This window comes from Paenibacillus sp. GCM10027626, assembly GCF_042676285.1.
GTDB lineage: Bacteria > Bacillota > Bacilli > Paenibacillales > Paenibacillaceae > Paenibacillus_Z.
Genome location: NZ_JBHTHC010000011.1, coordinates 230,686 through 272,311 on the forward strand (window position 1 = coordinate 230,686; position 41,626 = coordinate 272,311).

General features: G+C 49.0%; 25 protein-coding genes (1 of these 25 cut by a window edge). 1 reads left to right on the top strand and 24 read right to left on the bottom strand.

Going from position 1 to position 41,626, the window contains the following annotated elements; genetic code table 11:
- The 24 genes from ACFQ0N_RS21820 to ACFQ0N_RS21935 form a co-directional block, all read right to left on the bottom strand.
- Nucleotides 1–1,556 carry the beginning of an NPCBM/NEW2 domain-containing protein gene (locus ACFQ0N_RS21820; RefSeq protein WP_379330130.1) on the bottom strand. Its footprint begins 3,769 nt before the window's first position, so the window shows 1,556 of its 5,325 coding nt (coding positions 1–1,556); it begins with the start codon at nucleotides 1,554–1,556; the stop codon falls past the left edge of the window.
- A gap of 1,364 nt (nucleotides 1,557–2,920) precedes the next feature.
- The gene (locus tag ACFQ0N_RS21825) at nucleotides 2,921–7,735 is read right to left on the bottom strand and encodes an S-layer homology domain-containing protein (protein ID WP_379330132.1); all 4,815 of its coding nucleotides are present in this window, start codon (nucleotides 7,733–7,735) and stop codon (nucleotides 2,921–2,923) included.
- A gap of 131 nt (nucleotides 7,736–7,866) precedes the next feature.
- Nucleotides 7,867–8,871 carry a glycoside hydrolase family 130 protein gene (locus ACFQ0N_RS21830; protein WP_379330134.1) on the bottom strand — a complete coding sequence of 335 codons (1,005 nt, stop codon included), beginning with the start codon at nucleotides 8,869–8,871 and terminating at the stop codon, nucleotides 7,867–7,869.
- Between the two features lie 44 nt (nucleotides 8,872–8,915).
- Nucleotides 8,916–9,743, bottom strand: coding sequence for a carbohydrate ABC transporter permease (locus ACFQ0N_RS21835; protein ID WP_379330136.1), 828 nt, complete (start codon nucleotides 9,741–9,743; stop codon nucleotides 8,916–8,918).
- A 13-nt stretch (nucleotides 9,744–9,756) separates the two neighbouring features.
- On the bottom strand, nucleotides 9,757–10,659 hold the full coding sequence (locus ACFQ0N_RS21840) for a carbohydrate ABC transporter permease (protein ID WP_379330138.1): 903 nt from the start codon (nucleotides 10,657–10,659) through the stop codon (nucleotides 9,757–9,759).
- A gap of 77 nt (nucleotides 10,660–10,736) precedes the next feature.
- The gene (locus ACFQ0N_RS21845) at nucleotides 10,737–12,125 is read right to left on the bottom strand and encodes an ABC transporter substrate-binding protein (RefSeq protein WP_379330140.1); all 1,389 of its coding nucleotides are present in this window, start codon (nucleotides 12,123–12,125) and stop codon (nucleotides 10,737–10,739) included.
- A gap of 178 nt (nucleotides 12,126–12,303) precedes the next feature.
- Nucleotides 12,304–13,953 (bottom strand): response regulator, encoded by a 1,650-nt coding sequence (locus ACFQ0N_RS21850; protein WP_379330142.1) that lies wholly within the window; start codon nucleotides 13,951–13,953, stop codon nucleotides 12,304–12,306.
- Nucleotides 13,946–15,763 (bottom strand): cache domain-containing sensor histidine kinase, encoded by a 1,818-nt coding sequence (locus ACFQ0N_RS21855; RefSeq protein WP_379330144.1) that lies wholly within the window; start codon nucleotides 15,761–15,763, stop codon nucleotides 13,946–13,948. The genes ACFQ0N_RS21850 and ACFQ0N_RS21855 overlap by 8 nt, the downstream gene beginning before the upstream one ends.
- Before the next feature lie 340 nt (nucleotides 15,764–16,103).
- Nucleotides 16,104–17,702 (bottom strand): response regulator transcription factor, encoded by a 1,599-nt coding sequence (locus ACFQ0N_RS21860; RefSeq protein ID WP_379330146.1) that lies wholly within the window; start codon nucleotides 17,700–17,702, stop codon nucleotides 16,104–16,106.
- Complete coding sequence (locus ACFQ0N_RS21865; RefSeq protein ID WP_379330149.1) at nucleotides 17,696–19,504, bottom strand: cache domain-containing sensor histidine kinase; 1,809 nt, start codon at nucleotides 19,502–19,504, stop codon at nucleotides 17,696–17,698. Before ACFQ0N_RS21865 ends, ACFQ0N_RS21860 begins: the two co-directional genes overlap by 7 nt.
- 112 nt (nucleotides 19,505–19,616) lie before the next feature.
- Complete coding sequence (locus ACFQ0N_RS21870) at nucleotides 19,617–21,293, bottom strand: type 2 periplasmic-binding domain-containing protein (RefSeq protein WP_379330151.1); 1,677 nt, start codon at nucleotides 21,291–21,293, stop codon at nucleotides 19,617–19,619.
- Between the two features lie 67 nt (nucleotides 21,294–21,360).
- Nucleotides 21,361–22,257, bottom strand: coding sequence for a carbohydrate ABC transporter permease (locus ACFQ0N_RS21875; protein ID WP_379330153.1), 897 nt, complete (start codon nucleotides 22,255–22,257; stop codon nucleotides 21,361–21,363).
- 3 nt (nucleotides 22,258–22,260) lie between these two features.
- Nucleotides 22,261–23,166, bottom strand: a complete 906-nt coding sequence (locus ACFQ0N_RS21880) for an ABC transporter permease (RefSeq protein ID WP_379330155.1) — start codon at nucleotides 23,164–23,166, stop codon at nucleotides 22,261–22,263.
- A 243-nt stretch (nucleotides 23,167–23,409) separates the two neighbouring features.
- Entirely contained in the window at nucleotides 23,410–24,546 is a 1,137-nt protein-coding gene (locus ACFQ0N_RS21885) for a GntR family transcriptional regulator (RefSeq protein WP_379330157.1), read from the bottom strand.
- Nucleotides 24,547–24,649: 103 nt separating this feature from the next.
- Complete coding sequence (locus tag ACFQ0N_RS21890; RefSeq protein ID WP_379330159.1) at nucleotides 24,650–25,765, bottom strand: glycoside hydrolase family 76 protein; 1,116 nt, start codon at nucleotides 25,763–25,765, stop codon at nucleotides 24,650–24,652.
- A gap of 27 nt (nucleotides 25,766–25,792) precedes the next feature.
- Nucleotides 25,793–26,788 (bottom strand): carbohydrate ABC transporter permease, encoded by a 996-nt coding sequence (locus tag ACFQ0N_RS21895; protein WP_379330199.1) that lies wholly within the window; start codon nucleotides 26,786–26,788, stop codon nucleotides 25,793–25,795.
- A gap of 11 nt (nucleotides 26,789–26,799) precedes the next feature.
- A complete protein-coding gene (locus ACFQ0N_RS21900; protein ID WP_379330161.1) occupies nucleotides 26,800–27,768 on the bottom strand; it encodes a carbohydrate ABC transporter permease in 969 nt (322 codons plus the stop codon).
- 21 nt (nucleotides 27,769–27,789) lie between these two features.
- On the bottom strand, nucleotides 27,790–30,414 hold the full coding sequence (locus tag ACFQ0N_RS21905; RefSeq protein WP_379330163.1) for a DUF5696 domain-containing protein: 2,625 nt from the start codon (nucleotides 30,412–30,414) through the stop codon (nucleotides 27,790–27,792).
- Nucleotides 30,415–30,452: 38 nt separating this feature from the next.
- Nucleotides 30,453–32,579, bottom strand: coding sequence for a YIP1 family protein (locus ACFQ0N_RS21910; protein ID WP_379330165.1), 2,127 nt, complete (start codon nucleotides 32,577–32,579; stop codon nucleotides 30,453–30,455).
- A 19-nt stretch (nucleotides 32,580–32,598) separates the two neighbouring features.
- On the bottom strand, nucleotides 32,599–33,471 hold the full coding sequence (locus tag ACFQ0N_RS21915; protein ID WP_379330201.1) for a carbohydrate ABC transporter permease: 873 nt from the start codon (nucleotides 33,469–33,471) through the stop codon (nucleotides 32,599–32,601).
- A 1-nt stretch (nucleotide 33,472) separates the two neighbouring features.
- Nucleotides 33,473–34,435 (bottom strand): carbohydrate ABC transporter permease, encoded by a 963-nt coding sequence (locus ACFQ0N_RS21920; RefSeq protein WP_379330167.1) that lies wholly within the window; start codon nucleotides 34,433–34,435, stop codon nucleotides 33,473–33,475.
- A 39-nt stretch (nucleotides 34,436–34,474) separates the two neighbouring features.
- Nucleotides 34,475–37,294: an extracellular solute-binding protein gene (locus ACFQ0N_RS21925; protein WP_379330169.1), complete on the bottom strand. Its 2,820-nt coding sequence runs from the start codon at nucleotides 37,292–37,294 to the stop codon at nucleotides 34,475–34,477.
- A gap of 130 nt (nucleotides 37,295–37,424) precedes the next feature.
- Nucleotides 37,425–38,945, bottom strand: coding sequence for an ABC transporter substrate-binding protein (locus ACFQ0N_RS21930; protein WP_379330171.1), 1,521 nt, complete (start codon nucleotides 38,943–38,945; stop codon nucleotides 37,425–37,427).
- Nucleotides 38,946–39,030: 85 nt separating this feature from the next.
- On the bottom strand, nucleotides 39,031–40,326 hold the full coding sequence (locus tag ACFQ0N_RS21935) for a glycoside hydrolase family 125 protein (RefSeq protein ID WP_379330173.1): 1,296 nt from the start codon (nucleotides 40,324–40,326) through the stop codon (nucleotides 39,031–39,033).
- An 864-nt stretch (nucleotides 40,327–41,190) separates the two neighbouring features.
- Between ACFQ0N_RS21935 and ACFQ0N_RS21940 the strand changes: the two genes are divergently transcribed.
- Nucleotides 41,191–41,520, top strand: coding sequence for a hypothetical protein (locus ACFQ0N_RS21940; protein ID WP_379330175.1), 330 nt, complete (start codon nucleotides 41,191–41,193; stop codon nucleotides 41,518–41,520).
- Nucleotides 41,521–41,626 lie beyond the last annotated feature (106 nt).

Genomic DNA, 41,626 nt, shown 5'->3' on the forward strand with positions numbered 1-41,626 from the left:
ATGTCACTGCCTCCCCAATCTTGCCAGGCATCATCGACGAGATTATACTTAAGCCCCAACTCCGCAGCATAGTCGATATACAGCTTGCTGTTTTGAGGAGTAACGCCACCGCCTCCAAGCCATGACCATACAGATGATCCCGGTATAATCCAATCCGTATTATTATCGAAAATCGGAGATTGGGGATCGGCCGTGTTCGGAACGATATCGCTGTTGACCAAGCCGTTCAAATCTGATGCGATGGAAATAATCCTCCAGGGCGTGACCACCTGACCAGCGATTTTCCAAGGATTCATGCTTCCATTATTATCAAAATAAGCTTTAAACGTCCGATTGCCGGAAGCAATCAGCGACATCCCGGCATAATTGACAAGGTTACCTTCCGTTATTGCCGCATAACCGAGATTGTCAGGTAATTTGACGGTCAAAGGGAATGTCATTTTGGTACCTGCAGGGACTTCTTCTGCCGCTGTTTTGTTATATATAGCCTCATAATTCGTCACATTTGCATGATGCCAGACTTGACTTCCCTCGGGAAGCAAGAAACTTGTACTTTCTCCATATATGGATCTCTCTGCCTCCCCTTCCGGAATGATATAACGGAACGCTATCCCGTCATCGTAGGCTTTCACTTCGATTGTAAATTCTAATCCGGTCGGCAGGTGGGTCACCGGGATCTGTGTCAGCGTGTGATGATCGATCGCCGTTGAATGATTGCCCTTCCAGGCATAAGACTGCGATTCCGGTTCCGATCTCAACGGAACGCCCAGCTTGACACTGTTGCCAATATTGTTGGCATCCACATTCACTCCCAAAAAAGACTCCTCAATGACAGGAACGCCTTGAAATTGAACGGAATAGACGAGTCGGCCTTCGCTATTTTTGGCTACTGTACCTGTAACGGCTGCGTTAGGACTTTTAAAATAAACCGGTTCGGACGGTCCGGAAGGATTAGGTTCTTCAGGGTCATCAACCAGAAAACCTGCATTTACCCAATCTGCGTGATCACAAGTGATTTCGTCCACTCTATCGCTCACCAATGTCAAAGTCTTGGCGCCAGGAGGGATATCTATATGAAATGCATAGGTTTGATCAAGCTTTAGAACATTCGAATCGCCGACGACTTCATCGTCAATGCGAACAATGAAGCGAATATCGGCTTTTACAGAGTCCGGGTTGCTCTTCACTTCATCGTCAATGCCTACGATAGCTACAAACTTTTTATAGTTCGGCAACAAGTCATATTCGATCTTGGAGGTCGCATGTGTACCGATGCCCTTTTGGTAGGTTTGTCCCATGATCGTCAAAGTGTTGCCATCTGTCGATTTATCCTTTTTGATATTTTCTATATCTCCCCAGCCGATCGTCGCGCCGTCCTTCCAGTTCAAGTCGGACAAATATATATCCGGCAGCGGCGGCAGCAAGGAGGCTGTTGCGGATGGGCCGGCATCATCCGCCCGAGCTGCTGCAGGGGCAGCAAGCGAGAAGACCATCGTAAATAATACCGCTGCAATCAACAATGATTGCGCATGCAACAAACGTAGACTTTTTATCACTTTTTTTGCTCCTTTTAAAATTTGAGTTCTACTCTTTCCTGTTATCTCTTGAAGAAAAAGGGAGCAGCATTCCACTCCATCTTCTATCGTCACCTCAATCTGTTACACCCAGCGGGTCTGCTGCTGATGTAATCACCGCTTTTACTTTTGCGTCTCTTGCTTCTGCAACCATTTCCGTTACCCCAGTCGTAGCACGATGGCAACACCACCTTTGTAGTCATATTGATCCGGCTTGAAGCCCTTCAATCCCGCCGCTGGTGTAATTATCCCTTTCTCCTTGGTAACGCTTGCAACTGTGATCCGTACTCAGACGTCTACAAAAATTTTGCAAGACTGGTCCCGACTTCGAGAAAAATGCCGGATTATACGTCTATTATGAGATTAGAAAGCTGTCTTGCGAATACAAGATTCTCCTGTCTTCTATTAAAATTCTCATCTGGTACCGGAAATATCTTTGGTTTTGCCGTGTATAGATAAAGCGCTTCCAATTTTCACTTAACTTTTAGTGAGTCGCTTGTTCAAGGCTTTCAAGTTCAATGTTCCATATATACAGCGGTGTTGCTGCCAATAACGAGATTTGAAATAAAATAAGTTCCCGCCGGGATATAAGCAATGCCTTGAGCGTTGTTACCTTGCACTGTGCCGTACCGGCTTGGATGATCCAACGCCTGCTGAATCGCGGTAGTACGAGACTCAACTTCGGTTTGGGCTGGGCCATACTTCACATTGTACGGTTCAATAGAAATATTAAAGATGCCTTCGCCGGTTGTTGCAGGCTGGTCTGTTTCCTCAGGGTCTGCTGCAATAACGACTCTGTCAGAGGGATTGAAGTTCCATTCGCAGTTAATGTATACTCATCGGAAAACCCGTATGCTTCAGGCACTGGATATAGCGAAACTTTGCTAGATCCAGTGCCCCGTCCCCCATGAAGCGTCTAACTATTAGCCAATTTGAATCCTCCTAACACGAAGTCTATTTATTTCAACTGATCATTTTAATGAAATCACGGTTATAAATGACTTTATCCGGGTTGTTTGTAATCCAGTCACTATAGAATTTGTCAATTTTCTCTCCGCCTACAATGGATTTTTTCCAAATATCATTAATCGTTGCCGCACTTTTATCGATAATTTGCAGGTCGGAAGGAAGGATTGGCCAGTTTGTAATTGGATAAGCGTATTCATTGTCGGGATGTCCATAGCATAGAATCCATCGCCTACCGCGTCTATGGCAGGCGGGGGTGTATATGCTTGCAGCACCGCCCGCATCTGGTCCCCGCGGTTGATGCAGCCGTAGATCGGGATGCTTTATAAGTCTTTAATGTTGAAGGCGATGAATGGAATTGAGTTTTTGATGCAAGCTTCTTACATCCGCATCAGCATCACTGCCGCTTCGGCTCTAGTCGCTATCGCCTTCGGCATAAATTTGCTGCCCGGACGGCCGGTTACGATTCCCCGCTGTTCCACTGCTGCAACGGCCCTCTTCGCCCATTGCGGGATATCCTTGTCGTCTGCAAAGCCGGCAGCCGTTGCCGTGAGCGGCAAATCAAGCGCCCTTGCAATCATCGCCGCCATTTCCATCCGCGTTATGGCCGCATTGGGGCGGAAGCTGCCGTCGGGATAGCCGTTCACAATGCCCGCCGCCACTGCCTGCGCGATTGCTTTGCCGGACCATACTCCGATCCGGTCGCGATCCGTGAAGGCAAGTTCGCCGCCTTCTCCCTCCAGCTGCAACGCATTCGCCAGCATGACGATAAACTCTGCGCGCGTTACCGTATTGTCTGGACGGAAGGTTCGATCAGGGTAGCCCTTCACAATCTTCTGCGCAACTGCTCGCATGATCGAATCAGCAGCCCAATGGCCAGCAATGTCAGCAAACGCAACAGCGCCTTCATCCGGTTCGCCGGCCTCTAGCCCCGGCACTTCTGGATCAAGCGATTTACGCACTATCGTCAACGAATATGTTTTCACCGTGCCGTCCTCTGCGCGCACTTTCACTGCAAACACATTGTCTCCTTCCTGCAAAGCCACCTTAATGCCGCTGCCATTCGGCTCACCGCCGATTGTAACCTCAGCCGCTTCATGCGTCGCGCTTGCCAAAATCTCCGCCTGCTCTGCCGTTGTCTCTGCAGCGTACGCCAACACGCCAGCCGAGAACGATGGTGACAAGGTGAGCGCCACGCCATCTGCGCGTACCTGCAAGTCGCGCAAATCAGCGTTATTGGACCATACCCAGCCGCCCCAACCGTTGCCTTCATTGCTATTGCTGCCGCTTTCCAGCGTTTTCACTGCAATGTTTAAAGCGGGGCTCTCATTCCCGGCAGCATCATAGGCCGCAACGCCAAACTGATAGGCTGTTCCTGGCGTCAAGCCTTCCACCTGCCGCTCATATACTGTTCCGGTTACCGTTGTCCGAACTGCTCCATCCACATAAATCCGATAGCCCGCCACGCCAATATCATCCGTTGCCTCCGGCCAGTGCAGCTTCACACTCGTCGCCGTCACATCCGTAACTGCAAGTCTGGCATTTTGCTGCCATTCTGGAGCGTTGGTGTCGCCATCCGGCTGCTGTGCGGCTGGCGTAACGGCATTGGATGCCGAAGATGTCGCACTGCTCCCCACATTATTAATGGCTTTAACCGTGAACGTATACTGCGTGCCATTCGTCAATCCCTTGACAATGATCGGACTCGAAGCACCGCTTGCAATAATGTTATCTGGTGATGATACAACCTCATAGCCAGTAATTGTATTGCCACCATCATTCTCCGGCGGATTGAATGAAACCGTCGCGCTGCGATCTCCGGCGATCGCCTGAATTTGCGTTGGCGCGTCCGGTACGGTGACCAGCGGCGGAGCCTGCTCCAAATAATCCCGCAGCACAGGCACAAGCTGGCGCGCTATCTTCTCATGCCCTGCCTTGGAAGGATGCAAGCTGTCAAAGTAATCCGATGAAGGATAGGCATCAACCCAGCCTGACGTATCTATGAAATGTACCTTTTCATCCCCTGCAGCAATCCGTCCCTCCACAGCAGCTTTCGTAGGCTCTGTCATAAAACCGCCAAAAGTCTTTAATGCGATTAAATGAGCATGCGGATAGCGCTCGCGGATTTGGGCAAGGAAATCTGTATATGTGCGTTGAAAAGTTGCTGCCCCTACCTGGAACTTGTCATCATTCGTACCTAGGTTGATGACGACTGCGTCAGGCTCGTAACGCCCGAAGTCCCAGTCGGGCGAATTGACATCGTCCCCTGTCCGCAGCTTGAAATACTGCTCGCTCATACCAAGTGAATTGGGCGTATAGCAAGCGATTCCCGTCTGCAGACAAATGCCGGTGTAAGCAATTTGCATATGGTCGGCATTTAGCTCCTCTCCCGCAAGCCAGGCGTAAGAATCAAGTGCGACATCCGGCATCCGGTAGCCGACCGTGATCGAATCTCCGATAAACTCAATCAGATGCGATCTTTCCGGCAGCGGAACTGTACTTTCGCCGCTGTCCAGGTACAACCCCTTGAAGGCGATGGAATCCAGCACATCTTTGGCAACAACGGTCAGCCGGTGCGTGCCATCCGAAAGCAAGGAGGGCGTCAAATTTATCGTACCGTCCGCCCCATCATAAAGGACGAAATCTCCGTCGTCGATTTGCGCATAGATTGCGGCCGGCTTATCCAAAGCCAACTGTGCCTTCTTCCCGGTAAAACCTACCCGAAAGGAAGCACCCGGCCAATAGCTAACCGCTTTTTCTCCGGCTGAATTTTCCCAACGCCCAATATAACGGATATTCGTATCATTCGGAGCAATCTTCTCCATCGCCTCTCCCGGCTCAGTCACGATGAAGGCAGCGGTTGCGCTCAGTTCTCCATTCTGTGTACGGGCCGTAATGATTGCGTTCCCTATGCCTACAGTAGTTACAAGTCCGTTGGCATCGACCTTCGCCACCGCCGAATTGCTGGAGCTCCATCTCACTTTCTTATTGGTTGCATCCTCCGGAAGCAGCGACGCAATCAATTGCATACTATCGCCTAAAGCCAGAGTTGCGCTCGTCTTATCCAACGCGATGCTATCTACGAATACTTCCGGACCGTATACCTCCATCTCCCACAGTGAATAGCCATAGATTGTCGCTCTTTCCGTGCCATACATCCGGACATAGCGTGCCTCTGTTTCCGGAAACGCAATCTCCTCTACGCCGCCCTTTCCGTTTGTCGTGCTGTATACAGTACGCCAATTTTCCTCAGCGTCCGGATCATCGGCAACCTGGATTTGATAGCTTCTGCCGTATGCGGCTTCCCAATATAAATGGACGCGGTCAATATTCCGCTTCTCCCCCAGATCGACATAAATCCAGCTTGGATCAATTCCGCGCTTGGAAGTGAAGCGTGTAGCCGGATTACCGTCGAATGCCAAGGCTGCCGTATCCTCCGCAAGGTCGCTGGAGGAAGCGACCGCCGGCTGATTCAGCGCCAGATTCGTTCTCGGTCTTGGCTCCGGGTTTTGCACCGGCTTGATCGTTACTCCGCTATAATTTTCAAGCAGATGAAAGTTCATCTCGTTAAGCGTTGTCGCCGGTTCCGTACTGCCCGGCATATAAACATTTTCAAACGTAATGTCCGTTATCTCTGCGCCTTCCATGCCTTTTATTTTGGCAAAGCTCTCGCCCGCGTCCCGGACTGTAATATTTTTCACCTTAACGCCGGTAATCGGCCCGACCCCGTTGTTGCCGCTCTCCACGGTGAACATCGTCATCCAGGCGCTGTTATCTTCATTTTTGCCAACGACGTCTTCGACATCGATATTTTCAAAGGTGACGCCGCTTACCTCTCCAGTCCCATACTTGTGATGGATTGCAAAGCCGACGGCTGCCTTGTACACAACAGCGTCCTTGAACGTAATATTGCGCTGATCCTGCATGACCCCTTGCCCGATTTTATAGCCGTAGCACCAAGTCCAGGCAATTGCATCCTCAAACAGCACGTTTTCTACCGGCTCGGGGTTTCCCGGCCACGGAACAGTGCCGGAGGCGATATCCGTATCTTCTTTCCATGCCTTCGTTGAATAAGGATCATCGAGCGCAATGCCAATCGTATGACGAATAACCGCATTTTGCGACTCGACAATGTCGATGCCGTCATTTTCACCCATACTAAGACTGTTGAACATTTTCATATTTGTAAATAACAAATCATTGGATCTGACTGGCATGACAGCCCATGCCGCCGATTCTCTAATGACGATCCCGTCCAGGGTGAAGTTTTCGGTCGCGATTGGCACGACAAGATTGTTGATCATCCCTTTGCCATTCGTGCTTTTGTCGTCATGCAGCGCCTTGCCGTTGCCGTCAATCGTTCCCCTGCCGTAAATTTTAATGTTGGAAGAATGAAATTCCGTCGATATCCACCAGGTTGCCGGACGTCCCATAGAGTTCTTAAACCAGTGCTCCTTGTAATCTGCCGTCTTGCCTGTGCCGACCAGCGTTGCCCCCGGCGCCAAATATAAGGCCGTATTGCTCTTCATCACCAGGTTGCCGATATAATAGGTTCCCGCCGGCACATAGACGATGCCCTGGGTGCCCTGACCTTGCGCTGTGCCATAAGCGCTGGCGTCATCGATTGCCTGCTGAAACACTGCCGTTCGCCCCGCTACGCCGTCCCTCTCCCCGTTTCCGGTTACATGATAAGGCGCTTCCGCTAGGTTATAGATTCCCGTGCCCGATGGCGCCGGGACATCCGTCTCTATCGGGTCGGCGGCGATAACGAGCTTTGTTGCCCGGCTGTTGATCATCACGATCAAATATTCATCCTTCTCTGTCGTGAAGGTAATTGTGCGCCCTTCCACCTTGCTGGCCTGTATGCCCAGCTTTTTCGGACTAATCGCATATTCATGAACCTTATCCGTGTTCAGAATCGTCACCTCGTAGGTAACCTTTCCTTCCGATACAGAAAAATGGGCATAATCGTAATCGTTGAACGCTTTTACTACAGGGACATCGACCCCATTAACTTTCAATGTATAGTTGACAGATGCGTCATAACGGATAGACGGCTGATAGGCATATACCGCTGCCTCGTTCTCTGCCGCCGCTGCGGGCATGGCTTGAACGATTGGGGCGGATATGGCCAGCATGGCCGCGATCAGCGGCAACAGGATGAGCTTGCTCCAGCGTCGGTTCAATATATACATATTGCAGAACTCCCTTCCCTTCTGATTTGCAAGCGATTTCATTCGACTCTGTTATTAGCGGTTGACGACTTAACCCGCATGCGGCGGCATTTTGAAAAGCACCCTTTCGGGCGCTTTTCCTGCCGGGCCGGTTACTCCTTCTCCAGACAAAGCTGAAGTAGATCGTCCACATGAGCGGTAGCCAGGCATTCCACTGTATCCGCCGCACCGTAGTAAATTTTCACTTCGCCGTCCTTCTCAAGCACCATTCCGCCGGGAAAGATGACATTGTTGCGGAACCCGCTCACGATCTCGTATGGCGCCTCAGGTGCAAGCAGCGGCTCCTTGCTCATGCCGATAATGCGCTTCGGATTTTCAAGATCCAGCAGCATAATGCCTGCGCTGTATCTCTTCTTCCAGCTCGGTTCCCAGCCGTTCTTGCCTCTGGACGGATCAAGATCAACTGCATGAAAAGTGGTGAGCCAGCCTTTGTTCGTCTTGATCGGCGGAGCGGCCGGACCGACCTTGTCATTGGCGAATGGCACATGTTCCACAGCCAGCAGCAGATCGGAATTGCCCCAATGCACCAAATCGGGCGACTCGGCGATCCATGTATCAAACCGGTCGACGCCATTCCGGCTATATACTGTAAACGGCCGTTCCAGCCGCACATACTTACCGCCAATACGTTCGGGGAACAATACCATATTGCGCAAATCCGGAGTAGACAAACTCAAAATCTCAAAAGAAGCAAAATCGTCTGTCACTGCGACGCCGCCCCGAATGCCGTGCTTCGTATCAACGGCAAAGCACATGTAGCAGCGCCCGTCGATGACAGTCAATCGCGGATCATAGGCCCTGATAACTTCTTCGTCATGCAGTTTGAAGACCGGCCTCGGTCCCGCCTCCCAGCGGATGCCATCATCGCTGAAGGCAATACCGAGATCCGTCGTATGGTGCGGCTTGATCGTCTCATCGGCAAGGGAGCCGTAATCATTGCGGAATATCATGACATACTTTCCGTTAAATTTTGTTACCCCGGCATTGAACACCAATGCGGTCGGGTAAGGCACACGCGACGCATCAAGTACCGGATTATCCGGATGCCGTCTAATCCGCTCGCTCGATGTCAGCGGGCCGATAACAGGAAGTTCCATCTCAATTTTCATCCTTTCTTTGCATGCGTTAGTTTCAGATTCATTCAGCCTTTCAGAGAGCCTGCCGTCATCTGCATAAACGATTTATTCGCAAACAGATATACCAGCAAAATAGGCAATATGGATAAGCAGGCGCCTGCCATCATATAGTGCGTTTGAGCAGCAGCCGACACACCGTATTTCAAATTGGCGAGTCCGACAGTCAATGTTTGCAGATGCGGCTTGCTTAAGGTGAAGACGAAGGGCAGCAAATATTCATTCCACGCTCCGCGAAAAGCGAATAATCCGGCCACGCCAAGCCCTGGAGTGAGCAGCGGGACAATGATCCGCACATAGATCGAGCCTTGGGAGCAGCCGTCGATCCGGGCCGCCTCGTCCAGCTCCCGCGGAATGCCGCTCATGAAGCTTAGCAGAATAAAAAAGGCCGACGCATGCGCGCTGATTAATATGAGAACAACGCCCCATAATGAATTATGCAGATTCAGCTTGATCATCAGCTCGAATTGCGGCCGCAGCACAACAGCGCCGATCGATACAAACATCGTAAATGCCTGGATGCCGACATAAATCTTTTTGCCTGCGAAGCTCATCCGGTTGACCACATAAGCAGCCATCGAAGCCACAATCAGCGTACCCGCTGTAGCCGCAACGGCAACAAACAGACTGTTGAATGAGTACGTAGAAAAGCCGGCCTGCGTCCATGCCTCCGCATAGTTGCCGATCTCCCAGCTTGACGGAAGCAGCGTTGCGCCCGCCGTCAGCTCGGCATTCGTTTTAAATGAGCCCAGTATTGTGATGACGATCGGGAAGAGGGTCAACAGCAGCACCAGCAGCAGAAACACCCAAAGTACGATTTTCCATACATATTTCATCCTGCTCCCCCCCTTACCCGCTGCGGTTCAAACGCCGCGAACCATAAAAATATGCAATCGTAATCAGCCCGACAATGAGCGCTGTAATGAAAGCTACGGCACTGCCATAGCCCATCTCCTGAACCTGGGTCGCCGCTGCGCCTCCCGCCGTCGGGAAAAACAATTTATAGACGTATAGAAACATGACATTCGTTTTGCCTGCAGGACCGCCGTCTGTCATCACCATAATACTTTCATAGCCTTTCAACGCATTAATGATCGCCAGCATAATGATCATCTGCATGACCGGGCCCAGCATCGGAATAGTAATGTAGCGGAATTGCTGCCATTTGTTAGCCCCATCCAGAGAAGAGCTTTCATAAACATCCTGGGGGATATTTTGCAAGCCGGCCAAAAACAGCAGCATATAATTGCCAACCGCCCCCCATACGGCAACGATAATGACAGTCAGCATGGCATAATCCGTCCCCAGCCAATCGATCAGCCCGGCGGTAAGCTTGTATTTAATCAAGAACTGATTCAAAATCCCGTTGTACGAATTAAAGATTGTAAAGAACACAACGGCCATTACAGCTGTACTAATAATGGTCGGCATAAACAGCAGCGCCCGCAGCAGCCCTTTGCCTCTAATCCCCCGATTCAAAATTACGGCCAAAATTAAAGACAGCGGCAATGACAAGGCCAGCTTGCCGCCAGCGTAAAGAAAAGTATTCCACACCGCATCCCAGTACTCATGATCGCCCATCACCCGGGCGAAATTATCGAGCCCGATGAAACGTTCCTCGCCATAGCCTTTGTAATCATAAAACATATAGCGCATCGCCCAGCCTATCGGGTAAATGCCCAGGACGATGGTCAGAATAAAGCTTGGCAGCAAAAAGCCATATGGGAACATCATCTTTTTTGCTCTATTCATTCCATCTCCACTCCTTTCATCAAGAGAAGGGGCAGAGAGATTTTGCGCTCTCTCCGCCCCGATCGTATAACCGCATGCTATTTGGCAAACTGTCCCGCTAATGCTTTCGGATCAAAATCAGCGTTCGGCTCCGCCTTTACTTCGCCGTTTTTCACCGCTGCCGCCAGTCCAGCATTGTAGCGTGCATTCAAATCTTGAATGATCGCGTCCAGATCGCCACCGCTAATCATATACTTGAAGAACGCGTCATCCGATTTTGTGCCCTGCACGGCTACAACGGGATAGACCGGCCATACGCCGTCGTATTGATTAGGCAGGAAGCTATCGATCCCCTTAACATCCGGTGTCGCTGCAACCTCGCTCACGGATGGCACCATCGAGATGCCAAAGCCTTTTTCTTGATATTGCTGAAGAATTTGCGAGGAATACATATAAGATATGAACTTCCACGCCGCCTCCTTATGGGAAGTCTTGGAGCTTAAAGCAAGCCATTGGCCGCCAAGGAGACCGGAGGCCCCATTGAAATTGCCGTCGATCGATGGCGCCGGAGCTGCAGCCCAGTCAATCTTGGCCGGGAATTGCGAGGAATAGACGCCAGGCTCGGCCGAATAGGACAGGTACATGCCGATTTTCCCCTCGGCAAATTGCGCGCGCAGCGGATCGATGTCCAGCGACTCGACGCCCGGCAGCATGCTGCCGTCATCCTTAATTTGCTTGAAGGTCTCTATAATCGGCTTGAACCCGCTAAAATCGTATTGCGCAGTCTTGAAATCATAACCGAATCCGCCATAGCCGCTTACTTCGGCAATAACGCGGGCGGAACGGCCAAATGCGCTGGCCGGGTTTTTAAAGTTGAGCGCAAAGCCGTATGCTCCGCTATCCTTGCCCGCTTCCGTCAATTTTTTGGCGATGTCCACCATCTCTGCCAAAGTCGTTGGCGGAGCCTCGATACCCGCCTTGGCAAACAACTCCTTGTTGTACACCAGCCGCATCGTGGTGCCGAAGTTCGGAAGGCTGTAGCGTTTACCGTCGAAGCTGTTCAAATCCGGCATTTCTTGAAATTTCGCTTTTATTTCATCGTCAAGAAACTCATCGATCGGCGCCAAATAGCCTTTTTTATAAAAAGTTTGTATCGTATTTTCTTTCACGCGGATAACATCGGGAGCCTCCGAGGTTTGGAAGGACATATCCAGCGCCTGATCAAAGTCATCGCCTTTAATGGACAGCTCGACTTCAATATTGTCGGTATTCGCAGCATTAAACTCATCCACTATTTGTTTAATGTATTCCGAATCATGCCGGTCGCCAGTCCAATAGCTGATTTTTGTTTTCGTGCCTGCCGTTGCCTTGTTGTCCCCTCCTTCGTTCCCGGGAGCCGTGTGTTGTCCGTCATTTCCTCCGCCGCAAGCCGCAAGGCCGGCAGCCAGCGTCAAACTCATCGCCGTTAAAAGCAGCTTTTTTCTCATGCTAACGTGTTCCCCCTTTTATGAGATAACTTTCATCGATCTTATTTTTTAATTATAAACATCGCCCAACAATCGCATAATGCGGCAAACCACACAAAAAGGGCAGATATCTTATACTTTTTTCTGCAAAAAACTCCAACAGCCGCAGTTTCCGAAGTCGCAAATAGGCTGCGCTGCCCTAATCCAAATCAATTGGCAGATCCGCAATCCCCGTGCTATAAATTTTGAACTCGGACGGTGTCATATTGGTGTGCTTCTTAAATACCTCGCTGAAGTAACGCCTGTGCTCATATCCTAGCGACTGCGCAATTTCTTGTACCTGATAGCCCTCAATCAACATATGCTTTGCCCGCTCCATCCGCTGATGCATAACAAATTGCTGAAAAGAAATACCCAGCACCTTTTTAAACAAATTGGAAAAATAGCCTTGACTCAAATTAAACTTGCCGGCGCAATGTTCAAGGGACAAATTGTGGTGTAAGTTAGTGCAAATATAGTCTCTGGCTGCATAGATCAGCTTCGAGGATTCATCGGAGCGCTCCTGTCCAATCCAGCTGCACCCCTCCTCACACAATCCAAGCACCACCCTCTGCATCTCCAGGAAGGTAGCATGTTCACGCTTGCTGTTGCCGATCCAGCGCTGTTCCAACTCCCTGACCCTCTGTTCCCCAAATAGCTCAAGCATCGTACGGCAAATTTTCGCCGACAGCTCGAAGCACAGATGCTCGACATGGCGAGGCTCAGGAAGGGGAACTCTTTGCATCAAGTCATTGAAAATTTGCTCAAGGATAAGTCGGCATTTTCCGTTATTGCCGGACTTCAAGGCGAAAAGAAATTCCTGCTCGGTCGCTGCCGAATAATTCGGCATCATGCCGCTGCGCTTGCCGTCTCCTAGCGCTTCCGAGTATTTGGCAACGCTGTTGCCCTCTGTAAAAAAGTGATACGACAGGGCGCTGACGGCTTTCTGGTATGCATCAGGCAGTTCGGACACCTGCCGGACGCATCGCCCGACTCCAATCGAAACGGTAGAATGAGTATAGCGCTGCACATTTACTCTACACGCCTCCGATATCGCTACCGCCTCATGATCATCCGCACAATTCATAATGCAGACAAATTGGTTGGCCGACTCGCGGAAAATAACACCTTTTGTCCATAACGTCACCGTTTCCTCCAGCACATTCCGCAAGCTGAAACGCATCAGCTCCACTTCCCAGGCAGGACGCAGCTTGTACTTTTCCATGAAGTGATCAAATTCAGCAACGAACACATTAAAGCTGTCCGGCTCCAATCCGATAGCAAGCTGCTCCCACTGCGCTACAATCCCCGTGCCGTTATGAGGATGATGGACAAGCAGCGTTAAGTGTTCCTGCTGCAGCACGGGCAGGCTTTGTCTCTGCCTCATTTCCAGCTCTTGCAGCCTGTCCCGCTCCTCCTTGGATTGTAAAAAAGCCTCCTTCGCCTTCAGCACTGTGCCTACAATTTCTCCAACAGAAAACGGCTTTTTGACGAAGTCAAAAGCCCCAAGCCTGATCGCCTGCTTGGTGTATGAAAAATCGGTATACGCACTCAATATAATGATTTTCGTCATTGGTGCTATGCTTAATATTTGCCTCGTCATTTCAATGCCGTCCATCTTGGGCATGCGGATATCTGTAAGCACAATATCCGGCTTTACCTCCCGCACCATCCGAACCCCCTCCTCGCCGTCAAGCGCCGTCCCGGCCATCTGTATGCCGTGTTCCGCCCATGACGGCTTACGCGAGATCATATCTACCACACTGCGGATATCGTCAATTACACATAGCTTTACGATTTCATCAGCCATGCCACTGCACCTCTCCCCTTCTCATCGGAATCCATAATTCTATTCTGGCTCCGCCTTCCGCCAGACTGAACAGCTCCAGCCGCGCTTCGTCCCCATAATACAAATTCAAGCGGTTCGCAATACTATACAGCGCAAAGCCCTTCCTCGACGCCGCATGGCCTGGCCGCTTCATCCTCTCCCGCACCTGCTCTACATCCATCCCTGCCCCATTGTCCTCAATAAGAATATGCAGCTTGCCTTCATCATGCCGGACTTCCAACCGGATTTGCCCCCCGCTGCCCCGGTCCCGAAAGCCGTGCTGAATGCTGTTCTCTACAAGCGGCTGCAGTAAAATTTTCGGCACGTAATACGTCAGCAGCTCCGGATCGCCGATCATTTTGCTGTAAGTAAATAGCCTTTCGTAGCACATATTTTGTATCGTACAATACTGCTCCACATGCAATAATTCATCCTCCAGCGTGTTCCAATCCTTGCCGCCGCTCAAGCCCAGCTGGAACATTTGTGACAGCGCCATAATCATCTTGCTCGCTTCCTCATTCTCGCCCATCTCCGACTTGCAGTAGATCGTATTCAGTGTATTGTACAAAAAATGCGGCTCCATCTGCGCAGTGAGCGCACGCATCTCCGCTTCGCGTTTGCCCGCTTCTCCGGCTTTTACATCTTGAATCAGCCTTGTAATTTCATCCAGCATCCGGTTGAACTGAAAGCCTACCTGCGCCACCTCGTCCTGCGACTTGCTCTCGAATCGTACCGACAGCCGGTTGTCCTCCACCTCGCGCATAAGGCGCTGAAGACGGTACAGCGGCTGCAGCAGCACTCTTGTCAGCTTATTCGACAGCAGCCAGGCTGCAATGAGAAACAGCAGCATAATGATCCCCGTCGCACGCTGAACCGCTTTCATCTGCTCCAGCAGCTTATCCTTGGACTGGATGCCGAACAACAGCCAGTTCTTCTCGATTATAGAGCGCGCATAGTTGACCAAATATTCAGTATCGTCAAACGTATGAAAGAAGTAGCTGCTCTCCTTGGCAGAAATGCTGCCGAGGAAGGCTTCATCCTTGCGCAAACTATGCCGGATCGGCCAGCTGGTACGCATAACCTCTTCTCCGTCTGAATCGATAATAAAATAGTTATAATCATTGTGCGGCGAATGTTGGTTAATAATCCCGATAAGACCGCTTTCACTGACATTGACGATAAAATAAACGTTCGTATTGGAGAAGCTGTCCTGCGTCCCTTTAGTAACGAAGCTGAGCACACGCCGTTCCCCCGTAAAAAATACATCGGTATGTCCGCTAAGCCAGAAGCCGCCATAGTTTTCCTTGGCCAAATAATACAAATTCGATTCATAAAACGATTGATTCGGCGCTCGGCGCTGCCAAACAGGATAAAAATCCCCGATCGGTGTTGCAATCAATATGCTCTCGATGAGCGGCTCATTGAATGTTACCTGGGAGAATACATACTGCAGCTCGGATAAATGAACATAGTAATCGGCAATATTGTTGCTCTGCACATCCTGCATCAGTAAATTAAAGGCATCGCTAAACATAATGGAACGAACCGCTTTAGAGACACTGTATAGCTTGTCATCCAGTATTTGTCTCGTCTTGTTCATCGTCTCCTGGCTGGAAGCAAAGGCATTGCGCTGCAATTCCTGTGCTGCAATATAGTAGGACGATGTCCCGACAACGCCGACAGCCAATGCAATCAACAACGAAAAAGCGACATTGATCCGCCGCTTGAAGGAAATGCCATAGTACAACGTGAGCCAACTCGCCCATATTCTCCTGGCACTGGGAAGCTTCATCGCAGGGACACCCCCTATTTTGAAGAACAAATAAACTTTTTTCCACTAATTTACATCAAGAAGAATGGCTTGCCCCGCGGGTCGACAATATGCAAAGTCAGTTTCGCGGCCATTGTTGCTGCCTATTTGGCCTTAACCCCGCTATTCGCCAAAATGTTTGCCCGCGGCTGTATCTCTTATCAGGAACGCTATTCGGCAATCGTGTTTATAAGTGCTGGCCGTGTCGGGCATCGATCATCTATTAACCGGTTATTTTTGTCGTGTTCATTCTCATGCTGCTGCTCTTCTTTCGCGCGATTCGCAATTTTATCAACTATCGGTAGGCAGCGGATACACATCGTTAAGCGTAATAATCCCGGTAATTTTTCGGTGTGCAGCCAACGAGCTTTTTGAAAAGATGAGTGAAATACGCCGTATTCTGAAAACCGATTTGTTCCGCTACTTCGTAAATTTTGATGCTCGGGTCCTGCAACAGCTCCTTGGCCTTGTCCATCCGCATCGTCTGGACAAAATCGGATATGGTCTGCCCCGTTTCTTTTTTAAAGAGCACGCTCAGATAGCTGGCATTCATGTAATGCAGATCGGCAATCTGTTTAACCGTCAGGCTCTCGTGCAGATTCGTTTCGATGAAACGGGCAATCTTCAAGATAAGTTGATGAGGGCGATGGGCCCGATCCCCTTGCCAAGGCGGGGCGAAAACGGCCAAATGTGCAACTATAACGGCCTTGGCTTCGTTCGCACTCCGGCAGGCCAGCAGTTGACGCCACAGCCGCATTTGGCCGTTGCCGTCACTAGCTCCGCCCGCCTGCTGCCTGCGTGTAAGCTCGATAAGCAGCTCTATGCCGAAAGATAATACTTCGGAAAGTGCGTCATGTTCCTGGGGTATAATGGAATCAAATACATCGTTCAACAAATCGGCAGCTTGGGTCATCTCCCCAATCTCCGTTAGTTGAACGATTTCCGGAATCAGTTTTCCACGGAGACGGATATCTTGATCGTTAGACTGATCCAGCCAATCTTTATGCTGTTGCCGGTTCTCTTCTCCGGACAACCGGACCTTTGTTGCCGCGAGCTTCGCTTCCTTGTAAAGCTTGTGCGCCTCAAACCATGAACTGCCTCTCCGACTGCCGCAGATTGTGACTGAGATGCCAAATTGTGCCTTTGCGGCGCGGCGGAATAAGCACAGCCGATTTTCCAGCAACGACGCAGTTTCCGGTGCAGGATTCAATTGGACGGCTGCCGCCCGACCGTCTCCCGCCCTCGCCACGTACAAATCGGCGCAATCGTTCATAAGGGCACGTACCGCGAGGTGGAATTCCAGTCTTGAAGCTGCATATGTCTCGGCTTCATGCGCTCTGCCCGGCGCAAGCTCCAATCCTAGAATAATTACACGCACTCCATGATCGGCTTCGGGGAGATCAAGCAGCCTTCTCCATGAGGCAACCGTACCGCTGTCGCCGGTTGTTCCCTCGAGCAGATCGGCAGCGAACCGTTCCTTTACCAGCTCAACACTGTCTGACACCTTCGCATGCAATGCTTCCATCTGGGCAGTCATCTGCCCATTCCGGTCCAACGTTGCACGGAAAGCAGTCAGTTTATCTTCCACCTCTTCCGTCTTAAGCGGTTTCAACACATAGGCCAGTGCGCCCGCATGCATGGCGTCCTGAACAAAATCGAACTCGTTGTAGCCGCTGATCATCAGTGACTGAATATGCGGATTATGCGCCTTGAACCGGGCAACGAGCTCAATGCCTGTCATTCCCGGCATCGATACGTCCGAAATAAGCACGTCGATGGGCGTATGCTCCAGCACGGCTAATGCCTCCTCGCCGGACTCTGCCGTAATCGGAGGCTCGTACCCAAGCTCTCGCCAGCGAATATGGCGTATTAAACCTTGAATATGAGTCGTTTCGTCATCCACGATCATGACATTTAACATGCTTGCTCCTCCTTCCGGTTGTTCGGCTGAATGCTCGGCTTATCCAGGCATGCCGGGATTTCGATCGTTACCCGCGTCCACGCCGTGTCAACGCTATCAATCATGAAGCTGCTAGAGCTTCCAAAATATAATAGCAGGCGCTCCCGGATGTTGGCCATACCAAAGCCATTACCTTTGCCGATCGGGTTTCCTTCCCGTATTTGTGCCAACAACGCTGGGGCTATCCCCTTTCCGTTATCGCAGATTTCGAAGCGAACGCAGTCTTCCGCTTGTATAATCGAAATAAGGATCAAAGCATCTTTCTTGCTTGTAATGTTTCCGTGAAGATAGCAATTTTCTACGATGGGTTGCAAAAACATTTTGATTGTATAATACATCAGAACCGAGCGGTCGATGTTCCATTCGACGCGAACTCGCCCCGGGTAACGTTGTTCTTGAATAGCCAGATAAGCTTTGACGTGTTCAATTTCATCACCGATTCTGATTACATTCACTCTGTTATCAAGCGCCAACCGGTAAAAGGTCGTCAGTGCATCAATGGTTCGAATTTGCGTTTCATCCTTCATATCCATCGCTCTCCACCGAATCAGACTCAGCGAGTTATAAATGAAGTGGGGGTTGATTTGCGCCTGCAGCGCTTTGAATGACTGCTCCTTTTCCTTTAGATTGGCGGCTGTAATATCCTCCACGAGCTTTCCCAGTCTGCCGGCCATGTGATTAAAATGATTTTCAAGTTCTCCGAGCTCGTCCGCGTCTCGTTTTTTTACAGTGACAGAAAACTCGCCGTGCGAAATATCGTTCATCCGGCTGCCAAGCTTTCGAATCCGCCAGACGACGTTTTTCATAACCGTCATCAATAGAAAAGTCGATAGCATCAGGAACAGTGCTGTTATGCCGATAATGCCGTACAAGAAAAATTCGGACTGCCGCTCCATTTCATTCAATTGGATAAGCGCAATCACATACCATCCGGAGTCGATCGGTTTGCCGATAACAAGTTTACCGTCCGTCATCTCGCTGTAGGCGTCATTCGTGCCGCCCCACAATCCGTTCAAATCCGAGTCATTCAGGCTGCCTCCGATCCATCGAGGATTGGAGGACGCGATAATTTGCCGATCTCTGTCCAGGATATACAGACTGCCAGAGCCTTTGAATGGCTGCTGCAAAAGCTCGCCGAAAACCTGACGGTAGTCCAGCAACATATAGACAATGCCGGAAATGTTGCCGTATGCGTTCATGATTTTCCTTGTAATCGCCAACTGCCGCGGTTCATGAACCGCATGAGTCCACATCATGGAATCCGGCGCGTTGAAAGTGCGAGAGTACCACGAAACTTCGCTCTCCCCCAGCAAAGAACGCTGCTCCTCCGGTTTCCACAGCAGCAGTCCATCCTGCGTCAATGTTTCGTTGTTATGGTAAATCCTGAAATCGATAATGCCCGGCAAATATTTGCTGGTGGACAGAAAGGAACGGTCGATATAGCGGATAGATTCCCACTGCTCATACATATTGGCGTAAGTTCTGACCAAGCGGGAAATAAGCTCCCCGTCGTTGGCCGTGCGAGTGGCGAGGAGATCGTAGCTTACTTTGCGGAATTCGATGTTCTGTGCCGTTTGGCGGACGGCCTCTTCAATGGTTACCATATAGTTATTCCGAACATTATCTAGGGTTATGTAACCCGCGCCGATCCCGAGCAGCACGGTAGGCACGAGTACGATGATACCGTAAAGAAACAACATCTTTAACCGCAGGTTCATTTTACGGGTAAACCTTATGATGATTTTTTCCAGCTGCAAACGCAAGACTCATCTCTCCTTCCGCCTCAAGTATAGCACGATCAATCACCCGAAAAAGGAAAATAAAGCAACCCCCGGGAGGGGATTGCTCTAGCTTGCCTGATTAGAACTCGCCTTATCACTTGCTCATGATCTGGTACTCGTCCAACCATTCCTGCTTTAGCTCGCTCCAATGGCCGCGTTTTTCAATAGCGGTTAAAAAATCATTCCAATTTGCTTCGAACTGCTTGTCATCCGTGGACATGATTAATTTCGCCCGGTATTCGTCGAGCAGATTGTCCAGTTCAGGCTTGTATTTTTCCCACAGCCCGCCCGACTTGGCCAATACCATGTCGTAGTCGTGAATTTTTTCTACGCCGCCCATCTGTCCGATTGCTTGCGAGAATTCTGCAGTTTTAGGGAAGCCCGCGTGCTCATAATCACCTAACGTCCACCAAGGCTGCCATTTCCCATAAGACGCCAAACCTCCCAACTCCGGACTCATTGTACGCTGAACCGCTTCATTGCCGGAGTTGCGCGCTTCTTTATATTTCTCATCGATGAATTTCCATTTGCCAAGCGGTTGATCGATCCAGTCCCAGTACAAACCGGGAGGCCCTTCGGTAATGACCAGTTGCATTTCCTCTTTCTGCTGCAGCGCATAATCGAAAAATTCCAGGATGGCCTCCAGGTTTTTGGTATTTTTGCTGATATAAATATCTTCCGCCGGAAACGGGTTAACGATTGTATTGATGCCAATCTTCTGCACTCCCTGCACTTTAGGAAACGGGATGACCTGATAGAACCAGCCTGGCTCCGTCGGGCCGTCTAAAGATTCCCACAGACTTGGGCCCATGTTCCAGAAGCTCGTGGCGTTGATTGCATACCGGCCGGACTTATTCTTCTCTTTGTAACGTTCGCTTTTGTCGACGGTTACTTCAGGATCAAGCAAGCCTTCGCGGTACATACTGTTCATCCATTGATAAGCTGCTTTGAATTGCGGATCGTCCAGCCAGAGCATAAAGCCATCGTCCTTTTTCTGAACAGGAACGACGCCGCTTCCGCTTGCCGTCTTGACTCCGAACGTGCTTAGTATGACGCTCTCGTTGTTGTTCGTAAGCGACATACCAAGCGGCAGCAGCGGTTTACCAGAGGAATCCTGCTGCATTTTCGCTTTTCTCAAATAAGTCTCAATGCCCTCGAGTGTACTCAAGTCTTCGATTGTCATGCCCGCTTTCTCGAGCACGTCAGTCCGGACATACCAGCCCTGAGAAGCCCAGCCTGTCCATGGATTGTCCGGATCCTGATCGAAGTCTACCGGAATCGACCAGATATGTCCCTCCGCATCCTTCATTTGATCCAGGTACACTTTCGGAATCGCCGCCAGATTCGGATATTTGTCCGGCATTTCGAAATACTGCTCCAAGGACTGGATCGTACCCGATTTGATCATTGCCGTCTTTATCGTTTCTTTCCGGCCAAAAAATGCCGCATCTTCGAAGCCGCCGGTGTTGAGCTTCAAGTTCAGCGCTGTCAGCGCATCACCCTGCAGCGATTCCATCGTCACCTTGATGCCGGGTTCTTTAACTCTCCAGTACTGCTGTACAAGGCTATCGTTATTAACGGCCGTCGTCCATCCGATCCAGAGTTTGAACTCTTTTGAGCCGGTGTCGGCAGTATCGCTTGCCCCGCTTAAGTTGTCGGATGCTTCAGGATTCGCCTGTTCTTTGTTACTTGAGCAGCCTGCAAACAGAATAAGCATAGCAGACAAAATCATTGCCATAACATAACTGCTTCTCCATTTTTTCTTATACATTTGTGCATCTCCCCCATTTGTTCTTTGACTGATTATTGCCTAATAAATAATCTCGCTTTCGTGGGACTCATCCCTTGACCGAACCGATCAGCACGCCTTTGACGAAAAACTTCTGCAAGAAGGGATACACACAAAGAATTGGAATCGCGCTTACCATCACTGTTGCCATCTTGATAGACATCAATGTTACGTTCCGGGTTTGCGCGAGCCGCTCGGTTCCGCGCGTGCTGTCGTTTTGTCCCATGATTTGCGATATATCCTGTGCATTAAGCAGTTGCTGCAAAAAAGTCTGGACGGGAACCAGTTCCTGTTTGCTGACATAGAAAGCACCGGCAAACCAGTCATTCCAGTGCCAGACGGCCGTAAACAGACCAATCGCCGCGAGCATCGGCAAGGACAGCGGAATAATGATCTGCCATAGTACGCGAACAGGGTTCGCGCCGTCTATTTCCGCCGACTCAATCAACGCCTCCGGCACGCCTTGAATGAATTTCATCATGACGAACATATTCCAAGCAGAGAACAGGAAGGGAATGATATACACCCAAAAGCTATTGACCAATCCCATATTGTAGATCTGGATATAAAAAGGAATAAGCCCGCCGTTAAACAGCATCGTAAACAAGACGTAGCCCAGCAACCATTTCCGCCCGGGAAGCAACCGGTAGGACAGTGCATATGCTGCCAGCAGCGTCACCGCCAGTCCTCCTATTGTCCCCAATACCGTGCGGGCGATCGTGATAAGGTATGCGCGCCGGATGATGTCATTGCCCAACACTACCTCATAATTATAGAACGTAAACGCCCGCGGCCATAAATATACGCCGCCTTTTGCCGCATCCGTACCTTCGTTGAGCGAAACGGCCAGCATGTAGGCGAACGGATAAAGGACGGAAAAGCACAACAAGAGCATTAAGACGGTATTGAATATAGGGAATAGCCCTATAGCCTTCATTCGTTCCATCGATCACCATAATCCTTCGCCATTTATTTTTCTGGACATTTGATTGGTCAGCAGGACCAATCCAAGACTGACGATGGACGAAATCAGACCGATCGCCGTCGCCATGCCGAAATAACCCTGTTGCAGTCCAGTTCTAAGCATATAGGTGTCCAGTACGTCGGAGACAGGCTGATTAGCCGCGTTCATCAGCGGATAGATTTGATCCATACCGGCATTGATCAGTCCAGGGACATTGAGGATAAGAACGATCGATATCGTCGGCAATATGCCTGGATACGTAATATGGCGTATACGGGCCCATCTCCCTGCCCCCTCCATTTTGGCGGCTTCATAAAGCTGCGGATCGATTGTCGTGATCGCCGCAAGATACAGGATGGAATTCCAGCCGATCTCTTTCCATAACCCGCTGGCTACTGCCATCGGCCGAAACCACTCGACCGAACCGAGGAAAAATATAGGCTCCCCTCCACCCAAATCCGTAATTAATTGATTCACGAGTCCTCCGTCGATTGTAAGCATCGATTGCAGAATATAAGCTACGACAATCCAGGAGAAAAAATGGGGCAAGTAGCTGACCGACTGCACGAAACGCTTGAACTTTCCGTTTCCTATTTCGTTTATCAGAATCGCAAGCAAGATAGGCGCCGGAAATCCGAACAAAAACTTGAGTACGGAAATATATAGCGTATTGCGGACGACGATAAGGAATTGCGGGTCCTGCAAAAACCAGAAATTGTCGAATCCGATCCATGGCGCATTCCACAACGTAAGCCCGATATGAAAATCCTTGAATGCGGTTACAATTCCGACCATCGGAACGTAGTTGAATAGGAACAGCAGGACGACTGCTGGTAAAATCATCCCGTACTGCCAACGGTATTTGTAGATCCTGGCGTAAATCGTCGACACCTCCTTTGTCTTCTATTATAGAAGCCTTTGAAAGGTTCTGTAATATGACTGCGATTGGTTTTCTTTCAATTTGATTTGTTTTTTCTTGAGATGGCGGGGGGAACACCGAAGCAAAATTGACACATTGCCCGATTCAAATTTTGGTACAGTGATTTTCGTGATGAGATGCTCTCTAGGCGTGAAAAACTCGTCCTGCTTATGCTTTCGCTAAGAGGACGAGTCTATGATGGAACTCAGGTCTGACTAAAGTGTTGATCTGCCAAGCAGAATTTTATGAGGAATAATATGATTTAATTGTGTATCTTCCGCATTACGTCCACCCAACACCAATTCAGCTGCTTTTCGGCCGATTTCGCGCTCGTCTTGCCGTACATGGGTAAACAAATATTGTCCGAAATGCTGGCCGGGAGAATCGAAGCAGACGATCTGATAGTCTTCAGGGATTTTCTTTCCGCTGGAGACAAGCACTTCCTGCAACAGAAGACTAAGATTGTATTCCGAAACGACAAACGCTTTCAGCTCGGCGTTTCGTTCTAAAAATATTCTCACTGTCTCCAAATCCTTATCCACATTAACAGACTCAAAAGATTGGGGCAGCGTACTGAAAAGGTTTGTCATAATATGTTCCGGCTTTGGCGTGCATCCCCACTCCGCACATGCATCGTTAAACCCAATCAAGCGGTCTTCAATAGCCGTGGTATTATCCGCAGGGGATGACAGGAAACCGATCTGCCGCACACCCTGCTTAAGCAAGACACTGGTAGCATCGAATGCTGCCTTGCGGTTGTCCGTAAATACCGCCATCGCGGCGATGCCTTTTAAATACCGGTCGACAAGAACGATCGGGAAACCGTCCAGCACAAGTCTAAGCAGTTCGGAATTGTAATGCTCCCCGTGACCAGGAAACACAATTATCCCGTCAATCCCCAGCTTTATAAAAGAACGGATTGCCTCCTCTTCTTCTTCACGATTATCATAGGTCAGTTTCATCATCATTCCACAGCCGTTCAACGAACAATGCTCTTCAATCCCTCGAATCAGTTCAGCGCCGAACGCATCTCCGAAATCCGGTATAATAACGCCGATTGTCCGCCATGCCATTCTCTGCTTTGCTTCTGTGCTCTCAAGCGGATTAAGCGGGCTAGCCTGCTGCAGTCCCGCTGCTGCGTCATCCGCTACAAAAGAGCCCTTTCCCTGAATCCGCTCAATAAGCTTGGATCGGGAGAGCATTTCCAAAGCCTTCTTGGATGTAATGCGGCTAACGTTAAAATGATCTGCCAGCTCCTTCTCTGACGGTACCCGATCCCCTTTCTTTAGTTCGCCTTTACTGATCTTTTCGTAGATATGATTGAAAATTTGCTCATATAAAGGAATATCCATTAGATAACCGCCTCATCATTATAATCTTGATATATCAACTATACAGTTTTCTAAATACGGTATCAAGATTGTGATGATTCCGCCGCTCTCAGAAGTTGATATATTATCTGCGTTCAAGCTTGGCCATTTTGGCTGCAGCTTCCATTAGAAAAACTCCGCTTAATTGTACCGCCAAGTCCAGCGGCTGCTGGGCCGCCTCATTCCATACCGTCCCGAACAACCCGGTCTCCTGCGCATCGCTGTTGGCAAGCAGCACTTCGGCATTATGATAGATCATCTCAACAATGTCTTTCTGATCTGTAATTTCATACAGATTAACGAGATAGCGAATTAGAATCCCTTTGAACAATCCCCCGTCGCCAGTGCCGTTTTCTTTAAACAGGCCATTTTCTTTACGGATATGATAGTCGAGCGCCGCCGCGGCTGTTTTTTTCGCATCCTCCAGATAATTGTTCTCCTGTGTAATGGTATACAATTCCACTCCTGCGCCAATATACGTACCTAGATTGTAAGTGAATACCCAATCCTTGTTTACATTGATGCGACCCTGGTCATCCAACACCAAGCCATCGTATACAAGCCCATTATCCGGATCAACCAGATGCTGTTTCTGCCAGGCGAAGATTTTTTTGGCCCATTCCAGATCTTCCTCATCGCCGAACCGTTCATACAGCCGCGCGGCCAAAATGGCTGCGGGCCCGTTCGAGCAGGCATTTCTGCTCTCTCGCTGATCTTTTTTCCAAGCCATTCCTCCAAGCTCGTCCTCCCACCAGGCGGTCTTGATGTCAGCCCACAGCTTGAGCACATAATTTTTAACCGTCTCGCTCTCCGTCGCATCATAGAGCCTTAATGCCGATAGCCCAAGCCATTCCATATCATCGTAAAACTCATTGAACAGCGAGCCGTTGCGCTTGATAATGCCTTTGACAATTTCTTCGGCTTTGGCTGTGTAGTCCTCATTGCCTGTTCTTTCGTAACCATCCATCATGGCATCTACGGCATGCGCTTTCCACCAATAGTTCAAATGTTCTTCCCGTTCTTTTTCATAAGGATATGCGTTGTTCATAAACCTTCCTTGCTCATTCCAGTAATTTTGGATCAGCATCTGCGCAGCCCATTCTGCCTGACGATCGAAATTTTTTCCGGTCCCGCCGCCCCCATTGTTTTCGCAACCTGCTATGAAAATACTTCCTGCCAATACGAGATACAATCCCTTCATTTTCCGATTTCCCCTTTCAATTTTTTCTTAGCCGACAATACCGCTATGTTCAATGCCTTCTACCAAATACTTCTGGGCAAACAAGTACAGGATGATCAGCGGAGCAACAATCAGCAACGACATCGTGTTCGTCAGCGTTGCCGTTAACGGCTGCCCGTTTTTAAGCCCCACTGTCGCCCCCTCCAGCATAAGTCCCTCAAAACCGGTAAGCAGTGTATTGGACAACAGCTTGATCTGGCTGTAGAACATGGAGGAATAGAAGCTGTCCGTCCATTGCCAGGAGAAGGAGAACAGAAAGATCGTAATCATCATCGCAAACGAGATTGGCAAAATAATTTTGGCAAAGGTTCGAAAAAGGCCCGATCCGTCCACATACGCCGCTTCCTCCAACTCCTTCGGAATGCCCTTGAAATATTGCCGCATGATCAGAATGTAAAGACCATTTTTGAAACCAAAACCGATAAGAGAAAGAATCGCCATCGGCCAGATCGAATCGAGCAGCCGGATGCTTTCGACGCCAGTCAGCGACAGCAGCCCGAAAATATCAAAGAAGCTGAACTTCATATACAGCGAGATCATATAGGTTTGCGGCGGGATTAATATGGTTAGCACGACCAGCGTAAACACAAGGCCCTGCCCCTTGAACTTGAAGCGCGCCAAGCCGTAGCCGACCATCGTACAGACAAACATTTGCAAGACGCCGCTCATAACAGAAATGCCCAAGGTATTGAGCAGTGCTTTCAAGAACGAGGTATATTCAATTACAGTTTCATAGTTGAACCACGTCGCTTCTCTCGGGATAAAACGCACCGTTCCATCAATCAAATCCTGCGCGCTCATAAAGCTGTTCGAAAGCTTGACAAGCAACGGATACAAGATGAGGAAGGCCAGCCCAATCAGTAGCAAATACCGCAGCACGCTCCACAGCAAGCCGGCGAGATAAAATAACTTGAAATATTTGTACTTCAATCTGTCGGCAAGCAGTCCCCCGCCTTTCACTGCAGCGGCTCTCATCGTCTGCATCGCACTCACCTCTATCCCTCCTTGTTTTGATAGAATACAAATCGACTGACGAGCAAAACGATTATGGCAAGAAAGGCAGCGGCGACTGCAAAGTAAATCCAGGCCATCGCTGAAGCCGTTCCGTATTCGCCCAGCTTCATCGCCGCTGTTATCCGGTCCATAATCTGGTTCTTGCTTCCAGTGAACGAATCGATCACGGAGTAGATGATGTTCACCAAAATAAGCGGGCTGATGAGCGGGAACGTAATCTTCCAGAAGCTTTCCCAGCCTGAACAGCCTTCAATTTTCGCCGATTCATAGATAGAGGACGAAATCGCCTGCAAACCGGCCAAAAAAATCAAAATCTGCACGCCCGAATGATTGACGACATTATAAATATTTTCGGCAGCACCCACCGTAATATTGACCAGTGCCGGGCTGAAATCAAACATCTGAAACATATACTTTTTTAATTGCAGCGTACTGAACAGTCCGTTCGCCGATTCATTCGCTAGCGCGATGCCGGTGTCGACCCCTGGAATGCTTTGATAGGCGTTCATAATGGAGTTTCTCAAATCGGCCTTGTCGATAATGCCTGTAGCCAAAATAACCGGCACAAAGAAAATTGCCCTGAAGATGGCCCGCCCCTTCATTTTCTGATTGAGCAGCACGGCAATAAACAGGCTGTACATCACAATAACCGGAATATCAAACAGCATATTTTGCACGGCACCGTAGAGCTGACGGTTAAAGTACGGATCGATCCGCAATATTTGATGATAATTGTCCAGGCCTACAAATTTAGTAGCATAGCCGCCCTGGGAGAGCACATGGACTTCCATGAAGCTGAAGCGCAACGAATCGATAAAGATACCTAAAAATAGCACGAGAAATCCCAGTATGAACGGACTAACGAATATCCATCCCATCAAATTTCGCTTTTGCGTCACAGTTAGCGGTTTGCGCGTCCGCCTGTTCAATAAAGCAGGCCATTTCATCATATCTGGCTCCTTCCTCCCGGATCAAGGAAGGATGACCGCATAATCAACTGGATTCACTACGATCCCCTCCACCTGGATTTTTTGATCGCTGTAGTTAACGATAATGGCCTTGCCATGCTCATAGGTCGTCTTGTATACCATCTCCTGCACCTGCCGGTGATCAACAATCGCTTCATTTTGCACATCGCGCAGTGCAGCATTTAATTCTGCATAAATCTCCGCAGCCTGCTTCTCCCAATCGGCAAATCGGGAAGCAAACACTTCATCATATAAAAAGGCATCTTTCAGTAAACTGCTGTCGCCGTAATTCAACTTGAAGTATACACTGCTACCGTATTCCAGCGCCTTCAGTAGGGCCGGGCGCAGCTCACTGGCAAGATTGAGCGGTTCGCTTGCATATTGTATATACCCATGCAGCGCCATCTGAATAAACGGCACCTGCCGGTCGGCAATAGCAAATGAACTGTCCGTATCAGGAAGATGCAAAATATGGCCAACAGCTGGGAATATATAGGCGTTACCGCCATCGGCCATTACGTCATCATAGGATTCCGCAGCCTGTGCGAGCACATCGGCAGCCAGAATTTGCGCCTGCCCCCGGTTCACCTCGCGGTTATGCTTGAAGTTCGAATTGAGCGTCGTCCCCAAGCTTGCCAGCGAAATAGCGTTTAAGCGCAGCGTGTCGTAATCTGCTGTAAATTGGCGGTAGTAGTCAAGCATTCGTAAGGGATCGATTGCCCACTCATAGCTTTCAACTTCCTGCGTGGCCAAGTTCAGCGTGCTTTTGTAGCCGACTTTTTGAAATAAAGTCCGTATGCCGTCTTTTTGAGGCTTGAAGCCGTCGAACGCTTTTTTAGCCGAGACGGTGGTGAAATCCACATCAGGGTATATTTGCGCTCCCGCCGCCGCTGCTTTGTCCTTGAGCCGCATCAGCCCTTTTGCACCCCCAAGCACTCCCTCCACCTTCATCCTTGATGGCGCCGTATGAAGGAAACCGCCATTATACCAGCCTGTGTAACGCAGTTTAATATTGCGGACGCCATCCCCGCTCAGCCTCTCCAGCATCTCCCCGGCTTCATCGAACGAAGTAATCGCCGCTTTGGCCTGAACCGGTATGCCCAGCCTGCGCACCATCGTATCGACGGCGCCCATCGTTTCCAGATAAAACGGTATATCCTCCTTGGGTTCCACGCGCCTGAGCACGCCCTGCCGGATGAGATATTCCCGGTAAGCGGCGGCCATGCCTCCATAATTGGCCCGCTCCCCGGTCAGAAAGAAATAGCGCATAGCAATATTGCCGCTGTACTCTTTATTCTCATAAAGTACCCAGGGAGCTTGCTCGAAGGCATTGTCGGCGATAAACGAGTCCTTGCTGCGGATCAGAAAACTGGCGAATGCGGTGTTCCACGAATGATTGATATCCCCCATCATGCCATTAATCTCCGCTACGGCATCCCCTTCCTCAATGACTGCAAATAGTGCGCTGTCCCCGCGTTTAACGCCAAACACCGGTGTGCGGAATTCCTGCTTGAAGCTGCCTCTCGCCTTCTGACTAAGCGCATAATCAGGTCCGTACAGCTTGCCTGTAGTCAGCAGCGTATTTTTGCTTGAATCGTTGTTGAAATGGATAACCGTACCGGAACCGTCAGGCAGGAACAGATATCCTTCCTCCCCTGTCTTTCCTGCGCCAAAATAGTTCAGCACTGTGAGCCTGACAAGACGAAACCGTTCTTTATCGTATTCGATGTCCCGGTTATGAACCGTAACCGTCAGGCTGTCGCCTTGCAGCCGATAGTCCAGCTTAATGCGAAAATAGGGAAACACCGCTTCGCTGGCATCATAACCGACCCGTTCGTAGGCCTCTTCCAGCTTCTCATACGTAAACCCGGCTTTCTTGACGTAATCTTCCAGCACACGCTTGTCGCGGTCAGTAATCGCGGTCTTCAAGACGTAAATATCCTCATCCTTCAAAATCGGATATTTGGCAAGAAGATCCTTTCCTTTCGCCCCGTTAAGCTCGTCGTGCTTGTATAGAATATAAAAGGCCAGCAGACGCTTCTTGTCCCGCTCGGCAACCGTTGCCAAAATCTCCTTATCGAAGGTCTCCTTCGTAATTTGCTGAGGCAGCAGTACCCGCTGCTCTTCTCTGCCCAGCACCATTTCGACCCGAAGGCCATCATCAAGCGGCGCCCAGCTTAATTGATTCAGCTTCATCGCCTGGGCATAGCTGTTCATCTCGAACTCGCCTTCTTTGCCCTTCACATTGTAGACCAGCTTGATTTGCGACATTAATTCCTGCTTCATTGCATCGCTCGCCTTCGCATCCGTGAGCGCCTCCGCCGGGTTCGTATAAAACAGGCTGCCTGTCGCCTTGTCCTCGATGGCCGCCCCTCCCGTATTATTATCAAAATAGAGACGGAGACGCTCATTTTCCGCGGCGGCGCTGAGCCCTGCGCCTTCCTCTGGCTGACGAAGCTTTAACGTCGGAGCTGCTGCCGAAACCGGCTCTGCGGACGGCTCCGCTGCTCCCTTCTCTGCGGCTGTAACCGGCATGCCGCCTGCCGGACTCCATCGCGCAAAGACAGTGCCGCAGACCAGCAGCAGGACGGCAACGCCGAATATACCGAATATTCTTCTTCTCTTCATCCCGTCAACCTCCCATCTTCCAAGCTGCATGATCCGTGTTATAGCCGGAAAGTAATCTCATTGATAATCGTCGTAATAAAGCTGTTCATATTTTGCAAAATGTTGATGAACATGACGGAAAGGAAGGCGACAAAGCCCATGCCTATAACCGAAAAAAAGGATGTGTAGACATTTTTGAAAGGAGTGTAATCATTCGTAACCATAACGCCGACAAAAATAAGGCCAAGCGACCAGCCGTAAGACAGCGTTGTCAAGAACGTGATAAACTGCTGCTCCTGCGTAACCAGCACATTGCTGACAATCGTAATAGGCACGCTCAGCATAACGATTGGCATTAAGGAATAGGCCGAAGTTATAAAAATATCCTTCAGGCTGCCTTCTCCATCCATCAGCGTGGTCAATCCCCAGTTGACGCAGCACCACAAAAGCAATGGAATGAGTACACTAAGTATCGTGTCCTGGAGCTCAAGCATCCGCCAGTCGGTCGGGAACAGAATATACCCTCCAGCCAATCGCCTGAACACATCTGCCGCCAAGACCGCCAGGACGATCAGCAGCGCAGCGCGCATGCTGCCGCGCTTCTCATGCTTCAAATCCCAGAATCCGTCGAAGGGATGGAACATGACATGAAAGGCGTACAGCAATTCATCCCGAAGGCTCCTTCTCCCCTGCTCGCTCCATCCTGAGCTGTTGACTTTTTTCACATATTTGAAGAAACGTACGATCAGCCACACGATAACACACGCCGCAATCGGCAGCAGCAAAATAAATTTGCCGATCATCTCTTTGCGGTATTCGGCGAAGGCTTTAAAATAATGCTCCCAATCGTTTGCCAGCTTGTAATGCTTCATTGCTTGCTGATACTCTGCTTTGCGCATATTGGATTGGGCAACACCGGAATAAGCCATCTCGAAAGCCGGGTTTTGCTGCAGCACTTTCTCCCAGGCGGCGATCGAAGCATCGTAATCGCGCTGCTTGCGCGCTTGAATCGCTGCAGCGATATTGTCGCCATAGTCCGTTCTTCTGAACACCGTAAGCTTGCCGGACTCCTTATCGAGCACCAGCAGCCTGGTGTCCTGGTAGGCGAGGGAGACAACGCTTTGAAAAACTCCGTTCTGGCTGCCGGAGCCGCCGAAGACATAAAGCAGGTTACCCTGATCATCATAGGTGAATATTTTATTTTGCGCCGCATCAAGCGCGCTGTAGACCCCATCGGCAGCCAGCGCCACATCAATAAAACGGGAAACGCCTTTGCCAATCTGAACGTCTCCCGCCGGGGGGAAGGCCCCATTGCGCATGAGTACATCAATGCCCAGATTGTTCAAACGTTTGACTGGAGCGTGGCGGCTTGTCTTGTCCCGGTTACGGATCGCGTTCCACTGCTCTCTCCCATCCTGCGCACTGCTTGTCACATAGAGAAACCCAAGCTCGTCGATTGTAATATTGTTGTACTCCACCGGCACGTTTTTGGCGGTACGACTTTTTTGCTCTCTGGTCGTAATCAGTCTCCAGAACAAGTCAGCCACTTTCGGCGTCACCTTCTCCGCCCCGATAAAACCGGCAAATTCTCCATCTGCAGTCAGACTGATCACGCCCATATTGGTGCTTTTCGAGACGACGTAAATTCTTCCGGCAGGGTCGACCCCCAGTGCGGACGGCTCATAGATGAAACCCGCGGGAAAAACCTCCGAATCCGGCGCTTCCAATATGGTTTCCAGACTTCCGTCCAGTCGAAGCACAACGATTCGGGCATTTTTGGAGTCTGCGACATACAGCAATCCTTCCTTTGTGACGAAAATGCCCGACGGGCCATTAAACTCGTCCTTCGTCACGCCATCCTCCCGCACAAATGATTTAAATTCACGCAGCAGACGATACTGCTTATCCAGCAACAGCACCCGGTTCCCGCCTTGGTCTGCAATATATACGCGGCCGCTATCGTCTACAACAAGATCCGCCGGCTGCTTGAGCCCCCCGCCGCTTAGCCCCATCTCTTTGGCGCTCAGCACTTGTTCTGGTACAAACGCATCCGGTGAAACGAAATAATTGCCTTCGTAGTCATAGAAATAGGTTTTATACGGAACCATTGCGGAGGCTGAATCTATGCCGAGCATGCATAATAATAGTAGGGCGGCGATGAATGCAAGCCACTTTTTCCTGACCATTCGTTTTTCCCCTTCCAGCCTATTCTTTCATGCCTGATGCAGACATGGTCTCAATGATTTTCGACTGGGAGATGACGAATACAATGATTGGCACGATCATCATCATTACCGCTGCCGCTGAGCCAGTCCCCGTTCGGGCAATACCACCTGCCAGTATTTGGGAAAGAGCATAGTTCAGCGTCTTGAGCTCTTCACTCTGGATAAAGTGGTTGGCCCCGATTCCCCACAGTCCTTGCATGGAAAAAATAATGAGCGTCAGCCACGCCGGCTTGACCATCGGCATAGCCACCTTCCAGAAAATATGCCATTCGCTCGCACCGTCCATTCGTGCCGATTCCAGGACAGCATCCGGGATCATCTGATCCATAAATTGTTTCATTAAGTACAAACCAAGCGACGAAGCAAATGCGGGAATAATGAGCGCTTTATAGGAATCGATCCAGCCCAGGGAAGCAATGATCATAAAGTTCGGAATTTGGGTCACCGCGCCACTAAACATCAGCGACAGGACAACGACGCTGAACATGATGCCCTGGCCGGGGAATTTGTGCTTCGACAGAACATAGGCACACATGGAAGCGATAATGACATGTCCGACGGTGCCAACTACCGTAATAAAAAATGTATTGAACGCATATCTGGTGAAAGGAACCCAAGAATCGCTCATCACAATCATTAATTCCCGGAAGTTTTCCAATGTTGGGTTTATGACCAGAAAGCGCGGAGGGAAATACCAGATTTCCTCCAGCGGCTTAAACGCATTGGAAATTGCATACACCATCGGCAGCATCATGAAAATTCCGAACAGCAGCAAAAACAGATAAATGCCAAAATCGGCAAAAAAAGACCGTTTAATGCCACTTTTGCTTCTGTAAAGCTTAATCGGAAGCACATTACTCACCTACCTTTGACAACATCTTCTGAACAAGCTTGTTGGTGCCGATCATAATAACAAACAAAATAGTCGCGATCGCCGAGGCGTACCCCATTTCATAACGAATCGTTCCATAATCTTCAAGATGATTGACAATCGTATGAGCGGCATAATTCGTGCTGGGCATCCCGCAAAGGGCGGTTACAATTCCACCGGTACCAAAGGCGCCCGTAATGCTCATAACCGCTCCGAACATGAGCTGCGGCTTCATCGAAGGCAAGGTGACATACCACAACTCCTGCCATCGATTGCGAACGCCATCCATCGCCGCAGCTTCATACAACGTGCGATCAATGCCCTGAAGCCCTGCAATAAAAGACAAAAAGCTTGTACCCACGCTCGTCCACAATGCGACGATTACAACTAAAGTCATCATATACTCCGGATTTTCAAACCACAGAATTGGTGAGGAAATAATGTTATATTTCAACAAAATCGCGTTGGCATAACCGTAAGCATCCTTGTTAAAAAAAATTCCCCACACCAGATATATATTGCCTGATATCGATGGCGCATAGAAAATCAGTGTCAAAATCGTGCGCAGCGACTTGGGCAGTTCATTGATCAGCCATGCGAACAAAAGGCACATCAGATAGCCGATCGGTCCGACCATAACAGCCAGCAGAAACGTATTGCCGATCGCTTTTATAAAAACTTCATCCTCTAGAAACAGTCTGATATAGTTGTCCATACCGACAAAAATTGGCGCTTCCAGCAAATTAAACGAGAAAAAACCTAGGCCAATCGAGACGATAACCGGCAATGCCGTAAACATAAAGAACAAAATCATATACGGGGCTGCAAACAAATATGCGGTCTTATTCTTTTTTACAGCCTTCCATTTCCTTTCCAGTTTCCTCCGCAACCCGGAACCAGGACTCTGTGAAACCATTGATCTACTTACCACCAAATCCTTATTCATCGGCGGCCTCCTCCTGCTTCGCTAAAGTACGTAGCACGGTCATTCAAGCCTGAACTCTCTCCGTTTTCTTGCAATTTCCAGATCAGCCTCCCGTGCATAATCAAGCAGCGACTCCGGATCACCGTTACTGTAGGCCAGAGCTGCGGCAAAGCCGACACTTCGGGTCACATAATAGCCCCCCGGCACCTCAGGCGTACCTGTAGCATACTGCCATTCTGTCATAAGATGATCAAACTCGCGCTTTGTCCATGGCATATTTTGGAGAGCTTCCATATTGGCTGTCGCCTGCTTGGCCGCCTTGCCCAGAACCGCTTCCATTTCCTTGCCGAATCTCGATTGCGTCTCCGCGCTGGTCCACCAAGTCATATAACGCCAGGCCGCCTCCTTGTCCTTGGCTCCGCGCAGCATCATAATCGCTGTACCGGTAGACGGCGTAGCCCGGTTAATCGTTCCATCGTCCCGAACGGTTCCAGGCAGCGGCACAAACTCCCACAACCCTTTTATTTCCGGCGCAAAAGCGATCAACTGATTGTAGATTGTATAGTCGGCAATACCGATTGGCATTTCGCCTGTACGGAACCGATTGGCAAAATCATAATCTCTTGGAAATTTGTAGGTTGTAAACAATTCGGTCTGCTTCTGGAAGGCGTTGATCGTTTGATCATCTCCCAGCGTTGAGCGACTTCTTGCTGTATCATAAAGCTCCCCGCCATTTTGATAGAGAAAAATTTGCAAGCCTGTAATGTCCGCAGGAAAGCCAATCTGCATATTCTGCTTCTGAATTTCAGGGATTAAGCTGTAGAACTCCTCCCATGTCTCCGGAACTTCCAGACCCAGCTCCTGCAAAATATCTTTACGATAAAACAACATCGGAAAACTCTGCGTTTCCGGCAAGGCATAAAGCGTGCCATCCAGATTAAAAGGCACAAGCGCACTTGGATGGAAGCGTGAGAGGATGTCCGTATAGCCTGGCATATTTCCCAAAGGCTCCACCGCATTCCGCAATGCAAACTGAATCGGCTCATTGACCGGATTACCCATCGCAATATCAGGGCCAATACCAGCCAATACGGAGGGCAGCAAAGTATTCTCCGAGATTAGCTTCAGCTTCACAGGAATGCCGGTTTCCGGGGTAAACGTATCGTTGATCATCTCCCTTATAATCTGCGCCTGATCACGGCCTGATGTCAGCCAAACTTCAACAGGCTTTCCACCTTCTTTTTCCTCATCGACTGCCAGCGAGTTGTAATCTTCAAAAAATGACATAAAGAAGGATAAAATTTCGAATAAGATACGCTTCCATAAGGGAGCCTCGGGTGGCGGGAGCTCCTCTGAAGGCGGCATTACGCTAATATAGTCCAGCGTTAGCGGCTGCTCACTTACCGTCAGTATCCAAGTTCCGAGTGCGCCGATATTTTCTTTAAAGGGCGTAAATGTTTTGGCAATATTCGCCTCCGGGTCTTTAACCATCTGTTCCAGCTGGAAAGCAAGTTTATCGATCAGCACCATATTTTCACCTTTTTGCCCGACCAGTTCCTCCATATCCGCAGACAGTCGTCTGAGCTCAGCAGCCTGCTCTTTCATGGCGGCTATTGCATCCGGAATCAGCTTTTCAAATCCATAATCGCGATACAAATCCGGTTCACTGCCAGTAATCATTAGGATTTGCCGGTATATCGCATTCATCCGGGACAGACTGCTGTCAACATCATTGATCACCTCCGCCATTTGCCCTAAAGCGACTTCAATGGTCAGTTCATGCTCGCCTGCCTCCAAATAAAAAGCAAATTCCTGCTCGCCGTCTCCCAAAGCTTGCACCTGCCAGCCCCGCCCGTAATTGAATTTGACTGATTGGGCTTCTTTAAATGGCACAACGCCGTCAATCATAAGCTTGCGCGTGACATACATGCCGGCCAGCTTATTTTGTTTGAACCGCGTGGATATTTTATACAATCCGTCTTTTTCTACGTTGAACCGATAGCTGATCCACTGTCCGGGCATCTTCCATTTGTCTCCGCCAATACTGTTCAAACGCAATTTGGACGGATCCTGCGGATCAGTCAGTGCAGACGATCTGTCATTGAGCGGATACAGTGTATTATCCGATTTCTCATAACTGTTCTGTGCCTGAATTTTGACTGGCTCAACGTCCGCTTCTTTATAGCCCAGCGCCTCATAGCCCGCTTTCACCTCTGAATAGGGCTTCAATTCCTCAGCTTTATAAATCCGAATATTATTTAAAACCATCGGCTCCCGTACAGATTGGAGACCGATTGTATGCTGGCCTTTATCCAAATAAAACAGCAAAGGGTCATTGTAGTAGCCAAGCAAGTCATGCAATACCGCTTTGCGCCATTTTGGCGCTTCCACCTGTTTTGGCCGTACATCGTTCCCTTTCCGGTCCTGTTCGATCTCCCCCTCATCCTTCCAGATCCGAGAGAGGTTAATATATTGCGCCTCATAATAAGGAACTTTGCCGTCGATTGAGACCAATCGTTCAATTGAATTTCCTTTTCCCTCAACAGGGTAATAGAGCAGCTCAATATTGTACAATCCGCTTGTTGGAACGTTAATTTCCCATTCGATGAGTCCACTTTCTGCAGTGAGCAAAGATTCTCCTTCTATCCCTTCAAAATCAGGATAGACTTTGACCGCCATATCCGTTTTTAAAAAGTCAACCGCCCGAATTGTGATGTCCGCGGTTCCGAAACCCTTACTTTCATGCTGCGCCAGGTACGTGTCATAACTCGGTGACTTGATAAGAGGATCGTCAGCTGCTTTTGCCGCAATCGGCCACACAAGAAACAGCAGCCCTATTCCTAATGCAATCGAAACGATTGTTATCATTTTTTTGTTCATAACCGCTCAACTCGCACCATCATATTTATATCCTCCACGTGGACAAAGTTTCAAAAATATAAAGGGGCAGCCTTAAGTGATACAAGCTTTTAATTTGACAGCCCCTTTATCTTGGCTTAGATTGACGGCTCTACTCTTTTTTCTCTTCCTTCTTCTCAGACTCTGCCTCTGGCTCTGGCTCCACAAATTCTCCCTTCAATCTTAGCGCCAGTTCTTCAAGGCCAATATTGACCGCTTCCTCAATTTCAGCCACTTTGGAGGCCGGCTCCAAGTTCTGATCATAAAATCCAACTTCCGGGATCAACGCAAGCCCGCTATGGACATTGCCTTGCATTTGCTGGCCGATAAAGGCAATATCGGAGACGCCATATCGCTTCATGTCCATTAAAATTTGAACCGATTCCTCGTCACGCAGTTTAGTTAAGGCAATCTCATCCATGCGAATTTTTTCTTCTTCCTGCGCCTTCCATGCTAACGCTTCCATTACAAGTCCGGTTTTATCAAGTTCTTTGTTCGTTACAGGAACAGCCAAAGAAGGCGCGTCATGGCTCACCCATGACAGATAATCATCCGTGTTGTTGCCCATTGGCATCGGTACAAATCCAAAATCGCTCTCCATTTCATAGATCGGATCAATAACGCCCCGTCCTCTGGAATAAGCCAGAAACAGCGCTTTGCCATCTACAAACGCTTTCACATAAGCGTCCATGTCCTCTCCATCTTCTTTTGGAAAGAAGGTCTCGCCGCGTTTGGTCATCTTCTTGATCATTTCAATCGTTTCATAGGCTTTCGGTGTATTGACTGCATACGTCATCTTACTGTCAGCAGCAATATCAATAATTTTATTCCCCGATGCAAGATACAACGCCACCGCTATATCCCAGTCATGGCCCGTGGCCAGTCCATAACGGTCATGACTGTCCATCACCCCGTCACCATTCAAGTCGCGTTTCGCCGCCTGTTCCATCTCCAGCATCTTCTCAAACGTCCATTGTTTATTTTTCACCAGCTCATACGGATTTTCCAGGCCCAATTCCTCGATAATTGCTTTATTAAAAGCCAATACCCATACTTCATCGCCCTGACTAGCAAAAGGCGCTGCAACACCGTATGTCCGCTTGTCATACGTGAGCAGGTTGGACGTATTGTATTCCTTCCAGTAATCCTTGTCCAGGGAAAGGTTTGGTATGGTGTTCATATCAACCAGACGCTTGCCGTTAATATGTCTGCCGAGTTCCCAGGTTGGAGCTATTATAATGTCCGCGTACTTGTCCCCGGCCAGAACCGCTGTGCTGAATTCATCCTCAGAATGCTTACGGACTTCGATTTTTACGTTATACGTTTCCTCCACCCACTTGATGCGGTCAAGAATAGCATTGGCCAGATCCGAACTTCCCTCTTGCGGCGTCCACCGATTCGGGTTATTATCAGCCACAATAAATTTGTAGCCCCCCAAGTCCTGAACAGGCGGACCCGATTCTGCTGCATCCTCTGGAGGCTCGGGCGCAGGCGTCTGATTCACATTCACACTCTTGTTCTGCTCCTTTTCCGGTTCTGGTTTCCCCTTCTCACCGCTTGTGCAACCGCTCACAAACAGTGCAAAAACCAGGACAAACGCAAGCAACCACACAGCTTTATTCTTTTTCCCCATTCTTCTTCCCCTCTCACATTCATTTATTTTGTCATGCGGAGCCCATTACCTTAGAACGGCCCCCGCCTTAACAACTAAGAAAGTTTTACACTTGCGGAAAAAGATACTGCTTCCCCTCTTTGATCAGCTTGTAGATCAATTCACCAAACAAACTATTGGCCCACGCAAACCACGGCCGCGTATATTCGTCCGGATTATCGACATGAAACCCTTCATGCATAAATCCAGTCCCGGCATCGGTGCTTACAATCGTCTGCAGCAGTTCCTTTATTTCGTCATCGTTCTTCGATGTCAATGCCTGCATCACAAGGCTGATATGCCAGATGTAGCCAACTGGTGTATGCGGACTGCCAATTCCCTTGGCTGCCTTTCCGGAATAATATTGAGGATTCCCTGAACTTAAAATAAATCTTCTTGTATTCTGATAGACAGGATCATCAGCAGAGGCATACCCCATATAGGGAATAGAAAGCAAACTCGGCACATTGGCATCATCCATCAGGTTGTAATTGCCGAGCCCATCGGTTTCATAAGCATAGATTTCGCCGTATTCAGGATGATTGACTAAGCCGAATGCTTTGATTCCCTCATCAATCGTTTCTTTAAGCTTTCTGGCATCGTTCTCCAGTGCCGCATCCCCATACACTTCTCTGGCGATTTCCTCCATATAACGCAACACAACTACCGCAAACATATTTGATGGAATCAAATAATGGTAGATGCAGGCATCGTCACTAGGTCGAAAAGCGGACCATGTCATTCCTGTATAGCCTGTCGGTGTCCCCAATCCATTGCGCTCCAGCGTATCCGATTTTGGACAATTGAAGCGTTGAAATGTATAGTTGGAATGTTCCTCATGCCGTTGCTCCAATGTCCAGAGCGCAATAATATCATGCATGGTCTTCTTAAACAGTTCATCAAACATTTCCGTTTTTTGTGTCGTCTTCCAGTATAGATACGCGAGCTGGATCGGGTAGCAAAGCGAATCAACTTCGTATTTTCTCTCCCAAACCCAAGGATTGCTTTTCGTCACATCTCCATTATGACCTTGATTATTAGGTTCCTTATTAAAAGCATTTGCGTAGGGATCGATTTGAATATAGCGGATTTGCCGCTTTATCAAGCCAACCACGATTTTCTGATACGTTTCGTCGGTAATCGCAAGCGGTATGTAGTGGCGAACCTGCGCCGAGGAGTCACGAAGCCACATCGCGGGTATGTCTCCTGTAAATACAAAAGTAGTATTATCCTCAAGCACTTCTGTTGTCGTTTCAAGTGTGTTATAAAAGCAGTTTCGATAAAACTTGCTCATCACCGGCCACTGCGCCAACTGCGCGATCAGTTCATCATCTTTCGCAATGTCTTCAAAAGATAAAATCATTCGTTGTCATTCCCTCCCAAACTTTACAATAGAGAACTTATGAAGCGCTTGCATATAGTATATTATTAGATACATGTATTGATGTCAATATATTAATTTAATGTAATCATACCAACTTAAATAATTCCAGAAAATTATAAGCCCCCATGGCGCATTCCACAATGTAAGACCTATATGAAAGTCTTTGAATGCGGTTACAATTCCGACCATCGGAACGTAGTTGAATAGGAACAGCAGGACAACTGCTGGTAATATCATCCCGTACTGACAATGGTATTTATAGATCCTGGCTGGCGTAAATCGTCGACAGCTCCTTTGTGTTACATTATAGAAGCCTTTGAAAGGTGCTGTAATATGACTGCGATTGGTTTTATTTCAATTTCATTTGTTTTTTCTTGGGATAAAACTGCATTTGGCGTCATACAGATTTGTCTCCCCCGCCGGCGAATGATAAAGAAGCCCGGAACATTACTGATCGCTGCATCAGTAGACTCGTCCGGGCTTCTCGTTTTTTAGGTTGCAAGACGATAGAATCGCGCTGCATTGCGGCCATACACATTAGCTCTTTCCGCCTCGCCCCATGCAGCAAGCATATCATAAGAAGAAACGGTTTCACCGTCTTTAAAAAGACGAGTGTGTTTCTCAGCGTGATACTTAGAATTTATTTGCTGAAAATTATAAATCTATATCACCAAAAAAGGCGACTTGCCCGTTAGAAGCAACCCGCCAATAATGAAACCTTCCCTTTTTTCTTTTTTTACCTGCGGTCACATTGACAGGAGTAACAACAACTTGATGCTACTTTTTACGCAACATCTTTCCAACTCAAACGTTTAATTATGCAAAGAGAGTGGGGATGGGGATATGAAAAGGAGAAAAGTGATTTATTCAAGTTTTATAAGTATTGTTGTGATCACAAGTCTTTTTATCCTTACAGCATGGAGTCCTTGGATCAGTGAGTCTTACGCACGTATGCTTGCAATCAAAAAATTTGAAAAATTAAGCGCAAATGTTCAAGATGGATGTGGAGTAAATTGTGATAACTGTGGAGCCAAAGGAGTAAAACCAGTTCTGTTCGGTAAAAACGTCACGATTGAATATAATTGTGGGGGACCATATGAAAATGAGGAAGCCATGCCCCAAAATTACAAAACCATCGCATATATATCTTTTCTATATAAGTTGAACTATTGAATGTCCTGATTAAAACCTAACACAAAGACGGTCGATGATGGTCAAAGGGGTTTTCATTATCTCATCCATGAATTGTTGCACGTTGGTGCGAATCTCTGCGACTGTG

Coding starts and splice junctions, on each gene's coding strand:
- ACFQ0N_RS21825 (WP_379330132.1), bottom strand. CDS start 7,735: ATGTATATATTGAACCGACGCTGGAGCAAGCTCATCCTGTTGCCGCTG.
- ACFQ0N_RS21830 (WP_379330134.1), bottom strand. CDS start 8,871: ATGGAACTTCCTGTTATCGGCCCGCTGACATCGAGCGAGCGGATTAGA.
- ACFQ0N_RS21835 (WP_379330136.1), bottom strand. CDS start 9,743: ATGAAATATGTATGGAAAATCGTACTTTGGGTGTTTCTGCTGCTGGTG.
- ACFQ0N_RS21840 (WP_379330138.1), bottom strand. CDS start 10,659: ATGAATAGAGCAAAAAAGATGATGTTCCCATATGGCTTTTTGCTGCCA.
- ACFQ0N_RS21845 (WP_379330140.1), bottom strand. CDS start 12,125: ATGAGAAAAAAGCTGCTTTTAACGGCGATGAGTTTGACGCTGGCTGCC.
- ACFQ0N_RS21850 (WP_379330142.1), bottom strand. CDS start 13,953: ATGGCTGATGAAATCGTAAAGCTATGTGTAATTGACGATATCCGCAGT.
- ACFQ0N_RS21855 (WP_379330144.1), bottom strand. CDS start 15,763: ATGAAGCTTCCCAGTGCCAGGAGAATATGGGCGAGTTGGCTCACGTTG.
- ACFQ0N_RS21860 (WP_379330146.1), bottom strand. CDS start 17,702: ATGTTAAATGTCATGATCGTGGATGACGAAACGACTCATATTCAAGGT.
- ACFQ0N_RS21870 (WP_379330151.1), bottom strand. CDS start 21,293: ATGTATAAGAAAAAATGGAGAAGCAGTTATGTTATGGCAATGATTTTG.
- ACFQ0N_RS21875 (WP_379330153.1), bottom strand. CDS start 22,257: ATGGAACGAATGAAGGCTATAGGGCTATTCCCTATATTCAATACCGTC.
- ACFQ0N_RS21885 (WP_379330157.1), bottom strand. CDS start 24,546: ATGGATATTCCTTTATATGAGCAAATTTTCAATCATATCTACGAAAAG.
- ACFQ0N_RS21890 (WP_379330159.1), bottom strand. CDS start 25,765: ATGAAGGGATTGTATCTCGTATTGGCAGGAAGTATTTTCATAGCAGGT.
- ACFQ0N_RS21895 (WP_379330199.1), bottom strand. CDS start 26,788: ATGCAGACGATGAGAGCCGCTGCAGTGAAAGGCGGGGGACTGCTTGCC.
- ACFQ0N_RS21900 (WP_379330161.1), bottom strand. CDS start 27,768: ATGATGAAATGGCCTGCTTTATTGAACAGGCGGACGCGCAAACCGCTA.
- ACFQ0N_RS21905 (WP_379330163.1), bottom strand. CDS start 30,414: ATGAAGAGAAGAAGAATATTCGGTATATTCGGCGTTGCCGTCCTGCTG.
- ACFQ0N_RS21910 (WP_379330165.1), bottom strand. CDS start 32,579: ATGGTCAGGAAAAAGTGGCTTGCATTCATCGCCGCCCTACTATTATTA.
- ACFQ0N_RS21920 (WP_379330167.1), bottom strand. CDS start 34,435: ATGAATAAGGATTTGGTGGTAAGTAGATCAATGGTTTCACAGAGTCCT.
- ACFQ0N_RS21925 (WP_379330169.1), bottom strand. CDS start 37,294: ATGAACAAAAAAATGATAACAATCGTTTCGATTGCATTAGGAATAGGG.
- ACFQ0N_RS21930 (WP_379330171.1), bottom strand. CDS start 38,945: ATGGGGAAAAAGAATAAAGCTGTGTGGTTGCTTGCGTTTGTCCTGGTT.
- ACFQ0N_RS21935 (WP_379330173.1), bottom strand. CDS start 40,326: ATGATTTTATCTTTTGAAGACATTGCGAAAGATGATGAACTGATCGCG.
- ACFQ0N_RS21940 (WP_379330175.1), top strand. CDS start 41,191: ATGAAAAGGAGAAAAGTGATTTATTCAAGTTTTATAAGTATTGTTGTG.